Annotated in this window: 63 protein-coding genes (1 of these 63 cut by a window edge); 31 read left to right on the top strand and 32 right to left on the bottom strand. The window is 37.4% G+C overall.

Going from position 1 to position 57,136, the window contains the following annotated elements:
• Positions 1-844, bottom strand: the 5' portion of a protein-coding gene (locus tag ACHUE4_RS14110; protein ID WP_394191142.1) for an alanyl-tRNA editing protein. It extends 380 nt beyond the left edge of the window; the window shows 844 of its 1,224 coding nt (coding positions 1-844); it begins with the start codon at positions 842-844; its stop codon lies beyond the left edge, outside the window.
• A 247-nt stretch (positions 845-1,091) separates the two neighbouring features.
• Here ACHUE4_RS14110 and ACHUE4_RS14105 point away from each other — a divergent pair, with 247 nt between their 5' ends.
• Genes ACHUE4_RS14105 through ACHUE4_RS14090 form a run of 4 tightly spaced genes read left to right on the top strand, consistent with a single transcriptional unit; the run spans position 1,092 to position 3,567 of the window.
• Complete coding sequence (locus tag ACHUE4_RS14105) at positions 1,092-1,553, top strand: hypothetical protein (RefSeq protein ID WP_394191140.1); 462 nt, start codon at positions 1,092-1,094, stop codon at positions 1,551-1,553.
• A 1-nt stretch (position 1,554) separates the two neighbouring features.
• Complete coding sequence (locus tag ACHUE4_RS14100; protein WP_394191138.1) at positions 1,555-1,866, top strand: hypothetical protein; 312 nt, start codon at positions 1,555-1,557, stop codon at positions 1,864-1,866.
• On the top strand, positions 1,863-3,152 hold the full coding sequence (locus tag ACHUE4_RS14095; protein WP_394191136.1) for a glutathionylspermidine synthase family protein: 1,290 nt from the start codon (positions 1,863-1,865) through the stop codon (positions 3,150-3,152). Before ACHUE4_RS14100 ends, ACHUE4_RS14095 begins: the two co-directional genes overlap by 4 nt.
• 1 nt (position 3,153) lies before the next feature.
• Positions 3,154-3,567 carry a DUF350 domain-containing protein gene (locus ACHUE4_RS14090; protein ID WP_394191134.1) on the top strand — a complete coding sequence of 138 codons (414 nt, stop codon included), beginning with the start codon at positions 3,154-3,156 and terminating at the stop codon, positions 3,565-3,567.
• 137 nt (positions 3,568-3,704) lie between these two features.
• Here the strand turns inward: ACHUE4_RS14090 and ACHUE4_RS14085 are convergent, their stop codons facing one another.
• The gene (locus ACHUE4_RS14085) at positions 3,705-4,424 is read right to left on the bottom strand and encodes a 3-ketoacyl-ACP reductase (protein WP_394191132.1); all 720 of its coding nucleotides are present in this window, start codon (positions 4,422-4,424) and stop codon (positions 3,705-3,707) included.
• A gap of 259 nt (positions 4,425-4,683) precedes the next feature.
• Between ACHUE4_RS14085 and ACHUE4_RS14080 the strand changes: the two genes are divergently transcribed.
• Positions 4,684-5,025 (top strand): P-II family nitrogen regulator, encoded by a 342-nt coding sequence (locus tag ACHUE4_RS14080; RefSeq protein WP_394191130.1) that lies wholly within the window; start codon positions 4,684-4,686, stop codon positions 5,023-5,025.
• Between the two features lie 12 nt (positions 5,026-5,037).
• Positions 5,038-6,321 carry an ammonium transporter gene (locus tag ACHUE4_RS14075; RefSeq protein ID WP_394191128.1) on the top strand — a complete coding sequence of 428 codons (1,284 nt, stop codon included), beginning with the start codon at positions 5,038-5,040 and terminating at the stop codon, positions 6,319-6,321.
• 73 nt (positions 6,322-6,394) lie between these two features.
• On the opposite strand, the gene ACHUE4_RS14070 is transcribed toward ACHUE4_RS14075, so the two are convergent.
• The 4 genes from ACHUE4_RS14070 to ACHUE4_RS14055 form a co-directional block, all read right to left on the bottom strand.
• Positions 6,395-7,219, bottom strand: a complete 825-nt coding sequence (locus tag ACHUE4_RS14070) for a squalene/phytoene synthase family protein (RefSeq protein WP_394191126.1) — start codon at positions 7,217-7,219, stop codon at positions 6,395-6,397.
• 140 nt (positions 7,220-7,359) lie between these two features.
• Positions 7,360-8,418 (bottom strand): calcium/proton exchanger, encoded by a 1,059-nt coding sequence (gene cax / locus ACHUE4_RS14065; RefSeq protein ID WP_394191124.1) that lies wholly within the window; start codon positions 8,416-8,418, stop codon positions 7,360-7,362.
• Positions 8,419-8,564: 146 nt separating this feature from the next.
• Entirely contained in the window at positions 8,565-9,110 is a 546-nt protein-coding gene (locus ACHUE4_RS14060) for a flavodoxin family protein (protein ID WP_394191122.1), read from the bottom strand.
• 462 nt (positions 9,111-9,572) lie between these two features.
• Entirely contained in the window at positions 9,573-10,502 is a 930-nt protein-coding gene (locus tag ACHUE4_RS14055; RefSeq protein WP_394191120.1) for a catalase family peroxidase, read from the bottom strand.
• Positions 10,503-10,636: 134 nt separating this feature from the next.
• Between ACHUE4_RS14055 and ACHUE4_RS14050 the strand changes: the two genes are divergently transcribed.
• The 4 genes from ACHUE4_RS14050 (at position 10,637) to ACHUE4_RS14035 (ending at position 13,239) form a co-directional block, all read left to right on the top strand.
• A complete protein-coding gene (locus ACHUE4_RS14050) occupies positions 10,637-10,984 on the top strand; it encodes an ASCH domain-containing protein (protein WP_394191118.1) in 348 nt (115 codons plus the stop codon).
• A gap of 2 nt (positions 10,985-10,986) precedes the next feature.
• Positions 10,987-11,427: a DUF2269 family protein gene (locus ACHUE4_RS14045; protein ID WP_394191116.1), complete on the top strand. Its 441-nt coding sequence runs from the start codon at positions 10,987-10,989 to the stop codon at positions 11,425-11,427.
• 43 nt (positions 11,428-11,470) lie between these two features.
• Entirely contained in the window at positions 11,471-11,758 is a 288-nt protein-coding gene (locus tag ACHUE4_RS14040) for a hypothetical protein (protein ID WP_394191114.1), read from the top strand.
• A gap of 101 nt (positions 11,759-11,859) precedes the next feature.
• Complete coding sequence (locus tag ACHUE4_RS14035; protein WP_394191112.1) at positions 11,860-13,239, top strand: Glu/Leu/Phe/Val family dehydrogenase; 1,380 nt, start codon at positions 11,860-11,862, stop codon at positions 13,237-13,239.
• A gap of 624 nt (positions 13,240-13,863) precedes the next feature.
• On the opposite strand, the gene ACHUE4_RS14030 is transcribed toward ACHUE4_RS14035, so the two are convergent.
• From ACHUE4_RS14030 to fumC, 3 genes are all read right to left on the bottom strand, one after another.
• The gene (locus ACHUE4_RS14030) at positions 13,864-14,187 is read right to left on the bottom strand and encodes a hypothetical protein (RefSeq protein ID WP_394191110.1); all 324 of its coding nucleotides are present in this window, start codon (positions 14,185-14,187) and stop codon (positions 13,864-13,866) included.
• A 90-nt stretch (positions 14,188-14,277) separates the two neighbouring features.
• Positions 14,278-15,294, bottom strand: a complete 1,017-nt coding sequence (locus ACHUE4_RS14025; RefSeq protein ID WP_394191108.1) for an NADP-dependent oxidoreductase — start codon at positions 15,292-15,294, stop codon at positions 14,278-14,280.
• A gap of 17 nt (positions 15,295-15,311) precedes the next feature.
• Positions 15,312-16,691: a class II fumarate hydratase gene (gene fumC / locus ACHUE4_RS14020; RefSeq protein ID WP_394191106.1), complete on the bottom strand. Its 1,380-nt coding sequence runs from the start codon at positions 16,689-16,691 to the stop codon at positions 15,312-15,314.
• Between the two features lie 236 nt (positions 16,692-16,927).
• Between fumC and desA the strand changes: the two genes are divergently transcribed.
• The 4 genes from desA to ACHUE4_RS14000 all read left to right on the top strand — a co-directional run bounded on the left by desA (position 16,928) and on the right by ACHUE4_RS14000 (position 20,184).
• On the top strand, positions 16,928-17,968 hold the full coding sequence (desA, locus tag ACHUE4_RS14015) for a Delta(5) desaturase DesA (RefSeq protein ID WP_394191104.1): 1,041 nt from the start codon (positions 16,928-16,930) through the stop codon (positions 17,966-17,968).
• A 144-nt stretch (positions 17,969-18,112) separates the two neighbouring features.
• Positions 18,113-19,249 carry a sensor histidine kinase gene (locus ACHUE4_RS14010; RefSeq protein WP_394191102.1) on the top strand — a complete coding sequence of 379 codons (1,137 nt, stop codon included), beginning with the start codon at positions 18,113-18,115 and terminating at the stop codon, positions 19,247-19,249.
• The gene (locus ACHUE4_RS14005) at positions 19,246-19,848 is read left to right on the top strand and encodes a response regulator (RefSeq protein ID WP_394191100.1); all 603 of its coding nucleotides are present in this window, start codon (positions 19,246-19,248) and stop codon (positions 19,846-19,848) included. Before ACHUE4_RS14010 ends, ACHUE4_RS14005 begins: the two co-directional genes overlap by 4 nt.
• A gap of 42 nt (positions 19,849-19,890) precedes the next feature.
• Positions 19,891-20,184 (top strand): hypothetical protein, encoded by a 294-nt coding sequence (locus ACHUE4_RS14000; RefSeq protein ID WP_394191098.1) that lies wholly within the window; start codon positions 19,891-19,893, stop codon positions 20,182-20,184.
• Positions 20,185-20,396: 212 nt separating this feature from the next.
• On the opposite strand, the gene ACHUE4_RS13995 is transcribed toward ACHUE4_RS14000, so the two are convergent.
• Together ACHUE4_RS13995 and ACHUE4_RS13990 are read right to left on the bottom strand one after the other, a co-directional pair.
• Positions 20,397-21,350 (bottom strand): hypothetical protein, encoded by a 954-nt coding sequence (locus ACHUE4_RS13995; protein WP_394191096.1) that lies wholly within the window; start codon positions 21,348-21,350, stop codon positions 20,397-20,399.
• Between the two features lie 30 nt (positions 21,351-21,380).
• Complete coding sequence (locus ACHUE4_RS13990) at positions 21,381-22,286, bottom strand: superantigen-like protein SSL4 (RefSeq protein WP_394191094.1); 906 nt, start codon at positions 22,284-22,286, stop codon at positions 21,381-21,383.
• Between the two features lie 226 nt (positions 22,287-22,512).
• Between ACHUE4_RS13990 and ACHUE4_RS13985 the strand changes: the two genes are divergently transcribed.
• Positions 22,513-23,475 (top strand): calcium/sodium antiporter, encoded by a 963-nt coding sequence (locus tag ACHUE4_RS13985; RefSeq protein ID WP_394191092.1) that lies wholly within the window; start codon positions 22,513-22,515, stop codon positions 23,473-23,475.
• 67 nt (positions 23,476-23,542) lie between these two features.
• On the opposite strand, the gene ACHUE4_RS13980 is transcribed toward ACHUE4_RS13985, so the two are convergent.
• The 4 genes from ACHUE4_RS13980 to ACHUE4_RS13965 all read right to left on the bottom strand — a co-directional run bounded on the left by ACHUE4_RS13980 (position 23,543) and on the right by ACHUE4_RS13965 (position 27,638).
• A complete protein-coding gene (locus ACHUE4_RS13980) occupies positions 23,543-24,283 on the bottom strand; it encodes an amino acid ABC transporter ATP-binding protein (protein ID WP_394191090.1) in 741 nt (246 codons plus the stop codon).
• A 35-nt stretch (positions 24,284-24,318) separates the two neighbouring features.
• Complete coding sequence (locus ACHUE4_RS13975) at positions 24,319-25,020, bottom strand: amino acid ABC transporter permease (RefSeq protein WP_394191088.1); 702 nt, start codon at positions 25,018-25,020, stop codon at positions 24,319-24,321.
• Positions 25,007-25,828, bottom strand: a complete 822-nt coding sequence (locus ACHUE4_RS13970) for an amino acid ABC transporter substrate-binding protein (RefSeq protein WP_394191086.1) — start codon at positions 25,826-25,828, stop codon at positions 25,007-25,009. The genes ACHUE4_RS13975 and ACHUE4_RS13970 overlap by 14 nt, the downstream gene beginning before the upstream one ends.
• A 172-nt stretch (positions 25,829-26,000) precedes the next feature.
• Complete coding sequence (locus ACHUE4_RS13965) at positions 26,001-27,638, bottom strand: acyl-CoA dehydrogenase family protein (RefSeq protein ID WP_394191084.1); 1,638 nt, start codon at positions 27,636-27,638, stop codon at positions 26,001-26,003.
• Positions 27,639-27,803: 165 nt separating this feature from the next.
• On the opposite strand from ACHUE4_RS13965, the gene pepF reads away from it, so the two are divergent.
• A complete protein-coding gene (gene pepF / locus ACHUE4_RS13960; protein WP_394191082.1) occupies positions 27,804-29,624 on the top strand; it encodes an oligoendopeptidase F in 1,821 nt (606 codons plus the stop codon).
• Positions 29,625-29,665: 41 nt separating this feature from the next.
• Here pepF and ACHUE4_RS13955 read toward each other — a convergent pair whose 3' ends face one another.
• A complete protein-coding gene (locus ACHUE4_RS13955) occupies positions 29,666-30,619 on the bottom strand; it encodes a DMT family transporter (RefSeq protein ID WP_394191080.1) in 954 nt (317 codons plus the stop codon).
• A 188-nt stretch (positions 30,620-30,807) separates the two neighbouring features.
• Here ACHUE4_RS13955 and ACHUE4_RS13950 point away from each other — a divergent pair, with 188 nt between their 5' ends.
• Positions 30,808-31,290, top strand: coding sequence for an Lrp/AsnC family transcriptional regulator (locus tag ACHUE4_RS13950; protein ID WP_394191078.1), 483 nt, complete (start codon positions 30,808-30,810; stop codon positions 31,288-31,290).
• 115 nt (positions 31,291-31,405) lie between these two features.
• Here the strand turns inward: ACHUE4_RS13950 and ACHUE4_RS13945 are convergent, their stop codons facing one another.
• The 4 genes from ACHUE4_RS13945 to ACHUE4_RS13930 all read right to left on the bottom strand — a co-directional run bounded on the left by ACHUE4_RS13945 (position 31,406) and on the right by ACHUE4_RS13930 (position 35,303).
• Positions 31,406-32,032 carry a protein kinase family protein gene (locus ACHUE4_RS13945; RefSeq protein WP_394191076.1) on the bottom strand — a complete coding sequence of 209 codons (627 nt, stop codon included), beginning with the start codon at positions 32,030-32,032 and terminating at the stop codon, positions 31,406-31,408.
• A gap of 299 nt (positions 32,033-32,331) precedes the next feature.
• Positions 32,332-32,604, bottom strand: coding sequence for a hypothetical protein (locus ACHUE4_RS13940; RefSeq protein WP_394191074.1), 273 nt, complete (start codon positions 32,602-32,604; stop codon positions 32,332-32,334).
• A gap of 243 nt (positions 32,605-32,847) precedes the next feature.
• Positions 32,848-33,492 (bottom strand): YczE/YyaS/YitT family protein, encoded by a 645-nt coding sequence (locus tag ACHUE4_RS13935; protein WP_394191072.1) that lies wholly within the window; start codon positions 33,490-33,492, stop codon positions 32,848-32,850.
• A gap of 149 nt (positions 33,493-33,641) precedes the next feature.
• Positions 33,642-35,303 carry an FAD-binding dehydrogenase gene (locus ACHUE4_RS13930; protein ID WP_394191070.1) on the bottom strand — a complete coding sequence of 554 codons (1,662 nt, stop codon included), beginning with the start codon at positions 35,301-35,303 and terminating at the stop codon, positions 33,642-33,644.
• A 227-nt stretch (positions 35,304-35,530) separates the two neighbouring features.
• Here ACHUE4_RS13930 and ACHUE4_RS13925 point away from each other — a divergent pair, with 227 nt between their 5' ends.
• Positions 35,531-36,514, top strand: a complete 984-nt coding sequence (locus ACHUE4_RS13925; protein WP_394191068.1) for an NAD(P)/FAD-dependent oxidoreductase — start codon at positions 35,531-35,533, stop codon at positions 36,512-36,514.
• Positions 36,515-36,714: 200 nt separating this feature from the next.
• Here ACHUE4_RS13925 and ACHUE4_RS13920 read toward each other — a convergent pair whose 3' ends face one another.
• Positions 36,715-37,374, bottom strand: a complete 660-nt coding sequence (locus ACHUE4_RS13920; RefSeq protein ID WP_394191066.1) for a type 1 glutamine amidotransferase domain-containing protein — start codon at positions 37,372-37,374, stop codon at positions 36,715-36,717.
• Between the two features lie 109 nt (positions 37,375-37,483).
• Entirely contained in the window at positions 37,484-37,966 is a 483-nt protein-coding gene (locus ACHUE4_RS13915) for a zinc metalloprotease (protein WP_394191064.1), read from the bottom strand.
• 305 nt (positions 37,967-38,271) lie between these two features.
• On the opposite strand from ACHUE4_RS13915, the gene ACHUE4_RS13910 reads away from it, so the two are divergent.
• The gene (locus ACHUE4_RS13910) at positions 38,272-39,327 is read left to right on the top strand and encodes a YkvI family membrane protein (RefSeq protein ID WP_394191062.1); all 1,056 of its coding nucleotides are present in this window, start codon (positions 38,272-38,274) and stop codon (positions 39,325-39,327) included.
• A 92-nt stretch (positions 39,328-39,419) separates the two neighbouring features.
• Complete coding sequence (trhO, locus tag ACHUE4_RS13905) at positions 39,420-40,394, top strand: oxygen-dependent tRNA uridine(34) hydroxylase TrhO (RefSeq protein ID WP_394191060.1); 975 nt, start codon at positions 39,420-39,422, stop codon at positions 40,392-40,394.
• A 313-nt stretch (positions 40,395-40,707) separates the two neighbouring features.
• Here the strand turns inward: trhO and ACHUE4_RS13900 are convergent, their stop codons facing one another.
• On the bottom strand, positions 40,708-41,127 hold the full coding sequence (locus ACHUE4_RS13900; protein WP_394191058.1) for a universal stress protein: 420 nt from the start codon (positions 41,125-41,127) through the stop codon (positions 40,708-40,710).
• Positions 41,128-41,148: 21 nt separating this feature from the next.
• Positions 41,149-42,612: a SulP family inorganic anion transporter gene (locus ACHUE4_RS13895; RefSeq protein WP_394191056.1), complete on the bottom strand. Its 1,464-nt coding sequence runs from the start codon at positions 42,610-42,612 to the stop codon at positions 41,149-41,151.
• Between the two features lie 173 nt (positions 42,613-42,785).
• Between ACHUE4_RS13895 and ACHUE4_RS13890 the strand changes: the two genes are divergently transcribed.
• A complete protein-coding gene (locus tag ACHUE4_RS13890; RefSeq protein ID WP_394191054.1) occupies positions 42,786-43,328 on the top strand; it encodes a recombinase family protein in 543 nt (180 codons plus the stop codon).
• Positions 43,329-43,379: 51 nt separating this feature from the next.
• On the opposite strand, the gene ACHUE4_RS13885 is transcribed toward ACHUE4_RS13890, so the two are convergent.
• Complete coding sequence (locus ACHUE4_RS13885; RefSeq protein WP_394191052.1) at positions 43,380-44,222, bottom strand: DegV family protein; 843 nt, start codon at positions 44,220-44,222, stop codon at positions 43,380-43,382.
• A 215-nt stretch (positions 44,223-44,437) separates the two neighbouring features.
• On the opposite strand from ACHUE4_RS13885, the gene ACHUE4_RS13880 reads away from it, so the two are divergent.
• Positions 44,438-44,617: a hypothetical protein gene (locus ACHUE4_RS13880; RefSeq protein WP_394191050.1), complete on the top strand. Its 180-nt coding sequence runs from the start codon at positions 44,438-44,440 to the stop codon at positions 44,615-44,617.
• Between the two features lie 26 nt (positions 44,618-44,643).
• Here the strand turns inward: ACHUE4_RS13880 and ACHUE4_RS13875 are convergent, their stop codons facing one another.
• Positions 44,644-45,837, bottom strand: coding sequence for an MFS transporter (locus ACHUE4_RS13875; RefSeq protein ID WP_394191048.1), 1,194 nt, complete (start codon positions 45,835-45,837; stop codon positions 44,644-44,646).
• A gap of 222 nt (positions 45,838-46,059) precedes the next feature.
• Between ACHUE4_RS13875 and ACHUE4_RS13870 the strand changes: the two genes are divergently transcribed.
• Positions 46,060-46,389 carry a winged helix-turn-helix transcriptional regulator gene (locus tag ACHUE4_RS13870; RefSeq protein ID WP_394191046.1) on the top strand — a complete coding sequence of 110 codons (330 nt, stop codon included), beginning with the start codon at positions 46,060-46,062 and terminating at the stop codon, positions 46,387-46,389.
• Positions 46,390-46,466: 77 nt separating this feature from the next.
• Here the strand turns inward: ACHUE4_RS13870 and ACHUE4_RS13865 are convergent, their stop codons facing one another.
• Positions 46,467-47,585, bottom strand: a complete 1,119-nt coding sequence (locus ACHUE4_RS13865; RefSeq protein WP_394191044.1) for an NAD(P)/FAD-dependent oxidoreductase — start codon at positions 47,583-47,585, stop codon at positions 46,467-46,469.
• An 88-nt stretch (positions 47,586-47,673) separates the two neighbouring features.
• Here ACHUE4_RS13865 and ACHUE4_RS13860 point away from each other — a divergent pair, with 88 nt between their 5' ends.
• From ACHUE4_RS13860 to ACHUE4_RS13845, 4 genes are all read left to right on the top strand, one after another.
• Entirely contained in the window at positions 47,674-48,735 is a 1,062-nt protein-coding gene (locus ACHUE4_RS13860; RefSeq protein WP_394191042.1) for a saccharopine dehydrogenase family protein, read from the top strand.
• 240 nt (positions 48,736-48,975) lie between these two features.
• On the top strand, positions 48,976-49,950 hold the full coding sequence (locus tag ACHUE4_RS13855; protein WP_394191040.1) for a proline dehydrogenase family protein: 975 nt from the start codon (positions 48,976-48,978) through the stop codon (positions 49,948-49,950).
• 715 nt (positions 49,951-50,665) lie between these two features.
• Complete coding sequence (locus tag ACHUE4_RS13850) at positions 50,666-51,292, top strand: YfbR-like 5'-deoxynucleotidase (protein WP_394191038.1); 627 nt, start codon at positions 50,666-50,668, stop codon at positions 51,290-51,292.
• A gap of 94 nt (positions 51,293-51,386) precedes the next feature.
• Entirely contained in the window at positions 51,387-51,797 is a 411-nt protein-coding gene (locus ACHUE4_RS13845) for a DUF2177 family protein (RefSeq protein ID WP_394191162.1), read from the top strand.
• A 346-nt stretch (positions 51,798-52,143) separates the two neighbouring features.
• On the opposite strand, the gene ACHUE4_RS13840 is transcribed toward ACHUE4_RS13845, so the two are convergent.
• A complete protein-coding gene (locus tag ACHUE4_RS13840) occupies positions 52,144-52,440 on the bottom strand; it encodes a DUF3817 domain-containing protein (RefSeq protein ID WP_394191036.1) in 297 nt (98 codons plus the stop codon).
• Positions 52,441-52,557: 117 nt separating this feature from the next.
• Entirely contained in the window at positions 52,558-53,433 is an 876-nt protein-coding gene (locus tag ACHUE4_RS13835; RefSeq protein ID WP_394191034.1) for an AraC family transcriptional regulator, read from the bottom strand.
• A 169-nt stretch (positions 53,434-53,602) separates the two neighbouring features.
• Here ACHUE4_RS13835 and ACHUE4_RS13830 point away from each other — a divergent pair, with 169 nt between their 5' ends.
• Positions 53,603-53,932, top strand: a complete 330-nt coding sequence (locus ACHUE4_RS13830; protein ID WP_394191032.1) for a CHY zinc finger protein — start codon at positions 53,603-53,605, stop codon at positions 53,930-53,932.
• Between the two features lie 10 nt (positions 53,933-53,942).
• Here the strand turns inward: ACHUE4_RS13830 and ACHUE4_RS13825 are convergent, their stop codons facing one another.
• The 3 genes from ACHUE4_RS13825 to lepB are packed head-to-tail and all read right to left on the bottom strand — an operon-like array spanning position 53,943 to position 55,406.
• Entirely contained in the window at positions 53,943-54,365 is a 423-nt protein-coding gene (locus ACHUE4_RS13825) for a DUF1801 domain-containing protein (protein ID WP_394191030.1), read from the bottom strand.
• Between the two features lie 44 nt (positions 54,366-54,409).
• On the bottom strand, positions 54,410-54,832 hold the full coding sequence (locus tag ACHUE4_RS13820; protein ID WP_394191028.1) for a GNAT family N-acetyltransferase: 423 nt from the start codon (positions 54,830-54,832) through the stop codon (positions 54,410-54,412).
• A 13-nt stretch (positions 54,833-54,845) separates the two neighbouring features.
• Positions 54,846-55,406, bottom strand: a complete 561-nt coding sequence (gene lepB, locus ACHUE4_RS13815; RefSeq protein ID WP_394191026.1) for a signal peptidase I — start codon at positions 55,404-55,406, stop codon at positions 54,846-54,848.
• A 169-nt stretch (positions 55,407-55,575) separates the two neighbouring features.
• On the opposite strand from lepB, the gene ACHUE4_RS13810 reads away from it, so the two are divergent.
• From ACHUE4_RS13810 to ACHUE4_RS13800, 3 genes are all read left to right on the top strand, one after another.
• Complete coding sequence (locus ACHUE4_RS13810) at positions 55,576-55,794, top strand: DUF1659 domain-containing protein (protein ID WP_394191024.1); 219 nt, start codon at positions 55,576-55,578, stop codon at positions 55,792-55,794.
• Between the two features lie 20 nt (positions 55,795-55,814).
• The gene (locus ACHUE4_RS13805) at positions 55,815-56,024 is read left to right on the top strand and encodes a DUF2922 domain-containing protein (RefSeq protein ID WP_394191022.1); all 210 of its coding nucleotides are present in this window, start codon (positions 55,815-55,817) and stop codon (positions 56,022-56,024) included.
• Positions 56,025-56,178: 154 nt separating this feature from the next.
• A complete protein-coding gene (locus ACHUE4_RS13800; protein ID WP_394191020.1) occupies positions 56,179-56,307 on the top strand; it encodes a YvrJ family protein in 129 nt (42 codons plus the stop codon).
• Positions 56,308-57,136: the final 829 nt, after the last annotated feature.

Here is a 57,136-nt window from a genome sequence, read left to right as displayed (position 1 = left end):
GAAGCTGTTGTTTCTCCGCCAACTGTTTCTCTAGTGCCTTTTTCTGATTCAGCAGAACTTTAACCGTATCTCCTAATTTCTCTTCAGACGAACTTAATAAATGGATCATTTCTAAAACCGCTTTTTGTTTTTTGTGTAGTTGTTTTCGAATACGATTTCCACACACAAAATGAATACGTATTTGACCATTTTGTTTTTCAACTTTCAATATTTTTAACATGGCAATTTCAGCGGTATTACGTGGATGCGTCCCGCCACATCCGTTGTAGTCAAATTCAGGAATAATCACTAGTCGAATATCTTGATCCACTTTCACTTTTTTACGAAGAGGATATTGCTCCAGTTGTTCCTTCGTCACCCACTTGGTCTTAATTGGGCGGTTTTCCATTATAATTCGATTAGCCAACTCTTCGGTAGCCAATAATTGAGCCTCGTCAATTTCAGAACAATTCAAGTCTATCGTTACTGTTTCTTCGCCTAAGTGGAAACTGGTTGTTTGAATATCAAAAAGTTCAACAAAAGCAGCTGTTAGCACATGTTGCCCAGCATGCTGTTGCATAAAATCGTAGCGTCTTATCCAATCGATTTTCCCTTCAATTTCAATACGATTAGTAAAGACCGGATTTTGAATATAGTGTCGAATTTCGCCATCGATTTCTTCCACGTTCGTAACCAACTCTTCATTTATAAATCCGATATCATGAGGTTGACCCCCACCAGTTGGATAGAAAGCTGTTTGCTCGAGCGTTACATACCAGTTTCCCTCTAAATCATGGTGTTGTTCTTTTACGCGTGAAGAAAAATGTTCAATGTATGCATCTTGATAGTATAATTTGTGTTCCATTTCCCAACTTCCTCCCGCTCATCATTTCCTTATATTGTAATCTTTTTTTTCGTATCATGTCAGAAAAATATATGAATTTAACTAAAATAATTAGATAATGAATTATGCTTGTTTTTGCCAAGTCACTTCTTATCATTTACTCTTTCTAGTGTTTACCTAGTGACGCTTGGAAAAGTGTGAATGTGATTGAAACTTTAACATTCTTCAATCGTATTATATTTTGCATGAATGAAAGGATGATATAGAGTTGGCAACAGCCTCATTAGAATACCGATTGTACAAAGGTCTACACTCTTTTGAACCACTTTTTCATTACGATTCAATTGAACTCGATCAAATACTCACTCGTAGAGAATGCGAGTTCTTTGTAAAGGATGGAATTACGTATCAACAAACTTCTTCAGCAATTGAAGAAAATCTACATTTGATCTATGTAAAGAAAGTAGAAGAATCCGAAAAAGAAAAAGAAGTATTTAATTTGAATGGTAGACTCACTTTAGAAATTCGCGAATTTAATTTAAGAGAAAACCACCCAATCATTCAGAAACATGAATTCGATCAACATTTGGAGATTCTGAGCCAAATCGGAAGTGTTTACTTGTATTTCGATCAGATGGAATGGGAACGTGACTCTGCAGAGATCGATGAGGATCGCCTTGTATATGTACTTTATATGATTAAAACTGGTTACAAATTGGAGGGATATTAAGATGAGTAAAACCAAAAAGCTAATGGCAGGAGTAGCCACATCTATTTTAGCACTAGGCATGACTGGCTGCAGTCAAAATGAAACTAATCAAGACGAACCAACAGGCTATGATTGCGATGACTGGGAATGGGATGATGACGAAGGAACGTATTATTGCGATGACACACGCTCTGCTCATTATGGAGGTTATTACTTCCTTGGCAATATGTTTAGCAGTAAAAGTGCATTTAAGAAATCAAGCGGGTACTCTAGCCATATTTCAAGCTACAAATCCGGTATAGGAAGCGGCACTAAAGGAGGATTTGGAGGGTGATTAACTCTTCATTTTCTAAAGTAAGAAATCATGTATATAGCGAAATCCCTTATTTTTATCCCGATTTAGAAAAAGAAGAATATGCTTTATTAGATATTCATGTGCAAACAGAAGAATATTGGGAGAATGTTCGACAGGCTGCAAGAGAAGTCGGACTTATTTTCGAAAAGATAGCACCTCTTCTTCGGACACTTGAGGATTCAACGTTATTGCAATTAGGCTTTCCAAAGGAAACACTTGCCTATATCAAAGTGAAATGTATTCCTCAGGAATACATTATTGGGAGACTCGATTTTGTCATAAACGGGTCATCCATTAAGCTTCTTGAATTCAATGCAGATACGCCCACTTTCATAAAGGAAACGTTCCACGCAAATTCTTATATTTGCAGACATTTCGACTTAGAAAACCCAAATGAAGAATGTACACAGCTTTTACATATGGAAATGAGAAAAGCCATTGCATCTAGCTGGGTAGCTTTAAATAAACCTGGTACACCCAAGATTGTCTTTACGTCACATGATGATCACATTGAAGACAAATGGACGACCCGTTACCTGCAAGAACAACTAGATTTACCTTCTGAATATGTAAGCTTGGACAATTTACGAATAGTCACTGATGACGTAACGGAAGATGGAGATATTCTTCAAGCGGGTTTGTATACACCACTCGGTGAGCGAATTGATATTTTGTATCGTCAAACTTACCCAGTAGAACATTTGGTGAACGATAAGGATCCAATATCTGGAGATGATGTCGGTCAAGCTTTAATGAAATTCGTTGAGCAAGGACATCTGAGCATCCTTAACCCACCATCCGCTTTTTTACTTCAATCAAAAGCAGTTCAAGCACTAATATGGGGATTACATGAAGAACAAAATTTTTTCACAGACTCAGAGCACGCTATTATACAACAATATTTTCTCCCCACTTATTTAGAGCCTGATGTTTTTATTGAACGCCAAAAACCTTTTGTAAAAAAACCTTGTTTTGGTCGTGAGGGTGATACAGTAGAAATTTTCAATGGCTTAGGTAATTTAACTATGGAAGAAACAATGAAAACGTACAGTGATACTTTACCGATATTTCAAGAATTTTGTCCACTTCCCGTTTCCAATATAACAACCACTAAAGGAACGAAAGAAGCTCATCTCATGGTTGGGTGTTTCTTGATAAATAAATCAGCTGGTGCTATAGGAATACGAGCAGGAAGTGAAATCACAAACAACGAATCATATTTTTTACCAGTAGGAATTCAACGAAAAGATAGAGAGGATGATTAATATGTCAATATTGACATTAGATGCAATAGGTAGTTTTTTAGCACACTTTGGTACTGGAATTGGGTTAATGTTTTTGGGTTTAACAGCTTTTGCATTTACAACAAAATTTTCTGAGCTTAAATTGATTCAAGAAGGAAACATTGCGGTCGCTTTAAAACTTTGGGGTAAAGCAATTGGTTTAGCGATTGTTATCTATACTGTTTGGGCAGATAGCGTGAATTTATTAGATGCCTTTCTTTGGGGATTGGTCGGAATAGCTACTCAGGTAATAGCTTACTGGATCATCGAATTTGTATTAACACCTAAAATGCACTTAGCTGATGAAGTTGAAAAAGGAAACAAAGCCATTGGTTTTAGCCTTTTCTCAGCTGCAATAGTTGTCGGAATTTTAGTTGCAGCTAGCTTAACTTACTAATAAAAGAAAAGAATCTCGAGTTTCTTGGACTCTACTTTTTACAGCTCTGTTTAGCACACCACAGTAATTAGTAAAGCCGTATCCTTTAGGAATTAACCTAAAAGGATACGGCTTTTTTGGTCATTACTTATTTAAATCTACGGGTTTGTAGACCATAGTCCCGCTTCTTTGATGAAAATTCGTTTATTTAATTTCAATTGCGACACAATAAACTCAGCAATGTCTTCCGGTTGCATCACTTTATCAGGATTACCATCAGTTAAATTATTATCAATGGCTAAATCGGTTGCGACAGTACTTGGTGTCAACGCAGTTACTCGAATATTATGCTTACGCACTTCCATTGCTAACGATTCTGTAATACCGAGGACTCCAAATTTCGAAGCACTGTAAGCACTAGTTATTGGTGCACCTTTTTGTCCAGCTGAAGAAGAAATATTAATAATGTCTCCAGATTTTTGTTCAATCATCCCAGGCAAAACAGCACGAGTTACATAATAAACTCCCATTAAGTTAACTTGAATGATTTTTTCCCACTCATTAATCTCTAAGTCCATAAAATTCCCGAATTTTGCAATTCCAGCATTATTAATCAGTACATCGATGGTACCCAGTTCATTTGTTATGAATTCAGTTGCCTTTGTAACATCCTCATTTTTGGAAACATCTGCAACTGCGAAAGCGGCCTTCACACCAAGAGCCTCTACTTCTTTAACGACTTTTTCCAATTGTTCTTTTGAACGAGCGATAAGTCCAACATTCACACCTTCTTGAGCTAAAGCTATAGCAACGGCATAGCCAATCCCTCGTCCTGCTCCCGTAATGATCGCATTTTTCCCTATTAATGATGTAGCCAAATGTATTGCCTCCTCTTTCAATAAAATTACAAATATATTGCTGTGAAAGTGATACGTAAACCTCTTAAAAACCTCCTTAGTATAACCGATGAAAAATTTTCTTAAAAGAATATTGCTTATGTAAAAAATCACTGCGGAAACCTTCATGTCAGAAAAACTTACACGAATTTTAAAAATAGTTTGATTTATTTGTATTTTTAAATTATCATGTTAGGAAACCTAACATATATTAAGAATAAAAGAAGGGAGCTTAAAAAATATGAAGAAAATTGAAGCAATTATTCGTCCAGATGTGTTTGCAGATGTTCGTAGAGCATTAGCTCTAGAGGGAATTGATGGATTATCTGTTACAGAGATTGCTGGATGCGGTAGACAAGAGGGCCGCACAGGTCTTTTTCGTGGGAATGTATACGAAATGGAGTTTTCTGCAAAATTGAAATTGGAAATGATTGTAGACGATCATTTGGTGGAACCAATTGTTGATGCAATTTTGGAATATGCAGCAACCGGTGAGGTTGGTGATGGGAAAATCTTTATTTTACCCGTAGATGAAGCGATACGTATTCGAACAAAGGAACGCGGCGTTGTCGCCGTATATTGAGGAGGAAAACGAATGGAATCAATCGAAGCTGTACAAAGTTCTGTAGACATGATTTGGATGATGATGGGAGCTATTTTAGTATTTTTTATGCACGCAGGTTTTGCCATGGTTGAAACTGGATTCACTCGATCAAAAAACACCGTTAATATTCTAATGAAAAATTTATTGACTGTCTCGATTGGTTCAGCGCTTTACTTTATTGTTGGTTTTGCATTCATGTTCGGCCCATCTACTTTTGGACTCATAGGAACGGAAGGGTTTGCATTATTAGGCCGTGAAGATATTGGTTTCTTTGTTTTCCAAGCAGTTTTTGCAGCAACATGCGCAACCATTATTTCAGGAGCTGTCGCTGAACGCATGAAATTATCTTCCTACCTCCTCCTTGTTATTGCCATGACAGGATTCATCTACCCAGTAGTTGGACATTGGGTTTGGGGAGGCGGTTGGCTTACAGAATTAGGCTTCATTGACTTCGCCGGATCTTCCGTCGTTCATTTAACAGGAGCTGTCGGCGCATTAGTTGCCGCGTGGATGATTGGTCCACGCCTCGGAAAATATTCCGGTAAAATCGTTCATGTTATCCCTGGACACAGCATCCCGCTTGGCGCTTTAGGTGTCTTCATTCTGTGGTTAGGTTGGTTTGGTTTTAATGGAGGAAGTACTTTAGCAGCTGATTCAACTCTAGTTCCACTCGTTATTGCAAACACACTTCTCGCAGCCTCTGCAGCCGTGTTATCTACCGCCTTGCACACAAAGCTTAGATACAAACAAATTGATGGATCCTTAACTCTAAACGGTGCGTTAAGTGGGCTTGTCGGAATCACAGCCGGATGTGCAAATGTTTCATTATTAGGCGCAATTACAATCGGATTAATTGCGGGAGTTATCATGACTGAAAGTATTCGCTTTTTTGATGTCAAACTTAAAATTGATGACCCTGTAGGCGCTATTTCTGTCCATGGTATCGGTGGGATTTGGGGTACGCTTGCCGTAGGTTTATTTGACACAACAAATGGAGCCTTGTATGGTGGTGGACTCAGCATTTTTGGCATTCAACTAATTGGTATAGCGGCCATTGTTGGTTGGACTTTCATAACAGTTGGAGGAAGCCTATATGTCATACGACTATTCACTTCACTCCGTGTTTCAAAGGAAGAAGAAAAGATGGGACTAGATTATGCTGAACACGGGACAAACGCTTATGAAATACATGATGTATTAAGAGGTGCCCCAACTCGTTCAGAAGATTTCGCTTCACGTCTAACTCAGCTCGGTAAATCAATTCAAGTCCGTTAATCTACAACAAAAATGCCAGAGATTAATTTAAAGGGTTTTTAAAAACCCTCTAAATAAAATCTCTGGCATTATCTTATGAATGTTGGCTTTCTAATTCAGCAACAATCGATTCAACTTCATTTCTCGAAATTTTTTCACGACCGATTTTCATAGCTTTTAATGTACTATTCGCAAGAGCGAGTGGGACTTTACAAAACATTGTAATTCCACGGTTATTAATATCTTTTACATAATCGCTACCCATCGATAAATTTTGCTTCGCATAACTGAACAGATCATCTCGATCCCAGCCATCTGGTAAGAAACGAACCCCACGCTCGAAATCTTCATCCTGATTTCGAAGAATATTCACCGCTTGCAAGCCTCGTCCAAATGCAATTGCTTTCTCTCGATCAGTCTCTGTATTATCATGCCATTTCCATAAATCCGATAGCATGCAACCCACTAATCCCGCTACATAATACGTATAGTCGTCTAAATCTTCTTTTGTACGAATTTTCCACTCTTGGTCTACCCACTTAGCCATACCTTCGGCCATAATTCCAGTCGATTCTTTGACTTTACCTACAACCTCTGGTGGACAAAGTAAAATCCAATCTGCAAGCCTTTGGGTAACATCAGGCAGAATATGGCGATAAGGTTGAATTAATGCGCGATACACCTCAGGATCAAATGTAGTTTTTAAGCTTGTACTAATAGATGTAAGTAAGTGCCGTTTTGTCTCAGCTAACATACTAGGATGATCTTCAATTTCATCAATCGCACGCATACACAGATAGGCTGACGCCACTGTTTTACGCAGAGTAGGTTCTAAGAAATTGATTGGAATAAAAAACGTTCTGCTTGTTTGCTTTAACATGTCCATTGCTTCTCGATGTAAGACAACCGCTTCGTTCATATTCTTTTCCTCCCGTTCAGCTCTCAGTGTACAAGTATGACCACTTTTTGTTCTTCTATCATACATCAAGTTTCAGTTGTAAAACGACAAAAAATAGAAAATTCACTAAACTAGGGACTTATGACATAAGAGACCGATAATTACAATAAATAAAACCCAATCCCCATAATTAGATACGCAGCTAGCAATGTTAACCCTTCAAACCAGTTGGATTCTCCATCATTCGAAACACTAATGGTTAGTAAAACCGCCGTAGCCATGGCCACTAATTCTGGAACTGTGAAAACCAAAGGCATTGCTGTTGGCATGAATAAAGAAATAAGAACTAAAACAGGTGCTACAAACATCGCAATTTGCAAAGTAGAGCCAATTGCAATTTCTACTGCAACATCCATTTTGTTTTTCATCGCCATTAATATGGCTGATGAATGTTCCGCAGCATTACCTACAATGGCTACAATAATGACACCAATAAATAACTCAGACCAACCAAACTGTTCCCCTACCGCTTCAAACGTATGAACTAAGTTTTCAGATACATATGCAACAGCGATTGTAGATAGAAGTAAAATTCCTAAGGCTTTCTTTTTAGACCACTCTGGTTCTTCATGTTCACCATCCAGCGTCGGTTCATCATGCACATAGACTCCGCGGTGCGTAACCAGTTTAAAAAATAACCCAGCTAAGTATAAGACAATCATGATAATTGAAATTCCCACACTCATTTGTAACGTCTTCTCTTCATTCATGGACATCGAAAAAATTTCTGGAATGACAAATGCTACAATTACTGCAAAAACTAATAGACCTGAATTGTGTCGCGCATCATGAATACTGAACTTTTGACGTTTAAACTTAACGCCACCTAAGAAGAAAGACAAGCCTCCAACTAAAAGTAAGTTCCCAAGGACAGAACCTGTTAACGAAGCTAACACGACCCCAATAAGACCTGCTTGCAAAGCAAATATAGATATAATTAGTTCGACCGCGTTACCAAATGTCGCGTTTAATAATCCACCAATTCTCGGACCACTAACAATGGCTAACGATTCCGTTGCTCGTCCCATAAAACTAGATATCGCAATGATCGTGACAGAACAAATAACAAACATCGTGATACTGGACCAATGCATGATAGAAGCTACAACTGTTAATGGAACTCCTACAAAAACCAGAATCGTAAATATTCGATTGATCATATACATTCATCTCCTTTTGAAAAACTTTTGAAAAAATAATTTTATCTCATAATACTCCTTTTCATTCAAAGAAGAAATTTTGAGTGAATGTGACATTTAAAAACACCAAGTGCCGAGCGGATTTTCTCCGAAGCACTTGGTGCAGATTATTGATCTTTCAGTTTCAAGTTTAGATCGGTTGCCGTAGCAAATGCTACTTGGTCGATTAAAATGTCTCCTGGCCGACTAGCTTTCCCTAAAACATACCCTTCGAATGATATGCCCATAAACTCAAAAATGTAATTGAACTGTTGAATCAACGGTAGCCCTTTTAATCGAGGATTATCTCCTCCAACAGCTATAACATACGCTTTTTTTGTTCCTAACTGATCCTTGAAGTTGGGGAAATTTGAATCGCGCATCGTTTGTGACCAGCGATCCACGAAGTTTTTCATTGTCCCACTCATGCTATACCAATAAACAGGTGTCGCGAAAATCAGTGTGTCATGTTTCATCATTCGTTCTATTAAACCGTCGTAGTCATCTTCAATCGGAGAGAATCCGCCGTCCTCATGGCGTTGATCATGAATGGGTTTTATTTCATAGTTCCTCAACACGATCTTTTCAACATCCAAATCCTGAATGACGATTTCTGTTAATTCTTCTGTATTTCCATTTTCTCGTGTACTTCCATATATAACAGCAATACTCATATTTTAATCTCCTTTACGCAAATGATAAAAATACATATGCCAATTGCTAGTATATGCCAAAGAGATGACATTTAGTTTTTTTCTTTATTTAGCATATGGTAAAAGTGGAATTGGTAGTATTAATCCCAGACTGTTCAAATAATATTCTCTTGTTCCGCTACAAGTGGACGCTTGCCGCGGGCGGTCCGTGAGCCTCCTCACTTGCTCCTGCGATTACTCGTCGCAAATACAAAAACATTCGCAACGCTCACTGCGGGGTCTCTCCTGGACGCGCTATTCCCGCCGGAGTCGCCACTTTCCGCTACACTCAACAAAATCTCAAATTAAATAGCGACTACAAATGATAAATTTAAAATTACAAAAAAGGATATTTAAGAAAGCACATTTTTATCAATACATTTTATTAGGAATCCGCTCATAGCAGAAGCCATAAAAGCTTCGATAGGCGTCCATTTTATAGTATTACTCTCCTTTACTTCTTCTTTCATGAGATACAGCATAGGCGTGTTTTCGGAATAATAGGATTTCATCAGTCGAACACTCAATTCCATTAGGAACTACCGTAGGATCAAATATGAGATCATCGTTAACTTCAGTCGCAACCCTTTTAATCGATAAAACTCCCGCATCTATTCTTTTACGATTTTTTGGCCACTCTCTTGTTGGATCATCGGTTAAGTCACCGGGTTCACCTAATACAATTTCCAATCGAAACTTCACTTGTTCATTTTCCAGTCGATCTTCTATTTCTTTTTCTAAATAGTTTTTCGGTAAACCAACCATTTCTTTTACGGTCAACGTCTCGATCCCAGCTTCAGGTATCCATTCGAATTTTACGGGTACACGATTCCCTTCTTTATTAACCAAATAAAATGCATGCATCGCATAATAAGCAGCTGTTGCATAACTTTTTGTGTTTTCAAGTTTGCGAATTATTTGGATTGCCGCTCGACTTTCCGGATAGGATGCAAATAGTTTTACCATGTCTCTTAAATGAGGTTTTCCCTCTTTAAAAGATTTAACTGTATTTAAAATCTTAAAAAATGTTTGTGGTGATTTGGTTACAAAAATCGGAATCGTAACACCTACTAAATTAGCTATTTCCCCAGAAGGTAAGTGAAACTGGACCGACATCCCTTTAATGATGGATAGATGATCTGGTGTCGACGGATTAGGTGAAGCATTTGAAAAGCGAACAAATGCCTTCACATTAGTGTTTTGTAAATGTTCAGCTGTAGTAAACGAAGCAGCTGATCCAGAAGGTGAGAATTCAGCTTCATAGATCTCACCTTTTGCATGTGCACGTCGATATCCTGGGTAAGTCCCTGCTATTTCTTCTATTCGATTGACCGTTTGTTTTGCCAAAACGGTCTCATTTGTGTTTTCAATCATGGAAATTCCCCCTTTTTGAGATATGCGCTATTTGGTTCTGATCATTTTCACGTGTACAATATGTAATAACATGCTTTATAACAAGATACCCATGAATGCACGTTAACTAACTACAATTAAAGGTGGAAAAGCACATGACAAATCAACACGATACTCAATTACCAGCAAAAACATGTTCAATCGAAAAATTAGTGACAATGAAATCTGATATTGAAAAAGTATTAAAGGGTGAAAAAACAGCCACACGCCGAAATGGTCGTTATGCGGATGTGGGAGAGATTATGGTGTTAGATGGTCAATCGTTTAGAGTGGATCAAGTCTATCATCAATCACTCGGAGAACTAACAGATGTACATGCACAACAAGAAGGATATGATTCCGTAGAAGCTTACAAACAATCCATTTTGTCTTATCATCCAGGAATGCCTTGGTTACCTACTATGAAGGTATGGGTTCATGAATTTAGTCAGGTTCGGGAGTAATTATGAACGAGTTGTATGTAGCAATTATTTTCATTCACGTTTTGAGTGCCGTTGTTTCAATTGGTCCTCTATTTGTTTTATTTTCACTTATACGTAAAATGCATCATTCTAATGATCACACTGACAAAGCATACATTTCGATTTTTCGTTCTATCGTACGTTTAATTAAACATGCCGGTCACGTGCTCGTTGGATCAGGCATTCTATTGGTTATAATGGGACCATGGAGTTGGAACACCCCTTGGATTCTTTCAACCATTGCGTTAATGGTCATTTCGATTTTCTTTTTAGCCCGTGCATTTTCGCCAAAACTAAAGAAATTGGAAGAATCGAATTCAGAAAAACAATTATTACTCAAACAATTAAAAACATCGACATGGACTTATATTGGTTTACTTGCACTAATGTTAGCTCTAATGGTAATCAAACCTACACTATGGTAAAAATAAAGGACAAGCTACTTACAACAGAAAGAGGTGCATTTATATGCAAGAAGTACCAAAAGAACTGGACGGTGGATTAGTCATAAAACATACCGTAAGTCCTGAAGATCAAAAGCTAGGCATGATGTTTTTTGAAGAAAATGATGGATCAACAACAGAAGTAACAATTACGAGTTTAGCGATTGTTCATTATGAAGAAGAAAACGACTATTATGTTTTCATGTGTGATCAAAATTGGGATGTTCAAGATGATTACAAAGTGGAATCCGTAGACGATGGCATCGCTTGGGCTGAAAAGAATTTTGATGTTGAAGAGAAGCAATGGATTTAAAAAGAGTTGAAAATGCTTAGATTTGATAAAGATCATTGGTTATTGAAGTCTTCTTTGGGTATAGATAGAAGAGAACTTACTTTAGCGGAGGTGCTTCACTAGTGGAAGAACAAACAAGATCGATTATTCAACAATCTTTGGATGCATTAATGGACAATAAACTGTTTTTGCCTGATTTAAAAGAGGACATGAGGGTCAAAGCTTTCAAATCCTTAAACGCCATTCTATCGACACCTAACCAAATACATAAATCGTTTTTAAGGTTGCCTTTAGAAAATGGCGAAGTCGTCCGGATACCTTCTTATCGCGTTCATCATAATGACGCTTTAGGACCTTATAAAGGTGGGATCCGTTTTCACGAGAGCGTTAACGAAGAAGAAGTTACGAACTTAGCATTTCTTATGACGTTAAAAAATGCGCTTCACAACGTTCCTTTCGGTGGAGGTAAAGGTGGCATCGTGGTCGATCCTAAATCTTTCTCCGATAAGGAATTGCACCGAATTTGTGTTAAATATGTTCGATACTTTAATCATGTAATCGGACCTGATAAAGACATCCCCGCTCCAGACGTTGGTTCAGGTGAACGTGAAATGGATTGGATGATGGCAGAATACAAAAAAATTAATCACGGCAAACCTTATTTAGGAAGCTTTACCGGCAAAAGTGTCGCAAACGGTGGATCACTTGGACGTCGTGAAGCAACTGGTAAAGGGGTATATTTTACATTCCGTTATTTAATGCATGACTATTTGAATGCGAATGCCAATAATTTATCTGTATCGACAAATCCATTTGCTAAAACAGCTCTATCATATGCTAATCGCCCATTAACAGTAGCAGTCCAAGGTTTCGGGAATGTAGGTTCGGTCACAGCACTAGAAGCTTTTAATTGCGATTATATAAAAAATAAAGTGGTTGCGGTGAGTGATCGGAATGCGACTCTATATAATGCGGAAGGACTTGATATTCCAGCATTAGTTGCTTTTACAGCTTCAAACCGCGGCGATTTACCAAGCACTGAAGAACAATTGACATCAGCCGGTATCAAAGCAACTATTCAGCCTCGAGAAGATATCTTAACGATGGATATTGACGTTTTATTCTTAGCTGCATTAGAAAATCAATTACATGATGGAAATAAAGCCGATATTAAAGCAGGAATTATAGTTGAAGGGGCAAATGCTCCGACAACTGAAGAAGCTGATGCCTATTTAAGCCAAAAAGGAGTCGTCATCCTACCTGATATCCTTGCAAATGCCGGTGGTGTAATTGTTTCTTATCTAGAGTGGCTTCAAGGTCGTGAAACACAGTTCTTCAGTGATGAAGAAGTTCATAACCAACTAATCGCGAAGATGAAACATACGATGGATACGATTTTGCCACAATATTTTGGGGATCCATTCCCACTACGTCAAAATTGTTTTATCCATTCGGTCATGCGTCTATCAACGGTGCTTTATCGTCAAGGGAAGCTTTATTAATATATTTTGCAAAACAGTTGCACAAGATCATAAGCAAAAAAAGGACTGTCTCAAGAATCACTTTTCGTGATTCTTGGGACAGCCTTTTTTCTATTTAGGAGCACTGTTGATTTCCATTGCGACGTACGCTTTCCGGGGGGCACGGCTTGAGCCGCTTTCCTCGCGGTGCTCAGTCCAGGGTCTAAAGCTCGTGCTGATCCCCTCGGAGTCGCCGTCTCCATTTCAATCAACTGAAATCGTTGTAGATATATTAATTCTCAACTTCGATCATATAAAGGATATACACCTTCGAATCTATTTCTTCAATTTATAGTCGTATTAAGGAAAGTTAGAAGCCGAATCTATTATGATAGCTATTCCCCAAAGTTGTAATGGGCTAAATATTATTAAATACTTACTTAAACAATCACTTTGATACATATTCAAGTCTCTAAGCTCTTCCGTAGCATGACTCTGCAAGCTATTTTATCAGGAAAGTGGTTGGATATTTCTGAAGACTCCTGCGGAAAAACGAAAGACGCTAGACCCATGCAGGCTCAGCTGTCATAAACAGATGAGTTGAGGAGGCAAGCGTTTCGTCCGTGGAAGCGAAAGAAATAGCCAACCACTATCGTTTACGTTAGATTAAATAGCTTTTTCCTTTTGAAGATCTATCAATATTGGATCTGCTGAATGTGCATAATCTAGTTGCATTTTCTGGAGTTCTAGTCGCATTTTTTCTGTTTCGGCGATGAAGTTTTGCTGTTTTACTTTTTCCAATTCGAGTTCCGTAGCAAGCATCTTAGCCTTTTGCTTCGTGTTTGATTTTAAGTGATCGCTCACTATCGCAATAATTGGTATTGAAAAAATCATGATAACTGCAATTGTACCTGTCATCTCTCCACCCCCACTTTTGTTATGTAAGTCTATCTTCATGATTAAGTATTTACTATCTATTCTCTTCTTCATACGCATGCTCCTGCAAAAAGGTTTCAAAACCACAAGTTATTTGGTCAAAAAACCGCTCGGATACAAATCCAGAGCGGTTAAGTTTCATTTTTATTTATCTATATTTGAAACTTTCACAAGTGACTTTCCTATATTTGCACCTTCAAACAATGCTAAGAATGCGTCAATTGTTTGATCGAATCCTTCTGTAATCGTTTCTTCATATTTGAGCTTACCTTCTTGCAACCATGTAGCTAAATCTTTTGCCCCTTCACTATATCGAGACGAGTAGTTACCAATTGTAAATCCTTGCATCAGTGAACTTGTTTTAATTAAATAACCTTGAACACGAGGACCAACGTCTAATTGTTCATTGTTATAAGAAGAAATAGCACCGCATACTGGAATTCGCGCAAAATTATTCAGTAGCGGGAAGACCGCGTCTGAAATTTCTCCTCCTACATTTTCGAAGTACACGTCAATTCCATTAGGACATGCCTCCTTTAATGCTTCTTTCACATTTTGGGTTTTATAATTAATTGCCTCATCAAAACCTAATTCATCAAGTAAGAACTTCACTTTTTCGTCTGATCCTGCAATTCCAACGACATGTGCACCTTTAATTTTGGCTATTTGTCCTACGATAGAGCCTACTGCACCAGCTGCTCCAGAAACAACCACTGTTTCACCTGCTTGTGGTTTTCCAATATCTAATAATCCGAAGTATGCGGTTAAGCCCGTCATCCCCAACACACTTAAATATGTTGAAGCTGGTGCTATTGAATGATCAATTTTTCTAACAGATTTTTCATTTGCGATTGAGTATTCTTGCCATCCGAGTGCCCCTAAGACAACATCACCCTTTTCAAAAAAGGATGACTTGGATTCTACAATTTGCCCAACAACACCACTAGTTAGAACTTCGTTCAATTGAAATGATGGAATATATGATTTTGCATCGTTCATCCGACCTCTTAAATATGGATCAACTGAAATGTAGACTGTTTTAATTAAGACTTCTCCCGAATCTGGTTGCGCTATTGGCACATTTACTACCTCAAAATCATTATGTGTTGGCGTTCCTTTTGGTCTATTTTTTAATATAATTTGTTTTTGCATTGGATTCATCCTTTCTTCCTTCAGTACTACTTCACCATTTTCGACGGATCTACAAATCGATCGAATTCTTCTTCTGTTAAATACCCGGTTTCCATTGCGGCTTCTTTTAATGTCAATCCTTTTTCATGTGCAAGTTTCGCAATTTTTGCAGCTTTTTCATACCCTACATGCGGATTTAGAGCTGTAACGAGCATTAAAGAATTATTCATATGCTGTTCTAGTTGCTCATTGTTTGGCTCAATCCCTACCACACAATGATCATGGAAACTACCAATGGAATCGCTCAGTAATCGAACAGATTGCATGAAATTATAAAAAATGACTGGTTTGAATACGTTTAACTCAAAGTTCCCCTGGCTAGCAGCTATTCCGATCGTCACATCATTGCCCATAACTTGAGTTGCAACCATTGTGATCGCTTCACTTTGAGTTGGATTCACTTTACCAGGCATGATTGAACTACCTGGTTCATTTGCAGGAATCGTAATTTCCCCAATCCCACTACGCGGCCCACTCGCTAACCAGCGTACGTCATTCGCAATTTTCATGACGTCAGCAGCCAAGGCTTTCATTGCCCCATGAACATAGACCAATTGGTCATGGCTCGTCAGTGCATGAAATTTGTTTTCAGAAGAGGTAAATATATAGCCTGTTTGTTGGCTAATCTCTTTAGCTACGCGCTCACCGAACTCAGGATGTGCATTAATCCCCGTCCCAACGGCCGTGCCACCAATGGCAAGTTCCTGGACATGAACAAGACTTTCCCGAATCATTTGTTCACACTTTGCAATCATATGTTTCCAGCCACTCACTTCTTGACCAAGTGTTAAAGGAGTTGCATCTTGCAGATGAGTTCGGCCGATTTTAACGATGGATTCAAAAGCTTTCACTTGGTTAGAAAGCGTGTCATGTAATATTTTTATTTTTGGCAATAAATTCTCATTAACCGCTATGACACCTGCAATATGCATGGCTGTTGGAAAAGAATCATTTGAGCTTTGAGATTGATTGACATCATCATTAGGATGTAAACGTTCGTCACTTTCATTTTCTACTAAGAACTGGTTACCCCGATTAGCAATGACTTCGTTTACATTCATATTGGTTTGTGTACCACTTCCAGTTTGCCAAACGACAAGAGGAAAATGATCATTCCATTTACCTTCAATAATTTCATTAGCCGCTTTACATATGGCATCTTTTTTAATAGCCGATAAGTTGCCCAGCTGATGATTAACGATGGCGGCAGCTTTTTTCAAAACGGCATAGGCAGTAATCAATTCCATTGGCATTTTTTCAGACCCTATCGCAAAATTTTCTTTACTTCGTTGTGTTTGAGCACCCCAAAGTTTATCTGCAGGTACTTGAATCTCTCCAATAGAATCTCTTTCAGTTCTGAATTCCATGAATAAAAACTCCTTCCTTTATCTACGTATTTTCTATTTAAAAGCCACACACCTTAAGTAAAATCATACGCCACTATACTGAATTATTAAAACCATCCGACTCCGTACCTATATGACACTTGTCATACTCTTCACTTGACGTTTGTGTCTTTTATTAGCTGCTCCTAATGCCTATTATTAAGGAACAGGATTTATTTATGAAAATTCAAACATTACAGATATTCAAGGAGGACGCTATGAGTAAAGAAAAAACAATGCAATTACGCAAACAAGTAGCTCAATTTGAAAAGTCAGATACGGCTGCTAGTGTTAAACAAATTATTAACACGATTCCACCGTTCTTCATTTTATGGTTTTTGGCTTACCAAGCTTTAGACATCTCCATTTTCTTAACAATTGCTTTAGCAATTGTCGCATCAGGTTTCGTCGTTCGTGTATTCATCATTTTCCACGATTGCACACACGGTTCCTTCTTTAAAAACAAAAAAGCAAATGCTATTTTAGGCACAATCACAGGGATTATGACCCTGTTTGCATATGAAAAGTGGAAACGTGATCACTCTATTCACCATGCAACTAGCAGTAACTTAGACAAACGCGGAACAGGCGATGTATGGGTTATGACAGTTGATGAATATATCGAAGCATCACCAGGCAGACGTTTTGCTTACCGTTTATACCGAAATCCTATCGTTATGTTTGGTCTTGGACCATTATTTTTATACTTAGTATCTAACCGTTTCAACCGCAAGGATGCTCGTCCTAAAGAACGCAATAACACATATTTCATTAATGCAGCAATTGTTGCATTATATGGCGGAATGATTTGGTGGATCGGCTTACCAGCATTCGCGATTATCCAAGGTACGATTTTAATCGTAGCTGGTTCATTTGGAATTTGGTTGTTCTACGTTCAACATCAATTCGAAGATTCTTATTTCGAAGATGAAGATCAATGGGATTACGTGAAAGCAGCAGTTGATGGTAGCTCATTCTACAAGTTACCAAAAGTACTTCAATGGTTAACTGGAAACATTGGCTATCACCACGTGCATCATTTAAGCCCACGAGTGCCAAATTATAATTTAGAACAAGCACATGAACTAACACCACCACTTCACCAAGCAACAACCATAACACTTAAAACAAGTTTGAAATCAATTCGATTCCGTCTATACGATGAAACGAAGAAAACATTCGTTGGTTTTAAAGAAATTCAACATTTACTGAACAACACGAAAACAACACTTCAGCGTTCTAGCGTTCAAGAAAAATAAGAGTTTAGAAAACCATTCCGCTCATGGAATGGTTTTTCTGTCTGTTATACTATTTAGAAAAGCAGAGTACGATTGTATCAACAAGATGAATTCTTGAAATTCTATAATAATCTATACAACCATTTTCATGTCCTGGAGGTTTCTATGCAAAAGTGGTATCACATTTTCCCTAAAAATCCTTACATCAGTATTTACGTATGGATTATTTTTTGTATTTTGCCCTTATTTTATATATTCAAGTCTTATTCACCTTTAGAAAGTCTATTGGGCCTTTTACTTGTTGTCGGTTTTTTCCTTTCCTATAGACAATCTTTCATTTCAAAAGGATGGCGCATGTATGTATGGGTTGCCTTTCAAATTGTGATTAGCATCACCCTCATCATACTTTTCGGATACTTTTTCTTTTCATTGTTCTTAGCCTTTTTTATTGGAAACATACGCAACAGAGCTGGTTTTATTACAATGTTTGTCATTCACCTCGTGACGACAATGGTATCCGTGAGTATTGGATTTTTCACGCAGTATGAGCTTTTCGTTACACAATTTCCTTTCATACTAATCGGCGTGATTGGTGTGATTTTGTTGCCCTTTAATTCTCACAATCAAATTAAAACAGAGAAACTAGAAGGTCAATTAGAGGATGCGAATAAACGAATTTCTCAGCTTTTGGTTATACAAGAAAGGCAACGGATTGCAAGAGATCTTCACGATACGTTAGGCCAAAAACTATCGTTAATTGGTTTAAAAAGCGACCTAGCTAGAAGAGTAATCGATCAAGATCCACTAAAAGCAAAAAATGAACTTTTAGATATCAATCACACTGCACGTATTGCTTTAAAAGAGGTTAGAGACCTCGTCTCCAACATTCGAGTCGGAAAGTTGGAAGACGAATTGGTTCGGGTTCAGCAAATTCTAAAAGCTGCTGAAATCGATTTTCGCGTTAAAGGAAATCCCGTATTAAAAGATACACCTTTACTCGTTGAAAATGTCTTAAGCATGTGTTTGAAGGAAGCCATCAACAACGTCGTCAAGCACAGCCAAGCAACATTCTGTCATGTCTTAATCAAACAGTCTTCCACTGAGTTATTTCTTCAAGTTCAAGATAACGGAGTTGGACTAAGTAGAGATAATGACAATACAGACGGCAATGGAATAAGAGGTATGAGAGAAAGACTAGAATTTGTAAATGGGATTCTTTATGTATCAGAAACTGAAGGAACGACGGTCAACATTCGTATTCCTCATGTAATCCTGCAATCTGAAATGGAGGAACTGTCATGATTCGAATAATTATCGCTGAAGATCAACGGATGATGCTTGGAGCATTAGGATCTCTTTTAGATTTAGAAGAAGATTTAGAAGTTGTCGGCCAAGCACCAAACGGAGCCGAGGCCATTGAATTAGTTAAACAGTTAAATCCTGATGTTTTTATTACTGATATCGAAATGCCTGTTAAGAGCGGCCTTGATGCTGCTGAGGAATTAAAAGACCATTCATGTAAAGTCATAATCCTTACAACCTTTGCACGATCAGGATACTTTGAACGCGCGAGAAAAGCAGGTGTAAGTGGCTATTTACTAAAAGACAGTCCGAGTGAGGATTTAGCCAACTCCATTCGATTGATAATGGATGGAAGACGCATCTATGCACCAGAGCTTGTTGACCTGGCTTATAGCGGTGAAGATAATCCTTTAACAGAACGTGAACATCAAGTTCTTGAATTAATTGCCACAGGCAAAAACACAAAAGAAATAGCTAGTGAACTATACATCACAACCGGTACAGTTCGAAATTACATTTCAGTTATTTTAGATAAGCTTGATGTGACAAATCGCATTGAAGCGATTTCCCGTTTTAAAGAAAAAGGCTGGTTTAAATAAAGAGTCAAAAACGTCACAACTTCCCGAAACGAGGATTCTCCCATGGACCAAAAAATGATGACCGAGTATATCATTCAAAAATATCAAGAAGATGAACAAATTATGATTCAACTATTTGTTCAATGGTGCCAAAATCACGAGATCGATTCTTTTGCACTTTACCAAAAAGCTTATCCCACTCAAGGTACGAACGAAGCCATGAAAGTTATTATTGACCAAAACGAACCACTTGAATTAGAAATCGATACTGGAACATTAATTGAAGTTCTTCAGCTGTTTGGCAATGATGACTTAGCGTTTGTGGTTTCTGAAGAAGCAGAGAGATTGATGAAGTGATTTTGTTTACATTCAAAAAAACGGAACCCCTTCTTTCATGGGGTTCCGTTTTTCTTTAAGAAATATTATTGATTGAATGATTGTGACATCCCTGCTAATCCTAAACCAATATCTAGTCCAAGTTCGCTTGATTCATTCTCATCATTCGATTGTACCCATAAACCAGCAGTTGCATTTAACATTGAAGTAAAAGAATTTTCTTCTTCAGAATCTTAACCAACCATAGATGCAACATCTACTTCAGTTCCTAAACGTGAAGAATTTTCTGTGCTTTGTGCTTCAATTAACGCTGATACAGCTGCCATAACTTTTGCAGATTCTTCGTTATCAGCTTCTTCAGAGCTTAGACCTAAGTTTGTTAAAGACTCAGTTCCAAGTGCAAAAGATGATGAATCATTTTCTCCATTAGATTCAATAACATTTGTGATTGTTGTGTTGTTGTCAGCACCTAAAATTGATGTTGAATCATCACTCTCAAGGATTGCATTTAGGTTTCCACCGACATTACCTTCAGTTGTTGAAGTCGTAGAATTAGTTTCTTCATTGACAACAGTTTCGTTGATAAGACCAGCGTTACCATCAGCGTTTACTGCTGCTGATTCGTCTTCGCCTTCAACTATTGCTCCGACTGAACCTTCTGTAGCCGCTTCTGTTGTTGAAGAAACCGTATCATTTTCTTCATCAATGACAGTTTCATTCATGACACCAGCATTGCCGCCAGCGTTTGCTGCTACTGATTCGTCTTCACCTTCAACCACTGCTCCGACTGAACCTTCTGTAGTCGCTTCTGTTGTTGAAGAAACTGTATCGCTTTCTTCATCAATGACTGTTTCATTCATAACACCAGCATTGCCGTCAGCGTTTACTGCTGCTGATTCGTCTTCGCCTTCAACTACCGCTCCGACTGAACCTTCTGTAGCGCCATCAACTGTCGTGTCTAGTGAATCATTTGTAGTCTCAGCATTCACATCTGAACTACTGTTGTTTTGCGAATCAATCACTAAATTATTCTCATCACTTGAATCGAAAATGTTCAAATTCTCTACTAAACCATCATTTAAGTTTAATAAAGAATCATTTTCTGCCGCAGATGTTGTACCTGCTCCGATTAATAGACTTGCTGCTAATCCACCTGTAATTGTTAAAGTTCTGAATACGTTTTTCATTTATAATTCTCTCCTTTTAAAATAAGTTTTTTAAATTCGACTTATAGTAAAAAGAGAAGATTGAGGTGGTTGTGACGGTGGTGCATTTAACCATTGATCAAAAAATAATCGCTCTTTTCCAAAGTATGAAAAAGTCTTATACGATTGATCGACTTCATACGTGTTAAAAATCCCTAATGTTAGCCCATTATTTGTCGAACTCGGACTATTTTGCGTGCTAGGACCTGAAGGAATCGCGGGAATTACCTTGATTTGTTCAATGTTTTCCATACCTCTAAACGGAACAAATGGTAGTTCATTTTGCAAATCAAACTCTTCAGTCTTAGTGTCTTCTGAACTCAATTGAATACCTTCTGTTTCTGTTTCCTCAAAAATATCAACGGACTCAGGCTTTACATTTGGTTCTACTATCGTTGGATTGGTCTCTACCACATCACTCCCTACTGCTTTTTCAATTACAGTAGATGAAGTTTCTTTGATAGGTTCAACTTCTTCATTTATTTGGTCCGTTGGAATATTTTTTGTTTCTACATCAACTTGAACAGGTTCAGTTACTTTAATTTCTGAAACCGGTGTTTCCACCTTCAATACTGGTTTAGTTGAAACTTCTGCCTCAATTACGTTTGCATTGACTTTAATTGATGGCTTTTCTGATAGTTTCACTTCCACTAGTGGCTTTTCATCGGTTACAGTTTTCGTGACACTTTTAGTGGTTTCATTTACGGTTTCCAACAATGCCGATACAGGCTCATTCTTTTCAACAGGTAACACTTCGTCCACTTTAGAAGTAGTTTCAACTACTTGGTTCGTTGCCGTCTCCACAATATCAGTCGTATTAGTTAACGTATTTTTAAGCAATTCACCTTCTGCAGAAGCAAATGTTGGAATACTGAGAACACTAAAAAGAATTACAGTCTGCCATATTCTTTTTTGCACGTCGTCATTCACCTCCTTTCATTGCATTTGATAGGCTAACGAAATTGACGATTGTTTAGATTACTTTTATTTATAAACATTACTTTTTTACCATTTCGGTTGTGATTTTCTTGCAAATAATTACATCACCGTTATCAAAAACTACACCATTTTGTTTACCCAATTCCTAATGCTCGTAACCCCTATTTTTATTTGTTACTATAAAAAATAAAAACGAGGTCTTGCAATGACTTATCTCTTATTGATTGTCGGGTTTGTTTTACTTATGATTGGTGCCAATTATTTCGTCAAAGGTGCCTCGAATATTTCTGCATTACTTAAAGTTCCACCTATATTGGTCGGCCTAACCATTGTTTCATTTGGGACAAGCTCTCCTGAAGCAACCGTTAGTATCATTGCTGCATTAAATGGAAATGATGATGTATCACTTGGGAATGTAGTAGGAAGTAATATGTTCAATACCCTACTTGTTTTAGGAGCTACTGCATTTATTGCTCCATTGGTAGTAAATAGCCAGACAATCCGTAAAGAAATCCCTTTTTCATTTTTAGCTACTATTACTTTGCTTGTTTTAATGGCTGATACCTATTTACAAGATTTCACTGGAAATGCATTGACTCGTAGTGATGGTTTAGTTCTCTTACTTATATTTGCTGTCTTCCTATACTATATTTTTGAAGTAGCTCGAAAAAGTCGCAATAACTTCGATGAACCTGAAACAGTTTTAGAAGAAAAAGATCGCGGGTGGATCAAAAATACAGTCTTCACCATTGGCGGACTTGCTGCTATTGTGTTTGGCGGAGATTTCGTGGTAAAAAACAGCACTGAAATTGCCTTGTCTCTAGGTATGAGTGAAGCACTTGTTGGGCTCACCATTGTCGCTGTAGGTACATCGCTTCCAGAACTCGTTACGTCAATTGTAGCGGCGTTGAAAAAAGAAAGTGAAATCGCACTTGGTAATATTATAGGAAGTAATATTTTCAATATTCTTTTTGTATTAGGGGCTTCTGCTACCATTTCTCCAATCGGAGTAAATGCCTCCTTATTTACGGATGTCATTGTCTTACTTGTCTTTACAGTAATCGTTCTTGTCTTTGCATTAACACATTACACAATAGGTAAAAGAGAAGGATTATTTTTAGCTTTGTCTTATATCGTATACATGATTTACATTATTTTCCGCAACTAACTGCCGGAAAATGATTAAAACAAAAAGGGCTCCCAGTAAGTCAGTCACTGACTTTTGGGTAGCCCTTTTAATGTACTTGAATAAGATTTAAGAATTGACGTGTGCGTTCTTCTTTAGGTTGTGTAAACATTTCATTAGGTTCGCTTCGTTCGATAATCTTTCCTTGATCCATAAAAATAACTTCGTCTGCAACATCTTTCGCAAAGCGCATTTCATGGGTGACAACGACCATTGTGATCCCTTCATCCGCTAAATCCTTCATGACCTGTAACACTTCTCCAACTAATTCAGGGTCTAGAGCAGAGGTAGGTTCATCAAATAACATCACTTTAGGTTCCAGAGCTAAGGCACGTGCAATGCCTACACGTTGCTGTTGACCACCAGAGAGTTGATGAGGGAAAAAGTCGAGTTTATCACCTAGACCCACTTTAACCAATAAATTCTCAGCTCTTTTACGTGCTTCCACTTTCGAAAGTTTCTTCACGATAATCGGTCCTTCCATGACGTTTTGAAGAACAGTCATATGCGGAAATAAATTATAATGTTGAAAAACCATCGCAGATTTTTTTCTTAAAGCCTCAACCGATTTTTTGGGTACCTTCGTTGAAAAGTCAGTCGTTTGATCGTCGATTGTAATGCTCCCCGACGTTGGTACCTCTAATATATTTAGGCATCTAAGTAAGGTTGTTTTACCGGATCCAGATGGTCCGATTACAACAACTACTTGCCCTTTATTAATTTTCAGATCAATTCCCTTTAGCACTTCTAATTGTCCAAACTGCTTGTGTAATCCATTTATAGTAATCATAAAGTACTCCTTTCTTTTTCATCTGTTCAATTCAGCTATCTTGTTACGTATCGATCAAATCGATGTTCTAATCTGCCTTGAATGATAGAAAGGAAGAAACAAATGATCCAGTAAATGGCTGCTGCTTCAACATAAAGAAGTAAGAACTCATAATTAGTTGCTGCAATTTCTTGAGCACGTCTAAACATTTCCGTAACAAGAATTAACGAAGCTAATGACGTGTCTTTCACCAATCCAATAAACGAGTTAGATAATGGTGGAATCGACACACGTGTAGCTTGCGGTAAAATGACACGTTGTAACGATTGGGAATATGTCATTCCAATCATTTGAGCCGCTTCCCACTGACCTTTTGGAATGGATAGTATAGCGGCACGTATAATTTCAGAAGCATAAGCTCCTACATTCAATGAAAATCCTATGATCGCTGCTGGAAAAGGATCGATAACGATTCCTAATGTAGGAAGTCCATAAAATAAAATAAATAATTGAACTAATAGGGGTGTTCCTCGAATAATCGACACATAAAATCGTGCAACCCATTGAAATATTTTAACGGTTGAAATACGAGCTAATGCTGTGAAGACAGCAAGAATTAATCCAAGAATAAACGCAATAATACTTAAAGGAAGGGTAAAGACAACTAGACCCTCCAGCAAAGGCTGGAGGGAAGTTTGAGCAATATCCATATATCGCTCCATTTCATCGGGCTCTATGTTAAAACTATTCCAAAACATTTTCGCCAAACCATTTTTCAGAAATTTCGTCGTACGTTCCATCTTCAATCATTTCTTTTAATGCTTCATTTACCGCTTCCACTAACGTGTCATTCCCTTGGCGGAACATTAATCCACTTTGTGCTGCATCGTCTGCTTCTGCTACGATTTTAATTTTCGCATCAGGTTTTTGCTTTTGGAAATCCAACACAGAAAGTTTATCGTTAATTGTAACATCTACGCGTTTTGAATTTAGAAGTTCAATTGCTTGGTTAAAGCCTTCCACGCCAACTAATTCCGCGCCGTTTGTTTTTGCAATTTCTCCATAGTTACTTGTTAGTGACTGTGCAGCTTTCAAACCTTTGATATCTTCAAAGCTTTTTACGTCTACATTATCTGCATGTGTAACTAAAACAGCTGCAGATGAAATGTATGGTTCAGAAAAAGCATATTTTTCAAGGCGATCTTCACGAATACCTACTTGGTTCGCAATCATATCAAATCGTTCAGAATCAAGTCCTGCAAACATAGCGTCCCATTGTGTTTCCATGAATTTCGGTTCAACACCTAAACGTGCTGCAATTTCTTCCGCAATCTCAACATCAAAGCCTGTTAACTTCCCACTCTCATCATGATAAGTAAATGGAGGGTAAGTTCCTTCTGTTCCAATTAACAATTCGCCATCTTCTTTAACTTTTGCCAATAAATCAGTTGTTTCTTCTTTTGAACCTGTATCTTTATTGTCAGCTGCATCCTCTTCAGAAGTTCCACATGCCGATAACATCAGGACTCCAATTAATAAAACTAACCATAATTTAAACTTTTTCATTTGTATTCCTCCTAATTCAGATAAACTTACTTGGTATTAGTTATCTTATCCGAAGTATATGCTTGCGTCAAAATAAATTGCTTATTCTTTTAAAACGCGAACTATTTAGAATACTTTCATTAATTTGACGATTACTTTTAGGGTGTGTAATACAGAAAAAGTTATGATTCGTTTAAAGAAACAGTTTTAAACTTTTTGCTTCAGCTCCAAATTCTCGTAGATTCCATGTGTTTTCCAAGTAAATGTCAGCGAGCAATTCATATTTACTACCCAATTTATGTGCTACCTCAATTGCAACTAAACTCTCATATACCCAAGCCATTTGCTTAGCGATTAATTTCGCCTCAAGGGTTTGAGTATTTTCATCCAACAACGCAAATTTTACTAGTTTTTCGTTTAAGTTAGCTAACTCCTTTTGAACAATCTCAAATCTGCTATTCTGTGTTTTAATATGTGAAAGTCTTTGTTTAACAAATTTTACGAATAACAAATGCGCATCAAATTTCCGCACTAGACGCACAAGTTCAAGCCCTAAAATATTTGCAGTTCCTTCCCAAACAGTGAGCACTTGTGCATCTCGAAGCAATCTTGGTGTAACGAAATCTTCGATATATCCGTTACCTCCGTGCAGTTCAATGGCTTCATGAGCAAAATGAATCGCTTGCTCTGCTGACTCTTTTTTCATTATGGCAATAAACAGTCGATTTAGAATGATTTCCTCTGACGTTCCATTTCCAGCAACCACACGATCATACAATTTGATTAAGTCAAAAACCGTTAATAATTCAATTTCATGCTTTGCCGTTAACTGTCCAATCGTGTCTTGAACCATAGGGAAATTAATCAGTTTTTGACCAAACGCATCACGATTTTCAGTATATTCCTGCGCTTCAGTTAATGCTCTTCGCATAATTCCTAGAGAGGCAACAGCATTACATATACGTGACAAATTCAATGCTTCCATCATATATTTCAGTCCATTTGCAGGATCACCAACTACATAAGCAATCGCTCCATCAAACTCGACTTCCCCACTTGGAACAGCACGTACTCCTAGCTTATCTTTTAATCGTCGGATGGATATCCCATTCAAACTTCCTGCTTCATTACGCCACGGAACCGCAAATAGTGTTAATCCCTTTGAACCTGAAGTAGCCCCTTCAATTCGAGCTAACACCATTGCAACTCCAGCCATTCCTGCATTTGATGCAAAATACTTTTCACCATATAATCGATAGTCTTCTCCGTCCTTCACAGCGCGAACGACATTCGCTCCAACATCAGACCCCCCTTGTCGTTCTGTTAAAAAGGTGGCTCCTTCAAAAAGCTCAACATCTCCTGTGGCACAAACATGCGGAAGAAATTTTTCTTTTAACTCGTCACTTGCATAATGATCTAGTAAAAAAGCAGTGGCCATCGTCAACGTGACCGGACAATAAAACCCGGCTTCCGCCTGAGACAATACATAGCCTTGTGCAAAACTGTACAAATAATTCCCTTGGCTCTTTAGCTCAGGTATTTCTTTGTGTACATAGCCAACAATTCCCGTTTCATACGTTTCTTTGACCGTCTGTCGATAACCCTCGTTCACCCAAACAGTCGAAGAATCATCTCCGAATTTATCGTATTTAATTAATTTTGGTTCTCCCATGCGATCGGTATGCTTTGCTCGTTCATCGATTTCATTCGCCACTTGCTCACCAAAAGCTTTTAATTCTTTATCTGCAAATTGAAAAAAAGGTGTATCTAATTCGCTGCGCAAAATATGTTGAAGTGTTTCATCAGTTAAATAAAAATTACGACTCACCATTTCTCCTCCATTCGTTTTTTCTAAGTCTAGATTCTATGTAAATCACCTATCTACTATTATTTTACACTTTCGAAAATAAAATAATTTAATTTTCACACATTTCATATAGAAACCTTTATACTATTAATTAGTTCGTATTTCGTAACATTAAGGGGAGATGAGCAAATGGTTAAAGGTTTACCTACACGTTCTGAAGTAACAGTTGAAGAAACTTGGAATTTAGAGGATTTGTTTTCTTCAGAGAAAGAATATCAAGATGCAATTTCTGAGCTAGTTCAGTTAGTAGATTCATTTCACTCGAATTTCAAAGGGAAGATTACAGACAGTGATTCTGCAATAGAAGCCCTAACAGGGTATGCTGCTGTTTATGAAAAATTCACACCTATTGGTGCTTATGCAAGTCTAGCTTTCAGCACTGACCAAACAGATAACGAAGCACAAATGCGTTCAGGCAAATTTAGTTCAATCGCTGCATCTTTAAGCAGTAAATTATCTTTTGTGGATAGTGAATTACTTGAGTTGTCAATGGATGAGTTGAATGAAGCGATGAATAAATCAGAGGAATACGCTCATTATTTGAAAGAATTAATTCGACAAAAACCACATCAGTTGCACCCTGAGGTTGAAAAGACATTAGCTGCCTATTCTTCATCTTTCTCAGCACCATATGGTTTGTACAATACAACTAAAATGGTCGATTTATCTTTTGAAGACTTCGAAGTGAATGGCAAGAAATATCCATTAAGTTATGTTTCATTTGAAGGGGATTGGGAAGCTGAAACCGATACAGAAATTAGACGTGCTGCTTTTGATTCCTTTTCAAAACAAATAAAAAACTACCAACACACAACTGCTAAAACGTATGATATGAAGTTGCAAATAGAAAAAACCACGTCGGATTTACGTGGATATGACAACATTTTCGACTATTTATTATTCGATCAAGAAGTCGATCAATCACTTTACAATCGTCAAATTGATTTAATTACAAGTGAGCTTGCACCACATATGAGAAAATACGCAAAACTTCTGCAAGATGTTCATGGCCTTGATAAAATGACTTTTGCTGATTTGAAAATCCCATTGGATCCGTCTTATGAACCGAAAATTACGATTGAAGAATCTAAAAAATACATGAATGACGCTTTAGCAATTATGGGAGACGATTATTTAGATATGGTCAATCGTTCGTTTGATGAGCGATGGATTGATTTTGCTCAAAACACTGGGAAATCGACCGGTGCATTTTGTTCAAGTCCATATGGATCACATCCGTACATTTTAATCTCATGGTCTAGTCGTATGAACGAAGTATTTGTTTTGGCACACGAACTTGGACATGCTGGTCATTTCTATAATGCACATAAGAAACAAAACGTTTTCAACTCTCGTCCATCTTTATATTTCATTGAAGCACCTTCAACGATGAACGAAATGTTAATGGCGAATCATTTACTAGAAAACTCGGATGACCCAAAATTCAAACGCTGGGTTATTTCATCAATTGTTGCTCGCACGTACTATCACAATTTTGTGACGCATCTATTAGAGGCAGCCTATCAACGTAAAGTTTATGAGCGTGTGAATGCAGGTGAAAACGTAAATGCTGGCATTTTGAATGAAATCAAAAGAGGTGTGTTAGAAGAATTCTGGGGAGATGCGGTTGAGATCACTCCTGGAGCAGAGTTAACTTGGATGCGTCAACCTCATTACTACATGGGATTATATCCATACACATATAGTGCAGGACTTACAATCTCAACTCAAGTATCTAAACGCATTTTGTCTGAAGGCGAGTCGGCTGTAGCAGATTGGTTAGAAGTACTTCAAGCAGGAGGAACAAAAACACCTGTTGAGTTAGCACAAATGGCTGGAGTCGATGTAACAACTGAACAACCGCTTCGTGATACGATTGCTTATATCGGGGAATTGGTTGATGAATTAATTAAGCTTACAGAAGAAATTGAAGGCGTAGCAACAAAATAAACGAAAGCCGATTGCCCTCTTTCATGGACAATCGGCTTTTATTATTCTTTCTTCATGGCTAATGACGCAGATGAATCAGCGAGTGGAATGCGTTTCCAATCGAACCTCTTTAGCAATCGAAGAGGATTTGATTTAACCATCGTAAACATGACACTACCTAAGATAACTGTAAGACTCCCGATTCCTTGTACCACGCTCATGCTTTCACCTAAAAACATAAAAGCAAGAATTGCCGTGAAAACTGGATTGAAATTCAAGAAAATACCGGATGTTGTTGCACCGAGTTTTTGAACACCAATATTCCATAATAGCATGCAAACGACTGTTGAAATTACTCCAGTATATAGAATCGATTGAACAAAAGATCCATCGATTTTTTCGATTGTAAAATCACGAAGATGAAAAGGAACTAACATGAGTACACCAAATATGCCTGAATACATGGTTGCCATCAGAGGAGTCGTGTAAGACATTGCCCACTTACTACATACAGCATATAAACCCCAAACAGCTACAGCTGCCATCATGAATAAATCTCCTCTATTGAATTGAAAAGTTAGTAAAGTTTCGAGATGCCCATTTGTCAAAACTAATAGAACACCACCTAGAGAAACCAGCATGGCAATTAATTGAAACAAGTTGATTTTCTCTTTCAAAAACAAATAAGAACTTAAGGCAATAGAAAACATATTTAAAGTCGAAATCAGACCAACATTTGTGGCTGAGGTGAAATCAAGTGCAACAAATTGAAATAAGTTAAACAATACAACGCCCGTACCCCCCATTAAAACTAAAGGAATAATCGCTTTGTTGTTTGGTCTTAGTGATTTTTCTTTCCACCATACAATTGGAATTAGACAGGAAACCGCAATGAGCCAGCGTAATAAGGTTAATGTAGACGGTGAAGCATGTTCAATGAGTGATTTGCCTACAACAAAATTCCCACCCCAAAGTAAGCTCGTAAATAATAACAACAAATAATAGATATACGGCATGATGATTGCTCCTTCGTCATTCTTGCGATAGAATAATTCTATCACCAATGTACACAAAACCATATATCATTTCGTATATGCTAATAAATTCAAAATAAACAAACGTATTTTATTAAAAAACTTAATTTTATTCTGAATAAATATTATTCCAAGCGGATTTACAGAAGAATTAAAAAGGAGTTTTCTCAATGGAACCAACGAGTGACAAAAATTTAGACAATCTTGATTTATTTATACTTGATATCTTGCAACGTTCATCAGATATTAGTAATGCCGAACTCGGAAGACGAGTTAATCTGTCACCCCCTGCAACGCATGCGCGTATTAAACGTTTAGTAAGTGAAGGGTATATCAATCGACAAGTGGCTATTTTAGATCAAGAAAAACTTGGGTTTGATTTACTCAGTTTCGTATTTATAAGTACCGACATTCACCACGCTGAAAAACTGGAGGTTCTTGAACAGAATTTAGTGGATATGCCCGAAGTGTTGGAATGCCAATGTCTGACTGGAGAATTCGATTACATTCTAAAGGTTGCGAACAAAGATCGACGTGATCTAGAAACATTTATCCGCAAACTAAATAAACTAGGCATTTCTCGAATTCAAACAACTTTAGCACTCCGAGAAGTGAAACAATCAACGATTTTACCTATTATCGATTCGAGATGAATACAAGTAAAAAGACATCAACAAAAATCAGTAGGTACATGACTTTTGTTGATGTCTTCTTTATAGTTTTATTTGTTAAATATGCTTGTAGAACTCTCCGAAAGCTGCTTCGCTTTCATTTGGCTTTAGCACTGTTAAACGCTTTTGTAATGATTGGTTTTCTATAAAAATAAGCAAATATATTTAAGATAACAGTGGGAATTTTTTTCGGGAACATCCTCTTTGAATAAAAGCGATGATACACATACTTCAAATCGTCCCACTGACTACAATTTTTCGTTTGATTAAATCGAGCCACATCAATCAGCTTAACTTCATCATTTGTCGTGATAAACAAATTCCTCAAATGTATATCTGATGGATTCAGACCTCTTTCAGCAGCCAAAGCAAGAGCATAATCAATTTCTTGAACATGAGATTCCTTAATTGCTACCCCATCATTCACACATTCAAATAGAGTACGTCCTTGAATGTAATCCATAACGATATAATTTTCTCCAAAAGCGTAGATTGTAGGAAAATAGGATATCCCTTTTAATTTTAAGTATATTTCTGTTTCTTCTTTTGCAATATGTCTAAATTCGGGGAAAAAGATTTTAATCGCTTGATCAGATTCTTTTATTCGAAAAACATACGCACTTCTGCCAGTCCCTATTAACGTAAGTGAATCGTCATAGGACAGAAGCCGATTGTTTTTATTTGATATATTTACTGTACTAGCTAGTTGCTGATAGGCATCCATGTGGTAACCCCCTATTCATCATAATGCAAAGTAAAAAGACGTTAGAACCAAATATCCGGTTTTAACGTCTCAAAATAAATAAAAGACCTCACCAAATATGCGGTAAGGTCTCGCAAACAACTTACGTTGCCAACAAAGCCGAGGATTCACATCCCGTATTGACGACTTTGCTGTATAGCTACTCCCCTTATAGGAAGTTGAATTTGCAGTTTTGTACGGCAAGTATATAAGTTGGTCCATATGCAGTCAATTATTATGCATTAGTTAGGTAAAACTGTAGTTCATTAAGCAACTATCATCTAGGCATTGAAATTTCTACCTTGTTTATTCGCTATGTCAGTTGCAGGGTTATTCAAATCGGTTTCTTGTTTTGAAGATTGTTGTTGATTATTTTGATCCACTTCAAAGGAATTCGACGTTTTAAAATCATTTTCTTGTTTTTCAAATTCATGATTATGTGTCTTTTCGTTTTCATGCTTCTCATGCTCGTCGATTTTCTCTTTCTGATTCTCACGTTCTTCTTTCTTCACATGGTCAGGTTCAAATTCGGGAAAATTATCTTTTTTCGTCAATAAAATCTCCTCCTCAAATTGAATGTACTTTCATTAGTATTCCCTAATCACACTAAATAAAAACGTTTGATGTGCTAATTCATTAGAATCCTCCGTAAAAATGAGATGCATAGTAACGAAACTCACGAAATTGTTTTAATAAGAACTGTTAAGTATGAAAAGCCACCTTATCTCAACAAATCAAAATAAGGTGGCTCAAGGATACTGGACTTTTATAGAGATTCCTTAAAAATCAATACTTTTTTAGTAATTAGATGTTTCCGGTTTTCCAACCTTACCTGTGCAAAGATAGGTTCTAAACTTTGTAATTGGTCCGATAAATAATTGGATGAGAGGTCCAATTGAAAACGTGACGATAAATGTTCCAATGCCAATAGGTCCACCAAGAAGTAAAGCGATAATTAACACTGTTACCTCCATAACCGTTTTTGAAAAAGCTAAGCTTCTTCCTGTTCGATATTGGATAGCCATCATTAACGTATCCATTGGATTGCGTGCAAAATTTGATTGCAAATAGCTTGAAATCCCAAGTGCAATAATGAGAATCGCGCCGATAAACATCAAAACCCGTAGAGCAAAATCTTCTGGTGAAAATGATGCGAATACAACAATTAACCAAAAATCAATGAGAGATCCAATAATCAAGATCGTGATGACTGATAAAAATTCAGGCATTTTTTTTAAAATTAAACTGTTTAATAAGATAAGAAAAATACCAATCAGCAAAATCCATGTGCCGACAGATAAGCCTGTGTGATCAGACAGCCCAACATACATAGCATCCCAAGCACCAGCTCCTAGGTCTGCTAAAATCATGACACTAATGCCTAAAGCTAAAAAACTTAAACCGATTATATAAAATAAACCGATAATCATTTTATTTTTCATAAGGTAAATCGACTCCGTTCAAAATCTAATTTCATCATCTTACCACGAAATCGACTTGAACTCTTATTTTTTCAATTCATTGAAAAGGAACAAAAAAGAATTTAGTCTCATAAATGAGACAAAATCCTTTCTAAAATGATGCTTATCTATCACTCAGTTGATACCTTTATATTCGCTATCGCTCTTCCAGCCTCTCTTCCAGAAAACAAGCATCCGCCTAAAAAAGTCCCTTCCAAAGAACGATAACCATGTACTCCACCCCCACCAAATCCAGCCACTTCACCAGCTGCATACAGTCCTGGAATGTATTCACCCGAAGCATTAATGACTCGTCCGGATAAATCAGTTTGCAACCCACCAAGTGTTTTGCGACTAATGATGTTTAACCGAACTGCAATTAAAGGTCCGTTTTTCGATTCAAGAAATTTATGCGGAGTTGCTACCCGAATCAGTTTATCCCCTATATAATTTCGAGCTCCTCTTAGTGCTGTTATTTGAAGATCTTTTGTAAATTTATGAGTTATCTCTCGATCACGAGCAAGAATTTGTCTTTTCAAATCCTCATGATTGATTAAGTTTTCGCCGGTAAGTTGATTCATACCCTCTACGAGCTCTTCAAGTGTGTTAGCCACTACAAAGTCTTCTCCCTTATCCATAAATGCCTTAACTGGGGACGTGGGACCAGGCAAAATGCGTGAAAGAACTTGTTTTATGCTTTTGCCTGTTAAATCTGGATTCTGTTCAGATCCAGATAACGCAAACTCCTTCTCAATGACTTTTTGTGTCAGAACAAACCAGGAATAATCATATCCCGTGGCTTGAATGGTTTCGAGTGTACCTAACGTATCAAAGCCGGGAAAGTTCGGGGCTTTAAATCTTTGACCTTTTGCATCAAACCACATAGAGGAAGGGCCCGGTAATATACGAATCCCGTGCTTTTCCCATACTGGATTCCAGTTTTGAATTCCTTCTGTGTAATGCCACATTCGATCACGGTTAACGATTCTTCCACCTGCACGCTCTGTAATTCCAAGCATTCGTCCATCAACATGCGCTGGAACGCCAGAAATCATTCTTTTTGGTGGTGTACCTAATCGCTCTGGCCAATTTTTTCTAATTAAATCAAAATTCGCTCCAATTCCGCCACTTGTCACTAAAATCGATGGAGCTGTAAATTCAAATTCCCCTGTTACTTCTCGGGAACTTGCTTCACCTCGTTTCGCTTCACTTCCAATGAGAATACTACCTTTCACACCTATCACTTGACCATCTTGCATAATTAAATCATCCACTCGATGTCTTGGACGATAATCAACTAAGCCTTTTTCAATTCCTTCTCGAAGTTGGTTTTCAAAAGGCTTAATAATCGCAGGTCCCGTACCCCACACAATATGGAATCTAGGAACTGAATTACCATGCCCTTCAGCCAAGTACCCACCACGTTCAGCCCATCCTATGACAGGGAAAAAACGAATTCCTAAACTATGTAGCCATTCTCTCTTTTCATATGTCGCAAAATCCACGTAGGCTTTTGCCCATTTCCTTCCCCATTCATCCTCATCCTCTCGATCGAATCCAGCTGATCCTAACCAATCTTGCAAAGCGAGTTCATGTGAATCATGTATTCCTAGACGGCGTTGTTCGGGTGTATCTACTAAAAACAACCCTCCGAAAGACCACCAAGCCTGTCCTCCTAATGAAGCTTCAGGTTCTTGATCCAACAACATCACTTTACGTCCAGCTGCTACTAATTCTGCCATCGCCACTAAACCTGCCAAGCCTGCACCAACCACCACAACATCGGCTTTCACTGAATGCACCTCATTCATTTCTATGTATTTTTTGCTATTAACTGTATTCTAGAAGGAGTAAATAGTTCCTTTTATTTTAATAGAAATGTGATGTATTATAGGATAGTAGATATAATATTTTGATCCTTTCTCATTCTTTAGACTGAAATCAAACAAATTTTCACTTATGTTTGATTGACAAGTGGTAAACTCATATTAGTCTGATTTTAAATTAGGAGTGAATATACTTGAAAATTTATGATGTAACGATAGTCGGAGCAGGTCCTGCGGGATTATTTACTGCGTTTTATGGCGGTATGCGACAAATGTCAGTAAAAATTATTGAAAGCTTACCAAACATCGGTGGGCAATTAACAGCGCTTTATCCAGAAAAGTATATATACGATGTAGCTGGTTTCCCAAAAATCCGAGCGAAAGATTTAGTAGACAATTTGTCTGAACAACTTTCTATTTTTGCACCAACTATTGTCACTGGGGAATCTGTTGAAGATTTAGCTAAACTTGAAGATGGAACTTGGCAATTAACAACGAACGAAGGCCAACATCTTTCGAAGACAGTCATTTTTACAAACGGTAACGGTGCATTCGAGCCGAAACGTTTAGAATTAGAAGAAGCTGAAAAATATGAAGGAAAGCAACTTCATTATTTTGTTGACGATATGGGTACTTTCGCAGGAAAAGATGTTGTTCTATTTGGTGGCGGAGATTCTGCAGTAGATTGGGCATTAATGCTTGAGCCAATCGCGAAAAGCGTCACCCTTGTCCATCGTAGAGATTCATTCCGAGCGCATGAACATAGCTTAGAACTACTTCGTCAGTCTTCAGTAGTAGTGAAAACCCCATATGTTGTCGATCATTTCGAACCTAAAGACGAAGCATTCACTCATGTAGCTATTCGTAGCTCTGAAGGGGAAGTTGAATTGTTACCTGCTGATCACGTAATCGTCAATTACGGTTTCCGTTCTTCGATCGGGAAAATGAAAGAGTGGGGCATGGAGATGGAGCGTCAGTCAATCGTTGTCAATTCGATGATGGAGACGACACTTCCTGGTGTGTACGCTGTAGGTGACAGTAATACTTATGCTGGTAAAGTAAAATTAATCGCATGTGGATTTGGTGAAGCACCAATCGCAATTAATTCAGCCAAGCATTTCGTTGAACCTGAAACAAAGAAACATGTAAAACATTCTACAGATTTATTTTCACATTAAAAAACATAAGGGAGTCCAGTAAGTCACGAAAGATGACTTACTGGACTCCCTTTTTCTATGTCATATGCGTTTAGATGATTTAGCTTAACCGCTCTCGCTCTCTTGCTCCTTCGTTTACTTGTCACAAACACAAAAACCATACGCCGTTAAGCATTGGTGTTAAAAAGAACGCTAGATTCCTTAGAATCTAGCGCTTAACATTAACCTAATTTTTTAATTAATTCTTTCACAACTAACGGTGTAGATTGTGGGTTTTGACCTGTTATTAGCTTGCCATCTACTACAGATTGCTCTGACCAATTTGGACCAGTCTCAACTGTAGCACCAAGTTCACGTAATTTACTTTCTAATAAAAACGGCATTATATCATCAAATGTAGTATCTCGTTCTTCAGCATCTGTAAATGCACTCACTTTTTTCCCCTTAACAAGAGGTTCGCCATTTGATAACGTTGCGCCTACTAATCCTGCAGGACCGTGACATACTGAGACGACATAGCGGTCTGCCTCGTAAAACTCACGGAGTAATTGTTGAAGCTTTTTATTTCCAGGGAAATCAAACATTGTCCCGTGACCACCTGGTAAAAATAGAACATCATAATCATCCATATTTACATCTTCCACAGAAACTGTATCTGTTAAATACTTCTCAGCATCCAACGTTTCCTTAGGTGTATTTTCATCAATACTGCCTGGATCGACAGGTGCTTTTCCACCTTTAATACTACTTATCGTTACATCGTAGCCTTCTTTAATAAAAGCTAAATAGGCATCCGAGAATTCTGATAACCAAGTACCTGTCGGTTTGTTATCACCCATTGTATCTGCACTTGTTAATACCATTAATATTTTCTTTGTCATGTTTATTCCTCCTTAAAATTCCTGATTTCCAATTACATTCAGTAAATTTCACACATCCTCTGTTTACCCTTATCACAACCAAACAAACTTTTGTGAGCACATAGCATAATTACATCGTCGGATTATTGTCAAACGGTTTGTTTCGAATGAGATTCCAAACCGCCATTCCATCGCTTGGATTCTCCCCATGCCAAATTGGAAACAGAGAAAAAAAGATAAAGTAAAAAGAAAAATAGACATACTGGTATAAGAAAATGCTTGGTTCTATTTCTCTGATTAAAATCAATCCATTCAATAGTAAAATTCCTGCTAAATTAAATAATGAACCACCTAAATAGACGAGTATTAATTTCCATCTTTTTCGGTGCTTTGATAACGAAATATACTCGCACCAACCATCATAAAAGTATAGTCGACGAATATGCAGTGGGCCAATTTTCGTTAAAATCTTCCCTGAACCTATATGCATATTGACTTTCCCTCCAAATAAACGTGCAAAAAACATATGCCCTAATTGATGAAGAATCGTTACTAAAGGCAAAACAAGGAAAAAGGAAAAGAAAAACTTCCATATATCATTAAAACCAAACATGGTCTCCCCTTCTTTCGTGGCATTCTAGAATAGGTCATTGTACGAGAACCAATTATGAATTACAAATATTCTTCACTCATATCTTCTGTTCATTATTTCCAAGTGGTAAATAGTTGTATACGAATGAATGAAAAGTAGGAGTACATTTTTAATATTTGTGAATAAAGGAGCAATCTTCACTTCTAAATCCACCTGGTCATTGAATTAACTGTGGATTGTTGATACCTTTTTACAAGGCTCATATTCTAAATTTAGAAATTTGTGCGTATTTTCTATCAAAGAGAATGACATCTAGGGAGGACATCATGAAGAAAAGTTTACAAATGGCAAGTGCCTTTATTGGCATCATTGTTGGGGCAGGTTTTGCTTCAGGACAAGAAATACTTCAGTACTTTACGAGCTTTGGAATCATGGGGTTTGTCGCAGCATTTATTTCAACCATCGCCTTTGGCTACCTCGGCATGCATCTGACTAGCCTTGGCAGTAGAATGAGGACTACTTCTCATAAAGAGGTCGTGTATCGTATAAGTGGAAAATTCTTTGGACGGATTGTCGATGGAATAATCATTTTAACGCTATATGGTGTCGGCGTTGTTATGATTGCAGGAGCAGGATCCATTTTCTCTCAACAGTTTGGTCTATCTGCGGTACTCGGTAGTACCATCATGGCAATCGCTGTTATTTTTACCATCATGTTAAATGTGCAAAAAGTGATTGCCATTATTGGTGGAGTGACACCATTCCTTGCGTTAGTCATTGTCGGATTAGCGGTTTATAGTTTTATGACAATGGATACGAGTTTTGAAGAATTACATACAATCGCAATTGATCAACCTACTACTTTGCCTAACTGGTGGATGTCAGCAATTAATTATGTCTCGTTCAATATTGCCGTTGGTGCTTCTATGGCAATTGTGATGGGCGGTACAGAGAAAGATACTAAAATTGCTTCTCAAGGAGGCTTTATTGGCGGACTTGGTCTTGGGGTATTGATTATAATGAGTCACTTCACCATCTTTTCAAAAATTGATGATGTAGCTGGCGTTGACATGCCTATGCTCAAAATTATGGATGATATTCATCCATTCCTAGGAATTTTCATGTCCTTCGTTTTATTTGGAATGATTTACAATACAGCAGTTGGTATGCTTTTCTCCTTTTCTGCTCGATTTGTTAAAATGGGCACTCGAAAGTTCAAGATGTTTGTAGTCATTGTTGGAATTTCTGCTTACATTGCGAGCTTTGTTGGATTTACAAAGTTAGTTAGCTTGTTTTATCCAATTGTCGGCTACCTCGGCTTATTTTTAGTTGGCGCAATCATTTTGGCTTCAATTAAACATAAAAATGGAACAGCAAAATAAGCATTTTAACCACGCGGGGTATGTTGATTTTAATTGTGACTTATGCTATATTTATTGATTGAATTAGCATAAATGTAAGGTGGTTAAATAAAATGGAAAACAAAGCATATCAAGTGTTGTTATATTATAAATACGTTTTAATAGATGAACCTGTATTATTTGCTCAAACTCATTTAGCTGCGTGCAAAGAAATTGGTTTACTAGGTCGCATTCTAGTCTCGCATGAAGGCATCAACGGTACGGTTTCAGGAACTTTGGAACAAACCCAAGCTTATATGGATATGATGAAGAGCGATGAGCGATTTGCAGACATGATGTGGAAAATCGATGCAGCAGATGGGCATGCTTTCAAAAAAATGCATGTGCGTGCAAAAAATGAAGTCGTACATCTTGGACTCGGCGAAGATGACATTAACCCAAACGAAATTACAGGGCAATATCTAACTCCGATTGAATTCTATGAAAAAATGCAACAAGACGACACCATCGTAATCGATGCACGCAACGATTACGAATTTGACTTAGGTCATTTCCGTGGTGCCGTTCGCCCAGACATCAAAAACTTCCGTGACTTGCCAGCATGGATGCGCGAAAACAAAGAACAGTTTGAAGGAAAAAAGATATTAACTTACTGTACTGGCGGAATTCGCTGTGAAAAATTCTCTGGTTGGTTAGTTAAAGAAGGCTATGAAGATGTAGGACAACTCCATGGTGGAATTCACAATTATGGAACAGACCCTGAAGTAAAAGGTCAACTTTGGGATGGTCAAATGTACGTGTTCGACCAACGTATTGCAGTTCCAATCAATAAAGTTGAACACATAATTGTTGGTAAAGACCATTTCGACGGCACACCTTGTGAACGCTATGTAAACTGTGCAAATCCTGAATGTAACGACAAAATTTTGTGTTCAGAAGAAAACGAACATCTATATATGCGCAGCTGTTCGGACGAATGTCGCACACATCCACGTAATCGCTACATCGTAGAACACGGATTGTCAGAAGAAGAAGTTCTTGAAAGATTTGATACAATTAACGAAATGAAAACGAATGTTATCGCATAACTAAAAAAGATTCCACGAGAGTTCATTGTCTCGTGGAATCTTTTTTGATTGGTTAGACATTTAAGCATCTGCCTTGCAGATGCTTTCTTTTAGCTTTTGTCGCTTAGATGGATACTTAATTTGGCGTTTGGAACGAATAATTTGGCGTTCGGAAGTAGTTTATTAGCGATTGAACACGATAATTTGTCGTTCACAATCCATATTTTGGCGTTACGTGGTGATAATTTGGCGTTAACGGCTCCCCTCAATTATGAGGTCCCTTCCCTTATGCCAATAAAAAAACGATCCGCATGTAAATACGAATCGTTCTAATTTATTTAACAATCATTACTGGACATTCTGCTCGTTTCACCACTTTATGACTAACACTACCTAAAACCATTTCTTGTAGTGAGTTCAAGCCTCGACTACCGATAACGAGTAGCTCATAGTTTTGTTTATTCGCAAACTCAACAATCGATGGTCCTGGTACACCATGAAGGATTTCAACTCGATAATTGATGTTGGCTGCTCGAAGTAATTCTTCAACAGGCATTAGTTTTCTTCTTCGTTTCATATCGAGTTCTACAGAACTCCCACTATGAAGAACATCACTTTTTGCTTGAGAATAGTCAGCTACTAACACGACCGTAACAATTGATGTTTCATTCATAGAAGCAATTTTAATTACTTCTGAAGTTGCACGGATCGAATGGTCAGATCCATCTGCTGCCAATAAGATTTTTTTGTACATCCTAAACACCCCTTATATGAATTAATGAGCTGACATTTTAGCATGATCATTATTGTAAATCGCAAGTTTGTCCACAAGTTGCTGACTCGTTGCATTTAATCCTACGATTTTCACTTCGTTTTTATTCTCATAATATTTTAAAACTACCTTGTCTATTGCACCAACCCCTGAATCATCCCATACATGAGTGGTTGAGAAGTCGATGATTATTTTCTCATCACTTACCGTGAAATCAAATGCTTCTAAGAAGCTTTCGACAGAAGCGAAGAATAGTTGCCCCTCCACTTTGAAGTGTGAAGTTTCACCTATAACCGTTTTCATCACAGTTACTTGAGAAATCTTTGCAACGAAGAAAATCGCACTTAAAATGACACCAGCAATTACACCCTTCGACAAGTCATGTGTAAATACAACGATCAATACCGTAGTGACCATAACGATGGAATCCGTCAACGGTGCTTTCTTTAGATACGTAAATGATGACCAGTCAAATGTGCCGACGGATACCATAATCATGATACCGACTAAAACGGGCATCGGAATTTGAACGACTAATTCACCAAGTACGATGATGAGAAACATCAGGAATAATCCTGCAGTTAATGTCGATAGACGACCACGACCACCTGATTTTACGTTAATAACAGATTGACCGATCATAGCGCAGCCTGCCATCCCACCAAAGAATCCGTTAATGAAGTTGGCAATACCTTGTCCTCTGGATTCTTTATTTTTATTACTTTCTGTACCTGTCATATCATCCACAATGGTAGCCGTTAATAATGTTTCCAGCAATCCAACAATGGCTAATGCAATGGAGTACGGAAAAATAATCATGAGCGTTTCGAAAGAGAAAGGCACATTTGGAATGAAGAATGACGGAAGGGATTGCGTAATTGTTCCTAAATCCCCAACTGTTCTCATCTCAATATCAGCAAATAAAGCTAGTGCTGTAAGTGCAACAATTGCAATTAACGGTGCTGGGATAGACTTCAAAAATCTTGGAAGGATATACACGATTAATAAAGTGACTCCAACAAACACATAGGTAATCGTGGAGATGCCCAAGAAATGTGGCACTTGTGCCATGAAAATTAAAATAGCAAGTGCATTAACGAAACCAATCATCACTGCACGAGGAATAAATTTCATTACTTTCGCTACTTTAAATACACCGAAAATGATTTGAATTATTCCAGTTAATATGGTGGCAGCAAGTAGGTATTCAATGCCGTGATCCTTGACTAAAGGTACCATCAACAAAGCCATTGCACCTGTCGCAGCTGAAATCATACCTGGACGTCCACCAACAAACGCAATAATGACTGCGATACTAAATGATGCATATAATCCGACCATTGGATTTACGCCAGCAATAATTGAAAATGCTATAGCCTCAGGAATTAGCGCTAATGCTACAACAATTCCTGCCAAAATATCTGCTCGTACATTTGAAAACCAATTTAATCTTATCTTTTCTAACACGTTTTTATCACCTCAATAAAATAATTTTTGGCTATTAACTCTCATAATAGTCGCGATCTAAATCCACGAGATGTAGTGTATCATGTATTTTCCCAAAAAGGAACCATTTTAGAACAAAATTCTAATGACTTATGTTAAACTAATCATGACCTTGTCATTAAAGGAGCGGAATGATGAAAATCGGATATGTAAGACCAACCCATGACGAACCAGATGTGTCTCAACAAATTCAACATCTGTCTATAATAGAAGGCATTCAAATTATTGAAGAAGAGCATGACTCTGCGAAACGAAGATTCGCTTTAATCCAAATGATTCACAACCTTCAACCTGAAGATATGATATATGTGACCAAGCTTTATCATTTAGCGGATTCCAGTCGGCACTTGAATGAGTTATTAGATGAAATACATCAAAAGAAAGCTTCCGTGATTTCTTTAAATGAAAATATTGATTCGAAACATGTGGAGGGTTATTCTTTTCAAGAAGTTTTAAGACATCTGATTCAGTTTCAAAGTGATGTTATTAGTGAGAAGACAAAAAGCGGTCTAAATGCGGCTCAGAAAAAAGGCAATAATGCTGGCAGACCTAAAAAACCAGATGCGAATGTTCAAAAAGCGATTTTGATGTATGAAAGTAAAAAATATACACTGGCTGAGATTAAAGAGGCTACAGGAATTAGTAAATCAACCTTATACCGCAATTTAGAAAACTAAATATAAACAAAAAAATCGCAATTTCCTTTTCGGAAATCGCGATTTTTCAATTTATTCTCCAAGCCAGGCAAGACCAACTGTTCCTCGACCTGTATGTGATCCAGGTACTGGGCTTAATTCAGTAATAGAAAACGAAATGTCTTTAAATTGCTTTTCAAGCTCCACTTTCCAAGATGTTGCTTCTTTCAAATTATCTGCATGGATGACTGTTACTTCTTTCACATGACTCTTTTCTTCTTCTAAATAGTCTACCATTTTGCCAATTGCGCGTTTATGACTGCGAACTTTATCTGACAAAACAGCTCGACCTTCATCAAATTTCATAACTACTTTCATGTTCAATAACGTCGCAAATACAGCTTGGGTTCCAGTCACTCGTCCACCTTTGTGAAGTTGTTCTAAACTACCAGGTGTTAAAAACAAGCGCGCTTTGGCAGGATAGGTTTTAATTTCAGCAACAATGTCTTCGTATGATTTACCTTGTTGCTCTAGCTCTACTGCGCGTTCAACCATTTTTCCAAGCGGGAATGAACCAATTTGTGAATCGAGTACAAACGCATCTACTCCTGCTTCCTTCGCAGCTGCAATAGCTCCTGAATAGGCACCGGTCAATGCTCCTGTTACATGAATGGCAATGACATGGTCATACTTTCCTTTTAATTCCTGGAATAACTCGATCATTTCTCCGGGTGAAGGTTGTGAAGTCTTTGGCAACGTTTTTGAATCTGCCAGTTTTTCATAAAACTCTTTTGATCCTATTTCAATATTTTCTTTATAAGAAGTTTCTCCGAATATGACGAATAACGGAACTACATGTATATTGTGTTTTTCAATAAAATCAGCCGAAAGTGTAGCGGTGGAATCTATAACCCATCCAATTTTTGAAGAATTCATTTATAAAACCCCTTTATTTATATGAAAAATTTCAGCATAAACGCTTCCATTTTAAATTATGGGGAAAGGTCAGACTTTTGAGTAGAAGCATGTATCATGCAAGATATATGATAAGTGTCATCCCATCAAAATTTAACAATTTTCAAAAAAACGTTTATTGGAGCTATTTTGGGGAATAAAACCAGTACATCCAAATGAACAGGAGGCGTTACTCAATGAGAAGAAATACATTAACTATGGCAGCTCTAGGACTTGGTGCAGCGTTCCTCATGCGCAACAAGGAATCTCGAGACAAGTTAAAAGGGCAAGTTGACCAATTCTCTAAAAGTGGGAATGGTAAAGGAATATTAGATTCAGTACTTGGATCATTAGACAAGAAAACCACGACTCGATAAAAGTCGTGGTTTTTTGTTGTTTATGATTATATTCTTTCAAGTTTAAGGGAAATGAATGTCAAAACCACAGCACTTAACACCATGACTCCCCCAATCCAAGGAGTATGAATCAATCCAATTGATTGAATAACAATCCCTCCTATAATTGAACCGATTGCAATACCAACGTTAAAAGCAGCGATATTTAGTGCAGACGCAACGTCTACAGCCGCTGGAACATATTTTTCTGCAAGTTGAACAATGTTTAATTGGAGACCAGGCACATTCATAAATGCGAACAAGCCCATAAATATAATGGAAATTAACCCAATCACTTTAAAAGGAATTAAAAAAGTCATGACAATTAAAATTACCGCATTGATCATAAACATCCAAAGTAATGCACGAGCAGGATGATGATTAGCCAAACGGCCTCCTATTTCATTTCCTATTGCGACGGCTACCCCATAAACAAGAAGAACGATACTTACTAACTTAACATCAATTTTAACAATATCTTCTAAAATCGGTGTTAAGTAAGTAAATGCTACAAACGTACCACCGTATCCTAGAGCAGTAATCGAAAATCCTAGCAAAAGTCGTGTATTCGTTATCAATTTAAACATATCTTTAAACTTCGCGGGAGGTGATTGTTGTAGATTTTTAGGAATCAAAAATGCAATTGCCACGATCGCAATAATTCCTAGTACAGCTACTCCCCAAAACGTTGCACGCCAACCAAATGCTTGTCCTACTAACGTTCCTAGAGGGACACCTGTAACCGTAGCTACGGTTAATCCCGTAAACATAAGAGCTATAGCGCTTGCCTTTTTTTGTGGAGGAACTAACTGCACAGCAATGGTAGCGCCGATTGCGAAAAAGACACCATGAGAAAATGCTGTTATGAAGCGAGCTACCATTAATAACTCAAAGGAATTTGACAAGGCCGCTACTATGTTTCCAACAATAAAAACGAGCATCAACATCATTAATAAAGATTTTCTGCTAATTCGATTTGTAAGAGCCGTCAAAATAGGTGCCCCGACAGCTACTCCTATTGCATAACCTGAAATTAGAAAGCCAGCTACCGTTATCCCAATATCAAAATCATTTGCAATTGTTGCTAACAAACCTACTGGAACAAATTCAGTTGTTCCTATCCCGAAAGCACTGATTGCGAGAGCCCACAATGCCAATTTTCCATTTCTTTGTGTTTCTTGAACTGTATGAGAGTGACTCATTTTTATTCCTCCCTTGAAATTACATCTTTTTGAAATAAATGCTTCCTGCTTAAGCAATCCTAATTATGCTCGCTTTAATCCTTAATGAACAGTACGCACTTTAAAGTAATGTAGGCACTTTTAAGTACCTATAGAATCTTTCGGAGAGTATGTGTAAAGTGAAATATGCTAAGATTTAGTAAAGATAAAACCGATCATTAAATGTTCCAAGGAGGTTTATAGATGGCTTACAATATTCCAGTCGAAGCTACCCTAGATGTAATTGGGGGAAAGTGGAAAGTTGTTATAATGTGTCACTTGATTGACGGGGAAAAACGCACGAGTGAATTAAAAAAACTCATGCCTAATATCACTCAAAAAATGTTGACACAACAACTTAGAGAATTAGAAGACGACGGTGTAGTGAACCGAACCATATTTGACCAAGTGCCACCCAAAGTTATTTATTCTCTAACTAAATATGGATGGTCGCTCCGACCGATTCTAGATGCCATGTGCTCATGGGGAGAAAATCATATTGAAATAGTTGAAGACCCGAATAATCCTCAATAATAAAAGCCATCATCTTCTCCCAATTAGGGACCGGATGATGGCTTTTTCAATTTCAGTGTAATTTTACAAGATAGGTTTTATTCACTTATCGCTTTCGATACATCATATAGCGATAAGTCTATCTCAACCTCTTTCCCTAACGCCAATTTCGCTAGTTGAGCACCTAAGTATGGACCCACTGTTAGACCTGAAGCACCAAGACCATTGGCGAATAAAAGACCCGTAAATCCGGGGATTTCTCCGATGACCGGTAAAAAGTCTGGCGTAAAAGGACGGAAGCCTACTCGTGTCTCAACGAATGTACTTTCTAGTAGACCTGGCGCAACTTCTAAAGCCTTATTCAGTACTTCTTGCAATCCACCTGCTGTGACACGTTGGTCAAAATGATGGTCATCTTCATGTGTCGCGCCAACTACAATTTTGCCATCATCAAATGATAAAATATATTGATCATTTGGAGGCATGATAACCGGCCAATTGCCTGTATTCTCATCCTCGATTTGGAGATGAACAATCTGTGCTTTTTGGGCTGACACGTGGATGTTTATTCCCATTGGGAATAGCAATTCTTCCGCCCATGCCCCAGCCGTAACGATGATTGAATCTGCTTTATAAAATTCATCACCCACAAAGACACCTTTTAAAACCGTTTGGTCATGCGATATGCTCGCTGAGCCCTCAACAAATTTCGCTCCGTATTTCTTGGCCGCGTTCTCAAATGATTGACGTAAAGCTCGTCCATTTACTCGAGCTCCTCCTGTAATCATAACGGAACTAAATTCTTCTGATAATAAAGGAAATGAAGCGATCGTTTCTTCACTTGTTAACATATGAATCTCACCTATTTCAGGCGCATCTTCACGGCGAGTTGTTGCTCTTTCCTGCATTTTTAAAAGTTTGCCCTCATCGGTGTGAAGACTAATTGCCCCGACTTGTTTATAACCAGTATCGTGTTCCCCATCACTTTCTAATTGCTCGATTAACTCTTCATAATAAGCTGCGCCATTTTTTGCTAGCGTGTACCAGGCTTTATTGCGCCTCTGAGAAATCCAAGGGCAGATAATTCCCGCTGCAGCATCAGTTGCTTGACCTGGATCTTTACGATCAATGACAATCACGTTCGCTCCCGCTTTCGCCAAGTGGTAGGCTGTAGATGAACCTAGAATTCCAGCTCCAATAATAATGGATGTTTTCATAAAAGCACCTTTTTCAAAATAGATTTCCTACTTTCATTTTACACATGGATGCAATACTCTCAAAATATCTTCATTGGAGGAATAGAACATGAACCGTACTTGGATGATATATGGTGCCAATGGCTATACTGGAAATCTAATAGCAGAAATGGCCGCCAAAAGAGGTCTAACCCCTATTTTAGCTGGAAGAAATAAAGAAAAAATTCAAGCGTTAGCTAAAAAACTACAACTGGAAAGTCGCGTGTTCCCTTTAGAACAACTTGATCAATTAACCGCTGGATTATCTGGAATCGATCTAGTTCTTCATTGTGCTGGACCATTTTCAAAAACAAGTTCACTTATGATTGAGGGCTGCTTTAGTGCAGGTACACATTATCTTGATATTACAGGAGAAATCAATGTTTTTGAGCACGTCCATTCAAACGAAGTAGCCGAACGTGCCATAAGAGCAAATATCGTTCTATGTTCGGGTGTCGGTTTCGATGTCATTCCAACGGACTGTGTTGCGCTTAAATTGCAACAGTTACTCCCATCTGCTACTCATTTATCATTAGGATTTGATTCCGACTCTGGAATTTCTCGTGGAACTTTCAAAACCATGATACAAGGACTCGCCTCGGGTAGTGCAGAACGTCAAGATGGAATCATCAAAGAATTCCCTCTTGGAACCAAGAATCGTATCATTGATTTTGGAAGAGGATCAAAGACAGCAGTCGCCATTCCTTGGGGTGATGTCTCGACGGCTTTCTATTCTACAGGAATTCCTAATATCAACACTTGGATTCCAATGTCCCCAACTAAAATGCATGCTACTCGAGTGTTAAACAAGTTCAAACCAGTAATAGCTTCTTCCCTTATTCAACGATTTTTGCATAAATGGATCGATACAAAAGTAAGCGGTCCAAGTCTATCTTCTCGACAGAATTCTCCTGCTTACATTTGGGGCGAAGCACATAATGCAAGAGGCGAAAAAATAACCGTGCGAATAAAAACTGCAAATGTGTACACCTTAACTATTTATGGTGCGTTAGAGGTTGTCACGAGATTATTAAATCAAAAAGTTTCTGGTGGAAGTTATACACCTTCGTCCCTTTTCGGTCCTGAATTAATTGAAGCTTTACCTGAATCAGACGCATTCCAAATCAGTTAATTCACGCTCATATTTTCAGTAATTTCTGATATTGTTCCGTTATAAAGCCTATTGCGGTGCACATTTCAAAATAAATTCACGATACTGAAACAATTAACGTATATTATCAATTTTTGTAATAGGAATGTTCGTTAAAAAGATTTATAATAAGACCTAATCATGATTCACATGATCCTATACCGATTCTTATTAATTGTAAGTAAGATGACATAGAATGATTTATTTTCAGGAGGAAAAAACATGTTAAAAGATGTATTCATGGCGTTATCAAAAAACCAATTGCTAACGACTGCTGCAAAAAAATACGGTCTTAAATTAGGTGCACAAACGGTAGTTGCTGGAACGAATGTTGAACAAACGATCAAAAGTATACGCGAATTAAACGCACTAGGAATTAGTGCAACAGTCGATAATTTAGGTGAATTTGTCTTCGAAAGAGAAGAAGCGATTAAAGCAAAAAATAGCATCTTGGAAGTAATCGAAGCAATTCATGAAAATGAAGTTGATGCACATATTTCACTTAAACCTACACAATTAGGATTAGATATCGATTATGATTTCTGTTACGAAAACTTAAAAGAAATCGTTGCTGCTGCAAGTAAATACGACATGCATATTAATTTAGACATGGAAGACTACGGTCACCTTCAGCCTTCTTTTGACTTGATGGATGCTTTATTAAAAGAATACAGCAATGTCGGAACAGTAATTCAAGCTTATTTCTTCCGTGCTCAAGATGACATTGAGAACTACAAACATTTGCGTTTACGTATCGTAAAAGGTGCTTATAAAGAGCCTGCTGAATACGCATACCAAACAACTCAAGATATTGATGCCAATTTCATTAAATTAATTGAGTACCATTTGTTAAATGGAAAGTTCACATCAATTGCAACACATGACCATAACGTAATTAATCATGTGAAGAAATTTGTTGAAGAAAACCAAATCTCTAAAGATAAATATGAATTCCAGATGCTATATGGCTTCCGCAAAGATATGCAAGTATCCTTAGCTAAAGAAGGTTATAACTTCTGCACGTATGTACCTTTTGGAGATGACTGGTATGGCTACTTCATGAGAAGATTAGCTGAGCGTCCACAAAATCTTAACTTGGTATTCAAACAAGTATTTAACAAACGCACAAATACAACAATCGGCGTATTTGCTGGTGCATTAGCATTAAGTAAATTAGCTTCTAAAAAGAAAAAATAATGTTTCAAAGAGGCCGCTAGTCAGTGAAAACTGACTAGTGGCCTTTTTTTTAGTGGCTCAGTTAAAATTTTGGGGTTCTTGGTTAGAATTATCGAAGTATCAGTTAGAATTTTGACACTCTCAGTTAGAAATATCGCCTTCTCAGTTGTAATTGTTCAATTGGATATGCCAACAGTAAAGGCTGCGTAAGCGAAGCGTGCAGCACCAATTAATGGTTTAAGATTTTAATTGCCCTGCCCGCTAAAGCTTGGCAGATTTTTCTGTTTGGTGAATAGTGGCTCAGTTAGAATTTTGCGGTTCTTGGTTAGAATTATCGAGGTCTCAGTTAGAATTTTGACAATCTCAGTTAAAGAAATCGCCATCTCAGTTGTAATTGTTCAATTGGATATGCCAACAGTAAATGCTGCGTAAGCGAAGCGTGCAGCACCAATTAATGGTTTAAGATCTTAATTGTCCCTGCCCGCTAAAGCTTGGCAGGTTTTTCTGTTTGGTGAATAGTCGCTCAGTTAGAACTCTGGGATTCTTGGTTAGAGTTATCGCGGTCTCAGTTAGAATTTTGACAATCTCAGTTAAAGAAATCGCCTTCTCAGTTGTAATTGCATATCTTCTCGATTTAAAAAAATTCATAGGATGCATGTTTCGACTCACGGGGTATACTAGAAAGAATCTAACAATAGACGTTCAGATGATGAACAATAGAAGGGACGATTATTTCATGGGAATCCATAGATTTTTCACAAGTATGAATGACTTAGAACGTATTATTCGGTGTCCGGGTAAGTTTAAATTCGAAGAACATAATGTAGCAGCCCATAGTTGGAAAGTATCACAATATGCTATGTTTTTCGCCACGATCGAAGAGAGAAATGGTGAAGTGATTGATTGGAAAGCACTTTATGAGAAAACCATTAATCATGACTTTGCTGAAGTATTTATTGGCGATATAAAAACTCCGGTGAAACACGCTTCTCCTGAACTGAAGCAAATGATTGCTCACGTAGAAGAAAAAATGATGGAAAAATTTATTGTTGAAGAGATTCCTGAAGAATTTCAATCGGTTTTCTTTGATCGAATGAAGGAAGGAAAAGATGCCACAATCGAAGGAAGAATTTTAGAATTTGCTGATAAGCTCGACCAGTTCTATGAATCCTTTGCAGAGTTAAAGCGAGGAAATACAGACCCTGAATTTGTCTTAATGTATCAAGAAGCTCTAACAAAATTATTAAATTTACCATTACCTGCAAGTGTTGATTACTTCCGAAACGTGATGTTAGAAGATGTTAAAAAAGAAGAAACAGCTCTAGATGTAAAAGCATTTACACTTAAAGTGTTAAATAGCTAAAAATGCAATGTGTTTTCACCGATTGTTACAAGTCGATTTTCATAGCCTTCGTTTGATACGATCGTCTTACAAATAAAGTGATAATGACGTGAAAATGAACATGGCAAAACATTTGAAAATCTATGGTTTAACACTTGTCGTTTTTTTCTTGGTCGACATTGTTTGGCTAGCATTTATTTCTACTAAATTATATGAAGATCAAATTGGTTTTTTATTAAAAGATGACGTTAATTGGTTAGCTGCTGCACTTTTTTACTTATTGTATATCGCAGGATTAGTGTTCTTTGTCATTCGACCTTCCATCGAACAAAAGAGCGTTCGATATGCTTTATTGGCTGGCGGATTTTTCGGGCTTGTGACTTATGCAACGTATGATCTAACTAATCTAGCAACGTTAAGTGACTGGCCAATCTTCATAACGGTAGTGGATTTACTTTGGGGGACTTTTTTAAATGCAGCTACAGCTGCAATAACTGTGTATTTAGTCTTAAAAAGGCAAAAGTAGGTATAGATTAAGTAAACTACAGGTGTTAAGACTAATATTTCATAGATATTAATAAAATGGCAAGTTATCAATTCAAATGTTGCTATGATATGAGTGAAACAGACGTTGTTGTCATGCAAATAGTTACTGGTAATATAGTTGATCGCAATGAAGGCGGCGACTCCAGCGGAATCAGCAAGAACTGAAGACCCTGGACTGAGCGCAAGCGAGGGAAGCGGCTGAAGTCTTGCCCGCGGAAAGCGTCCGCCACAATGGAGATCAACACTTGATATATATATATATATATATATAGAAAAGAGGCTGTCTCAAAAATCATCTTCATGACGATTGAGACAGCCTCTTTTTGTTAAGCCATTTCTAATTTTTGAAGTCGGCGATCTAAGATAATATTCCCGAACGGGATAAATGCGACAATAACAGCAATTACGCTATATATAAATGGCCATTTAACCACAAATGTCATATAAGCAATGAATAAACAGTACGTGACAAATAAAAATCCATGAATCGCGCCAACTACACTAACTGCTTCTGGAAAATCAAAAAAATATTTCAGTGGCATCGCTAAAAATACTAATATTAATAGAGAACCTCCCTCTATTAATCCCATCGTACGAAACTTTTCTAGTGGTCGTTTCATCATTATAACCTCCCGCTTCTACATCGTTCATTATAAATAGTCCACGAGAAGGTGTACAGAATTGTACCGACAATTAATCAAAATTCGTCCTCAAGTCATTCAATGTTCTGCCACAATTACTTATTTTGATTCTTTATTTACTACTGGTATCCAAATCTCTGAATAGTAATCAGCCTTGGTGGCATTATCATTTGAATAAACTTCTAATTCAGCTGATCCACTTGGACGGTATGAACTAGACGGGAACCATTCACTATAAATCTTTTCCCACATCGTTTGGATCGCTTCCGGCATCGGACCAACCACTTCAAATATTGCGTAAGTTGCTGAAGGAATTTCAAACGCTTCATATCTTTCTGGAATCTCATTACCTTCCATTGCTGCGGCAATCCAATATTCCATTGTGCTTGTTGACGTGTCCATCATGCGACATACACCTAACATCCCTTTAACTGCCCCATTATTCAAATGGGTCAATTCATCATTGATGCCATTTTGATGAACTTCTTGCCACATTTTCGGAATCTCTCTCGTGTTTTCTCCATTTTCACAAGAGAAAGTCCTCTTAACACCTACAATTTGAAAAGCTTCTTTTTCTTCAATTCTTACCTTCATTGGATATGCTCCTTTTAACTGAACTGAGATGACTAAACGATTATACGTGATTAATCCTTTTTGCGAAGAACGAGCATCACTCGGTGACATGCCGTGCTGTCGCTTGAATGCTTTGGCGAAAGCTTCTGGTGTTTCATAACTATATTTCAATGCTACATCGATTACTTTAACGGTCTTTAATGCTAGCTCCTGCGCAGCCAGAGTCAATCTCCGTCGCCGCACATATTCCATCACACTAATATCTGTAAGAACCATAAAAATTCGTTGGAAATGAAAGACTGAAACATTTGCTGCCGTTGCTGCATCTTCCACATTGATTTCCGAATCTAAATGATCTTCCAAATAATCGATTGATTTCTGTAGCGACTCTATCCAATTCATGTAATCACCTCGTATATCCACTTTAACTTTTTTTCGAAACAAACACCTGTCAATTACTGCTTTCATATGACAGGTGAAAAAGATTATGGATGCAAGTATTTTTGGCAAGTAGTATACTTTTGGAAACGATTTTCTTTTAGTATGAACAATTAATTTTGGAGGACTTTAAATGATTATTCACGGACACCTAGTAAAAGGCAATGACGTTGACAGTGAAACACGTTGCCATCATTACCATTCTGAAATAGACCGAATCGCTATCAAGTTTTATTGTTGCAATACGTACTATCCTTGCTTCTCTTGTCACGATGAATTTGGTTGCGAGTCACCACAAGTTTGGCCTATTAGTCAATTCGATCAAAAAGCCATTTTATGTGGTTCTTGTGGCCATGAACTGACGATTGAAGACTATCTTTCTTGCAACTCTACTTGTCCTTCTTGCAAAAGTTCATTTAACCCAGGGTGTAGTCTTCATAAACACCTCTATTTTGAAGTGTAATCAAAGATTCTCAAGTTGTTGGATATAAATCTTGTAAAAATGAAATAGATTGGGTAATTAATTCCTTTAAAACATCAACATCAATATCGTCTACTTTATTGACATAAACACATGCCTTACCAGATGTGTGCTTTCCGAATTTCTGAAGTAACTCTTCACGTTTTGTATCGCCTGTCGCAAAATACAAACTGATTTTAGCTTTCCTTGGCGAGAACCCAACAAGTGGTGCATCACCTTCATGACCCGTTGGATATTTGTAGTGGTAACTCCCAAACCCAATAATAGAGGGACCCCACATTTTAGCTTCATGCCCTGTTGTTTCTGTGAAAATATCTAATAACTTATAGGCATCTTCACGTTTTTTAGGACTCTCAACAGCTTCAATAAACTCAATGACACTGTGATTTGTTTCCTTTGTTTTTTGTTCATACATGGATAACACAGCTCCTTTGGGTGAGTCTTTCATTTCAATAAAAGTTAAAGTAATTTTTTCGCTAAATAGTATTGATTCATCGAATCCGTTGGATGATTTTCAATCACTCCAACTATTTTATATCCACACGCGACATAAAAGTCCGGCGCCTGAAAGCTAAAAGTATCTAATTGAATAATACGGCATTTATTTTCTTTTGCTATTTCCTCTATATTCTTTATTAACTCTCTTCCAAAACCTTTTCCTCGAAGAGATTCATCTACCCATAGAAAATCGATATGTAAGCAATACCAGTTAATATTTCCAGTAATACCTCCAACAATATCCCCTTCATCATTTCTTAGGATTGAACTAACATTTTTCACAGCATGTTTTACTTCCTCAGGTATTTTTGTGAGGTTATACTCATTGAGTTTTTTTCGAATATAGACACTATCTACTTCATTCCACTGATTTGTTGTTTTCATGTGTTCCTCCTATTTACTTTACAAGACCCATTTCATTAAGCGGCCAAAAGACAACATTTGTGTCTCCAATAATCTCTTCAATGGAAACCAATCCAATTTCACGGCTATCTAAACTATTTCGTCGATTATCCCCCATTACAAAAACATACCCTTCCGGAATGACGGATTTTTGAGTATATTCTTCCAATGTAAAGTCTTCCGTTAAAGTTCCTGAAGGCAATTGAGCCTTATATGAATCTAGATAAGGTTCTTCTTGTATTTCACCGTTTATATAGAGCTGGTCATTCTTATACGCAACGTAATCACCAGGCAATCCAATCACACGTTTTACATAATCTTTTTCTTGTGAGGCATGGAATACGACGATATCAAATCTTTGAAGTTCTCCAATTTGGTAGCCAATTTTATTTACAACCATTCGCTCCCCATGTTCTAAAGTCGGCATCATGGATTCTCCATCTACTACAATCGGTGTAAATAAAAAATAACGGATAATAAATGCGAGTCCAAAAGCTATTATTAATGCCTTCGACCATTCCCAAATCTCATTTTTCGGTTTTTTCTTTTGTACCATTAATAAAAGACCCCTTCTCTATACCCTAGTTTTAATCCCTATATTAATAAGAATACCAAATCCTCTCTATTCCGTATCTAAAGATTCAGATATTTACAGTTTTATTTTCCAAACTTGTCCACTTTTCAAAACTTCCTTTCTATGTATGTTATGAAAGGAGGTGGTAAACATGGCAAACATCGAATTTAAACAAGGAATTGTTCGATTGACGTTTGAAGCAGGTATGACTCAAGATGGGAAGGTTATCAGAAAATCGAAATCATATCGCAACGTAAATGAAGCGTCTACAGCAGATCAGTTATTAGATGTCACAACGATTTTAGCTGGATTCTCATCTCGTCCATTATTAGCTGCAGAAAAGATTGAAACAGGAAACATCCAAAACTAATTTGAAAGGGGAAATGACCAATGGCGAAAGTTTTAGAAATGCTGTTTAATACAGCTCAAGGTAAAAAGTTTACGATTTCGGTGGACGAGCCGCGTGCAGACCTTACTGGAGCAGAAGTAGTAAGTGGTATGCAAGGCGTGTTAGCTAGCAATGTCTTTTACGCAGACGGTGCTAACTTAGTCTCTGCTGATCAGGCACGTATTGTTGAACGTAACGTAACTGAATTGTAATCAATATATAGCTTGCACCCAAAAGTGGTGCAAGCTATGTCTATTCAAATACTGATATCCAAAAATCCACACTTTCATATCAGTATACATGGCTGCCACAATTTCCTTGTGTGCAGCCTTTTTCACACATTATCTTAAAAAAGGAGGAAAACAAATGAACGAATGGCTTACTGTTATCCAAGAAGTTGGGTTTCCGATTTTCGTGTCCTTCTATTTGATGCACCGTGTCGAAACGAAACTTCAATTAATTCATGAAGCCTTAATTTCATTAAAAACCATGTGAAAGCAATGTAATTATATTTTCCAATACCCTTTTTTCAAATCAGTAAAGACAAAAGGATATTAAAATTGAATTATTATATTCCTTGCTTTCCGCGGACGAAACGCAAGCCTCCTCGGCTGTTAATAACCTATGCTCCTGCGGTTACTCGTCGCAAACGAATTGCACACAATTCGTTGCCTGTGGGGTCTAGCGTGTTTCGTTTTTCCGCAGGAGTCTTCAGAAATAGCCGACCATTTTCCTAACAAATTAGCGAGCAGAGGTATGTATAGTGTATATCTTTTTAAAAAATCACTAATTTTAGATGGACAAAGTAATTATTTATTAAGATATTTATTTGATATATCGTCTATTACAACTATATTGGAGCATGATAGCTTTATAGTCTAACCAGACATTGATAATACTGCTTTGCAAATAAGATAGTCTAGCCGATAAGACTGAAAGTAATATCTTATTTATAAACAAATGATGTTGTTGGAAGTAATAAAATCAAAAGTGCTTAACTTGTCATGAGCAAAAATGAACATGATAAATTTATACAGCTATTTCATTTGAATGGAATGGAGACGGCGACTCCAGCGGAATCAGCACGAGGGCACTGAAAAACCCCCTGTTAACATAAAGACATTCTTAGGATTTCTTAAGGATGTCTTTTTGTTTATACTATTATTAACAAATGATTGGTGGTGGTCTGCATGTTACCAACTCAAGAAGAGCTTCCTCTAAGCCAGTGGTCGGGCATCTACGATGTCGTTGTGCCAAAAGATAATAGACTACGTAGAATGAATGACCTTGTTGATTTTTCATTTATCCTTGAAGAACTGAAATC

Origin of the sequence: Paenisporosarcina quisquiliarum, assembly GCF_043641925.1 — a bacterium.
GTDB lineage: Bacteria > Bacillota > Bacilli > Bacillales_A > Planococcaceae > Paenisporosarcina > Paenisporosarcina quisquiliarum_A.
The sequence above is the reverse complement of the archived record's forward strand: the minus strand, read 5'-3'. Positions and strand labels throughout refer to the sequence as shown.

Coding starts and splice junctions, on each gene's coding strand:
- ACHUE4_RS14100 (WP_394191138.1), top strand. CDS start 1,555: ATGAGTAAAACCAAAAAGCTAATGGCAGGAGTAGCCACATCTATTTTA.
- ACHUE4_RS14090 (WP_394191134.1), top strand. CDS start 3,154: ATGTCAATATTGACATTAGATGCAATAGGTAGTTTTTTAGCACACTTT.
- ACHUE4_RS14080 (WP_394191130.1), top strand. CDS start 4,684: ATGAAGAAAATTGAAGCAATTATTCGTCCAGATGTGTTTGCAGATGTT.
- ACHUE4_RS14075 (WP_394191128.1), top strand. CDS start 5,038: ATGGAATCAATCGAAGCTGTACAAAGTTCTGTAGACATGATTTGGATG.
- ACHUE4_RS14070 (WP_394191126.1), bottom strand. CDS start 7,219: ATGAACGAAGCGGTTGTCTTACATCGAGAAGCAATGGACATGTTAAAG.
- cax (WP_394191124.1), bottom strand. CDS start 8,418: ATGATCAATCGAATATTTACGATTCTGGTTTTTGTAGGAGTTCCATTA.
- ACHUE4_RS14060 (WP_394191122.1), bottom strand. CDS start 9,110: ATGAGTATTGCTGTTATATATGGAAGTACACGAGAAAATGGAAATACA.
- ACHUE4_RS14055 (WP_394191120.1), bottom strand. CDS start 10,502: ATGATTGAAAACACAAATGAGACCGTTTTGGCAAAACAAACGGTCAAT.
- ACHUE4_RS14050 (WP_394191118.1), top strand. CDS start 10,637: ATGACAAATCAACACGATACTCAATTACCAGCAAAAACATGTTCAATC.
- ACHUE4_RS14045 (WP_394191116.1), top strand. CDS start 10,987: ATGAACGAGTTGTATGTAGCAATTATTTTCATTCACGTTTTGAGTGCC.
- ACHUE4_RS14040 (WP_394191114.1), top strand. CDS start 11,471: ATGCAAGAAGTACCAAAAGAACTGGACGGTGGATTAGTCATAAAACAT.
- ACHUE4_RS14030 (WP_394191110.1), bottom strand. CDS start 14,187: ATGAAGAAGAGAATAGATAGTAAATACTTAATCATGAAGATAGACTTA.
- ACHUE4_RS14025 (WP_394191108.1), bottom strand. CDS start 15,294: ATGAATCCAATGCAAAAACAAATTATATTAAAAAATAGACCAAAAGGA.
- fumC (WP_394191106.1), bottom strand. CDS start 16,691: ATGGAATTCAGAACTGAAAGAGATTCTATTGGAGAGATTCAAGTACCT.
- desA (WP_394191104.1), top strand. CDS start 16,928: ATGAGTAAAGAAAAAACAATGCAATTACGCAAACAAGTAGCTCAATTT.
- ACHUE4_RS14010 (WP_394191102.1), top strand. CDS start 18,113: ATGCAAAAGTGGTATCACATTTTCCCTAAAAATCCTTACATCAGTATT.
- ACHUE4_RS14005 (WP_394191100.1), top strand. CDS start 19,246: ATGATTCGAATAATTATCGCTGAAGATCAACGGATGATGCTTGGAGCA.
- ACHUE4_RS14000 (WP_394191098.1), top strand. CDS start 19,891: ATGGACCAAAAAATGATGACCGAGTATATCATTCAAAAATATCAAGAA.
- ACHUE4_RS13995 (WP_394191096.1), bottom strand. CDS start 21,350: ATGAAAAACGTATTCAGAACTTTAACAATTACAGGTGGATTAGCAGCA.
- ACHUE4_RS13985 (WP_394191092.1), top strand. CDS start 22,513: ATGACTTATCTCTTATTGATTGTCGGGTTTGTTTTACTTATGATTGGT.
- ACHUE4_RS13980 (WP_394191090.1), bottom strand. CDS start 24,283: ATGATTACTATAAATGGATTACACAAGCAGTTTGGACAATTAGAAGTG.
- ACHUE4_RS13975 (WP_394191088.1), bottom strand. CDS start 25,020: ATGTTTTGGAATAGTTTTAACATAGAGCCCGATGAAATGGAGCGATAT.
- ACHUE4_RS13970 (WP_394191086.1), bottom strand. CDS start 25,828: ATGAAAAAGTTTAAATTATGGTTAGTTTTATTAATTGGAGTCCTGATG.
- ACHUE4_RS13965 (WP_394191084.1), bottom strand. CDS start 27,638: ATGGTGAGTCGTAATTTTTATTTAACTGATGAAACACTTCAACATATT.
- pepF (WP_394191082.1), top strand. CDS start 27,804: ATGGTTAAAGGTTTACCTACACGTTCTGAAGTAACAGTTGAAGAAACT.
- ACHUE4_RS13955 (WP_394191080.1), bottom strand. CDS start 30,619: ATGCCGTATATCTATTATTTGTTGTTATTATTTACGAGCTTACTTTGG.
- ACHUE4_RS13950 (WP_394191078.1), top strand. CDS start 30,808: ATGGAACCAACGAGTGACAAAAATTTAGACAATCTTGATTTATTTATA.
- ACHUE4_RS13945 (WP_394191076.1), bottom strand. CDS start 32,032: ATGGATGCCTATCAGCAACTAGCTAGTACAGTAAATATATCAAATAAA.
- ACHUE4_RS13935 (WP_394191072.1), bottom strand. CDS start 33,492: ATGAAAAATAAAATGATTATCGGTTTATTTTATATAATCGGTTTAAGT.
- ACHUE4_RS13920 (WP_394191066.1), bottom strand. CDS start 37,374: ATGACAAAGAAAATATTAATGGTATTAACAAGTGCAGATACAATGGGT.
- ACHUE4_RS13915 (WP_394191064.1), bottom strand. CDS start 37,966: ATGTTTGGTTTTAATGATATATGGAAGTTTTTCTTTTCCTTTTTCCTT.
- ACHUE4_RS13910 (WP_394191062.1), top strand. CDS start 38,272: ATGAAGAAAAGTTTACAAATGGCAAGTGCCTTTATTGGCATCATTGTT.
- trhO (WP_394191060.1), top strand. CDS start 39,420: ATGGAAAACAAAGCATATCAAGTGTTGTTATATTATAAATACGTTTTA.
- ACHUE4_RS13900 (WP_394191058.1), bottom strand. CDS start 41,127: ATGTACAAAAAAATCTTATTGGCAGCAGATGGATCTGACCATTCGATC.
- ACHUE4_RS13890 (WP_394191054.1), top strand. CDS start 42,786: ATGAAAATCGGATATGTAAGACCAACCCATGACGAACCAGATGTGTCT.
- ACHUE4_RS13885 (WP_394191052.1), bottom strand. CDS start 44,222: ATGAATTCTTCAAAAATTGGATGGGTTATAGATTCCACCGCTACACTT.
- ACHUE4_RS13880 (WP_394191050.1), top strand. CDS start 44,438: ATGAGAAGAAATACATTAACTATGGCAGCTCTAGGACTTGGTGCAGCG.
- ACHUE4_RS13875 (WP_394191048.1), bottom strand. CDS start 45,837: ATGAGTCACTCTCATACAGTTCAAGAAACACAAAGAAATGGAAAATTG.
- ACHUE4_RS13870 (WP_394191046.1), top strand. CDS start 46,060: ATGGCTTACAATATTCCAGTCGAAGCTACCCTAGATGTAATTGGGGGA.
- ACHUE4_RS13865 (WP_394191044.1), bottom strand. CDS start 47,585: ATGAAAACATCCATTATTATTGGAGCTGGAATTCTAGGTTCATCTACA.
- ACHUE4_RS13860 (WP_394191042.1), top strand. CDS start 47,674: ATGAACCGTACTTGGATGATATATGGTGCCAATGGCTATACTGGAAAT.
- ACHUE4_RS13855 (WP_394191040.1), top strand. CDS start 48,976: ATGTTAAAAGATGTATTCATGGCGTTATCAAAAAACCAATTGCTAACG.
- ACHUE4_RS13850 (WP_394191038.1), top strand. CDS start 50,666: ATGGGAATCCATAGATTTTTCACAAGTATGAATGACTTAGAACGTATT.
- ACHUE4_RS13845 (WP_394191162.1), top strand. CDS start 51,387: ATGAACATGGCAAAACATTTGAAAATCTATGGTTTAACACTTGTCGTT.
- ACHUE4_RS13840 (WP_394191036.1), bottom strand. CDS start 52,440: ATGATGAAACGACCACTAGAAAAGTTTCGTACGATGGGATTAATAGAG.
- ACHUE4_RS13835 (WP_394191034.1), bottom strand. CDS start 53,433: ATGAATTGGATAGAGTCGCTACAGAAATCAATCGATTATTTGGAAGAT.
- ACHUE4_RS13830 (WP_394191032.1), top strand. CDS start 53,603: ATGATTATTCACGGACACCTAGTAAAAGGCAATGACGTTGACAGTGAA.
- ACHUE4_RS13825 (WP_394191030.1), bottom strand. CDS start 54,365: ATGTATGAACAAAAAACAAAGGAAACAAATCACAGTGTCATTGAGTTT.
- ACHUE4_RS13820 (WP_394191028.1), bottom strand. CDS start 54,832: ATGAAAACAACAAATCAGTGGAATGAAGTAGATAGTGTCTATATTCGA.
- lepB (WP_394191026.1), bottom strand. CDS start 55,406: ATGGTACAAAAGAAAAAACCGAAAAATGAGATTTGGGAATGGTCGAAG.
- ACHUE4_RS13810 (WP_394191024.1), top strand. CDS start 55,576: ATGGCAAACATCGAATTTAAACAAGGAATTGTTCGATTGACGTTTGAA.
- ACHUE4_RS13805 (WP_394191022.1), top strand. CDS start 55,815: ATGGCGAAAGTTTTAGAAATGCTGTTTAATACAGCTCAAGGTAAAAAG.
- ACHUE4_RS13800 (WP_394191020.1), top strand. CDS start 56,179: ATGAACGAATGGCTTACTGTTATCCAAGAAGTTGGGTTTCCGATTTTC.